We start from the raw sequence: 57,671 nt of genomic DNA, 5'->3' as shown, positions 1-57,671 counted from the left end.
GTCCTCGTCCGCGAAGCGGCGGGCCCGGTCCCGGGCCGCCCAGCGCAGTGAGTCCGCCGACGCCGTGACGCGCTCGGTGCGCTCCCGCAGCGAGGGCAGCCGCTCGGTGAGCGTGGCCCGGTCGGGTTCGGTCTCCAGGCGCTTGAGCTCGGCGTCCAGTTCGTACCCGTGTGCGCTCAGGCGCTGGAAGAGCGCGAGGGACTCCTTGAGGGACTCGTCCTCCACGGAGCCGGCCCGCAGCGCGTCCTGGGTGGCCCGCATGGAGGTGCGCAGCCTGAGGCGCAGCTGCGCGATCTCCGCGGCGGGACCGAACTGGGTGAAGGACTTGGCCCGCAGCGTGTGGTCCTCGACCGTGCGCCGGGCCTGGGTGAGGGTGCGGTCCACGCTGCGCTTGGCCGCGCCGACCGCCTTCACCGTGGCGTAGGCGCCCAGCGCCAGGAACAGCACGAAGAGCAGTGCGAAGACTGCGATCACCGCTTCCACGAGCTCCTCCTGGCAAATCGGGCTTCGGCACATCGCGCGCCGCTCTCCTCAACGGTAAACGCCACGGGCAGGTCCGAAGTTCCAGAAGAACCCCGAACCTGCCCGTAGGGGACCACCCTGACGCGGGCGCGGCGCGTCACGCAGGGACGATGTTCACCAGCTTCGGCGCCCGCACGATCACCTTGCGGATTCCCGCGCCGCCCAGCGCGTTGACGACGTGGTCGTCGGCCAGCGCCGCCTTCTCCAGCTCCTCGTCGGAGATGGAGGGCGACACCTCCAGGCGCGCCTTGACCTTGCCCTTGATCTGCACGACGCAGGTCACGGTCTCGTCCACGACGTACGCCGGGTCGGCGACGGGGAAGTCGTGGTGGACGACGGAGTCGGTGTGGCCCAGCTTGCGCCACAGCTCCTCGGCGATGTGCGGGGCCAGCGGCGCGACCAGCAGCACCAGCGGCTCGGCGACGGAGCGGGGCAGCGGGCCGCCGGCCTTGGTCAGGTGGTTGTTCAGCTCGGTGACCTTGGCGATGGCGGTGTTGAAGCGCATGCCCTCCAGGTCCTGGCGCACGCCGTCGATCGCCTTGTGCAGCGCCCGCAGGGTGTCCTCGCCGGGCTCGGCGTCGACCACCGTCACCTCGCCGGTGCTCTCGTCGACGACGTTGCGCCACAGCCGCTGCAGCAGCCGGAACTGGCCCACCACCGCGCGCGTGTCCCACGGGCGGGAGACGTCCAGCGGGCCCATCGCCATCTCGTACAGGCGCAGGGTGTCGGCGCCGTACTCGGCGCAGATCTCGTCGGGGGTGACCGCGTTCTTCAGGGACTTGCCCATCTTGCCCAGCAGCCGGGAGACCTTCTCGCCCTGGTGGTAGTAGCCGCCGTCGCGCTCCTCCACCTCGGCGGCCGGCACCGCGATGCCCCGGCTGTCGCGGTAGACGAACGCCTGGATCATGCCCTGGTTGAACAGCTTGTGGAACGGCTCCGCGGAGGAGACGTGTCCCAGGTCGAACAGGACCTTGGACCAGAAGCGCGCGTACAGCAGGTGCAGCACGGCGTGCTCGGCGCCGCCGACGTACAGGTCGACGCCGCCGTGCGGCAGGCCCTCGCGCGGGCCCATCCAGTACCGCTCGATGTCGGGGGCGACCAGCTGCTCGTCGTTGTGCGGGTCCAGGTAGCGGAACTCGTACCAGCAGGAACCGGCCCAGTTGGGCATGGTGTTGGTCTCACGCCGGTACGCGCGCGGGCCGCGCCCGTCGCCCAGGTCCAGGGTGACGTTGACCCAGTCCTCGTTGCGCGACAGCGGCGTCTCGGGGGAGGTGTCGGCGTCGTCCGGGTCGAAGGTGCGCGGCGAGTAGTCCTCGACCTCGGGCAGTTCCAGCGGCAGCATCGACTCGGGCAGGGCGTGGGCGACGCCGTCCTCGTCGTAGACGATCGGGAAGGGCTCGCCCCAGTAGCGCTGGCGGCTGAACAGCCAGTCGCGCAGACGGAAGTTGACGGTGCCTTCGCCGATGCCGGACCGCTCCAGCCAGTCGGTGACGCGCGCCTTGGCCTCGGCGACGTCCAGGCCGTCCAGGGAGATCTCGTCGTTGGACGAGTTGATGATCTTCGCGTCGTAGGAGGCGAAGGCGTCTTCCCAGGTGGAGGTGTCGGTGCCGCGGCCGTCGGTCGGCTCGACGACGCAGTGGATCGGCAGCTCGAAGGCGCGCGCGAACTCGAAGTCGCGCTGGTCGCCCGCCGGGACGGCCATGATCGCGCCGGTGCCGTACCCCATCAGGACGTAGTCGGCGATGAAGACGGGGACGCGCTCGCCGTTGACCGGGTTGGTGGCGTACGAGCCGATGAAGACGCCGGTCTTGTCCTTGGCCTCGGCCTGGCGCTCCACGTCGGACTTGGAGGCGGCCTGGGCGCGGTACGCGGCGACTGCCTCGGCGGGGGTGGCGTGGCCGCCGGTCCACGCCTCGCGGGTGCCCTCGGGCCAGGCCTCCGGGGTGAACTTCTCCACCAGCGGGTGCTCGGGGGCCAGCACCATGTAGGTCGCGCCGAACAGGGTGTCGGGGCGGGTGGTGAAGACGGTGATGCGCTCGCCGTCGATGGGGAAGTCGACGCGGGCGCCCTCGGAGCGGCCGATCCAGTTGCGCTGCTGCAGCTTGATGGCCTCGGGCCAGTCCAGCGCGTCCAGGTCGGTCAGCAGCCGGTCGGCGTAGGCGGTGATGCGCATGTTCCACTGGCGCAGCTTTGCCTTGAAGACCGGGTAGTTGCCGCGCTCGGAGCGGCCGTCGGCGGTGACCTCCTCGTTGGCCAGGACCGTGCCCAGGCCGGGGCACCAGTTGACGGGCGCGTCGGAGGCGTAGGCCAGGCGGAACTCGCCCAGGACGTCGGCGCGTTCCGAGGCGTCCAGCTCGCTCCACGCGCGGGTGTGGCCGGGCACGGGGCGCTCACCGGACTCGAACGCGGCCACCAGCTCGGCGATCGGGCGGGCCCGGCCGGCCTCCTGGTCGTACCAGGAGTTGAAGATCTGCAGGAAGATCCACTGGGTCCACTTGTAGTAGTCCGGGTCGATCGTGGCGAACGACCGGCGCTTGTCGTGGCCCAGGCCCAGCCGGCGCAGCTGGGCCTTCATGTTCTCGATGTTGGCCTCGGTGGACACGCGCGGGTGCGTGCCGGTCTGCACGGCGTACTGCTCGGCGGGCAGGCCGAAGGCGTCGAAGCCCAGGGTGTGCAGGACGTTGTGGCCGGTCATGCGCTGGTAGCGGGCGAAGACGTCGGTGGCGATGTAGCCCAGGGGGTGGCCGACGTGCAGGCCCGCACCCGACGGGTAGGGGAACATGTCCATGATGAACTTCTTGGGCCGGGCTGCGACCTCGGGGTCGCCCGCCAGGTCGCCCTCGGGGTTCGGCGCCGCGTAGGTTCCCTCGGCGTCCCAGACGTCCTGCCAGCGTGCCTCGATCTCGGCGGCGACTGCGGCCGTGTAGCGGTGCGGCGCGGCCGTCTCGGCGGCCGCGGGGTTCGTCTCGCTCATGATCCTTTAAGCTCCATCGATCGTCTCTGCCAGCGGCTGCGATTCAAGAAACGAAAAAACCCCTCGCACAGGAGGGGACGCCGCGCCGATTCCGAACCGTCCGGTTCACCGGCGTTCGGGACTGATCAGCGCGGCTCGCTAAGCAGAAGGCGTACGGCACGCATGGGCAAAGGGTACCGCAGCGCTTGAGCAGACTGCGACGCGCTTCCGTATGCGTGGTCGACAATGACACCGACCGCACGGAGCCCTCGGGACTGAACCAGAGTCAAAGCTTACCTGGCGTAACAGCCGCTATGGGACATCCCACCAGCCGCATCGTCCTTTTGCCACAACGCAATACCCAAACCTCGTACCCATCGGTATGGCGCCCACTTAGAGTTCGGCAGCGGGACCGCTTTCCCGAACTGCTCGGAGTTGCCCCCATGAACACTCGTAGTAACAGCTCGCTCCCCCGGCCCGGCCGGTCGGCCTACGGGGTGGCGACCGCTGTCGTCCTCATCCTCATACCCGTGGTGGTGCTGGTCGGAGGCGACCGGTTCCAGGAGTTCCTGAACTTCGGCGCGGGCGTGCTCTCCCTCGTCTCGCTCAGCTGCTCGGTGATCTGGGGCCTGGTCGCCCAGGACCGGGTCATCCTCAACACGCGCCAGCGCATCGTCGGCCAGGCGGTGCACAGGACGACGGCCGTCGCCTCGATCGCGTTCCTGCTGCTGCACATCACCACGAAGATCGCGCTGGAGCACACCCAGCTCATCGCCGCGATCATCCCGTTCTCGCTCGGCGTCACCGGCAGCGGCTTCCTCATCGGCCTGGGCTCCCTGGCCGGCCTGCTGATGATCTTCGTGGGCATCACCGGAGCGCTGCGCTCCCGGTTCGCCTCCCCGGCCCCGGTGGCCGCCCGCTGGCGCGCGATGCACATGCTGGCCTATCCGGCCTGGTGCGCCGCGCTGCTGCACGGGCTCTACGCGGGTCGCGCGGCCAAGCCGATCTTCGTGATCCTGTACGGACTGGCGCTGGTCGGCGTCATGGCCGCCCTGGCGCTGCGCGCCGCCCCCCGCCCGGTCAAGCGCCAGCTCGCCGACCGCATCGGCGCGATCATCGGCGGCGAGCCCGAGCCGGCCGGCCGGGACGCGCTGGAGGCCAGCCGCGCGCGCATGGCCGAGGCGACCGGGTCGGGCTCGCTGCCCGGGTACGAGAGCCGCTCGAGCCGCTCCTCCGGCGCCGACGCCATGGGCTCCTCGCGCAGGTCGCCGTCCTCGTCGTCACTGTTCGACGCGCCCGCCGGCGCGGAGCCCGCGAACGGCTTCGCCGCCGCCTACCGCGCCGTCAACACCCCCCGCGGGCAGCAGCAGTCCTACGGGGCGGACCAGACCGCGCGCATGAACATGCCGTTCGACATGCAGGCCACGGAGGCGATGCCGCGGGTCGACAACGGCGGCAGCACCTCGGGCAGCTGGCCGATCCCGTCCCCGCCGCCGGTCGGCGAGGCGCCCCAGTCGGTCTACGACCCGCTCCAGGACACGGGATTCACCATCCCGGTCTATGGCAATCCGGGCACCGCCGGATACCCCGGGAGTGATGCGTACAACATCGGTGAGACGAACACCGGGTACAACGCGTACAACCCGAACGACACGTACAACAGCGGTCCCGCCAACGAACCGGCGCCCGGAGCGTCCTTCGACACTCCGGGTGCGGGCGAACCTTGGAACATGCCTTCCGGAGGCTATAGGTGAACGAGGCCCTGCCCGACACCCCGGAAGTCCGCGTCGTCGGACTTCCGCAGCTCACGTCGGGTTTCGACCTTGTCGAAAGACTCGATCTGCCCATGCACCTGAAGGTGCACGGGCCGCTCGAACCCATGGGCGGAGAGAAGCTCGCGCAGCTCTCCGAGCGCATCAACCTCAAGGGCCGCGGCGGCGCGGGCTTCCCCTTCCACAAGAAGCTGCGCTCGGTCGCCGACGCGGCGATCAAGCGGGGCGTGCGGCCGGTCGTCGTCGTCAACGGCAGCGAGGACGAACCGGCCTGCCGCAAGGACACGGTGATGATCAACCGTGCCCCGCACCTGATCCTGGACGGCGCGCTGCTCGTCGCCGAGGCACTGGGCGCCCGCACGCTCGTGGTGGCGGTCACCCGTGAGTCGACCGAGCGCTCCATGGAGGCCGCCCTCGCCGAGCGCGGCCTGAGCAACGGCCGCCGCTCGGCGCTGAAGGCGTTCGTCCAGCGCAACCCGATCCGCATGGTCACCGGCGCGGCCGCCTCCGTGATCCGCTCCATCGACGGCGGCCCGGCGATCCCGCCCGGCCGCAAGGTCAGCGCCTCGCAGAACGGCGTCGGCGGCGCCCCCACGCTGCTGTCCAACGCCGAGACCTTCGCCCAACTCGCCATCGCCGCCCGCATCGGCGCCGAGCGCTACGGCAACACCGGCCTGTACGACGAGCCCGGCACCGTGATGCTGACGGTGTCCGGCGCCGTCGCCCGCCCGATGGTGATCGAGGTCCCCACCGGCGTCCCCTTGCGTTACGTCCTGCAGTTGGCGGGCGCCCCGCCGGTCCCGCAGGGCGTGCTCACCGGCGGCTACCACGGCAAGTGGATCGACGCCGCCACCGTCAACGAGGCGGTCGTCTCCCGCAACTCCCTGGACGCCGTGGGCGGCGCGCTGGGCGCCGGGGCGATCCTGCCGATCAGTCAGGAGACCTGCCCGCTGGGCGAGTCGCTGCGGGTGGCCCAGTGGCTGGCCGAGGAGAGCGCCGGACAGTGCGGCCCCTGCTACCTCGGTCTGCCGGCCGCGGCGCGCGGCATGGAGGACATCCTCAACGGCGGCGGCCCGGCCGCCCTGGAGGCCCTCAAGCAGGTCGCCAAGAACGTCAAGCGGCGCGGCGCGTGCTCGCACCCGGACGGCTCCGCGATGTTCCTGGAGTCGACGATCAAGGCGTTCACGGACGACCTCGCGGCGCACGTCCTCGGCAACGGCTGCGGACGGTCCGTGGAGGGCGTTCTGCCGCTCTTCGAGGGCGGTATGGGCCCGGCGAGCCTCCCCGGCGGTTCGGAGCCCTCGGACACCGGCGACAGCCGTCAGAAGATCTTCGTGGACTGGACCCTGTGCCGCGGTCACGGCCTGTGCGCGGACATCCTCCCGGAGGTCTTCCAGCTCGGCGCCGACGGCTTCCCCACCGTGGCGCAGGCGAAGGTGCCGCGTTACGCGGAGGCCAAGGCGCTGCGGGCGGTGCGGCGCTGCCCGGCGCTGGCCCTACGCATCGAGGAGGACACGCGCGGCCAGGCGCCCTCGCGCAACCTCCCGGTCCTCTCCCAGGGCCGCGGACGCCGCGCCCTGGGCCGCTGACGCGGTACGCACGCGCGAGGGGCCGCCTGGAAACAGGCGGCCCCTCGCGCGTGTGCGGGTCGTCGGCACACCCACTGGGACGCGCGTGTGCGGTGGGCCGGCGCATCGGACGCGCGCCGGTGTGCGAACGCAAAAGATCCCGCCGGATCTTTTCGATCCGGCGGGATCTGCTGTGGAGCTAAGGAGAATTGAACTCCTGACCTCCTGCATGCCATGCAGGCGCTCTACCAACTGAGCTATAGCCCCTTGTTCTGCTCCGGCGGGTTTCCCCGGCGGCGAAGCCAACATTACACGGTCCGGGGGGCGGACCACCAAATCGTTTCCGTTCCGTCCGCTTTGGCGAGGAAAGTCGGCTCAAGCCGTCACGAACGAGTAGAACCGCTTGAGGGTGCAGTGCTCCTCCAGGAGCCGGCCGTAGATCGGCTCGCCCTCCAACTCCCGGTAGGTCTCGATGGGATCGCCTTTTATGATCAGCGCCCGCGCGCATTCCTCGCACCAGTACTGGTAGTCGGGGTTGACCGGCTCCATGTCCCGCACGATCGGGGTGCCGCTGCCGCACCAGTCGCACTTCCGCCTGTGTGCACCCATCGATCAGCTCCAGCTGTGGCGGCAGGCCGTACACACGCAGGAGATCCCGCCGTTGTCCCCGAGGACCTGGGCGACGAAAGCGGAACCACAGGAAGGGCAGCTGAGCCGGGTGGCCGTTTCCCGTGTCCATGCTGCTCCGCAGAGGTGGCCGACCTCTCCGAGGATGCTCGCAGGCATCGCTACTCCCTCCCGTCGGGCCGCGCCCCCTTCCGGCCGTTTGATTCTGCCACGGCCGGGCCAATACGGTCAGCGACGCCTCAGTACCAGTCCGGACACGGCACCTCGGCACGACCGCCCCAGCGAGCGCGAACATGCATGTGAGAAGCGCTTTCGCAGAGGTATACGCCTCCCGGAGCCGAAGTGACTCAAGCCGACGACAAAAGATCCCGCCCCCGAGACGGGGGACGGGATCTTGTCGAAGCGATCTCCGACGACTCCGGAGAGAGTCGGACCGTGGAGCTAAGGAGAATTGAACTCCTGACCTCCTGCATGCCATGCAGGCGCTCTACCAACTGAGCTATAGCCCCTGGTTCCACGTGGCGAACCTCGTGGTGTTTCGCTCCGCTCCGCGGTGCGAACAAGAAGAACTTTAGCCTGCGACCTGCCGGAAAGTGAAATCGGCCCCCGGGCCGCCCCGAGGGGTCAGTCGTCGTCGCCGAGCACCGGTTCCGGCAGGGTGCCGGCGTTGTGCTCCAGCAGGCGCCAGCCGCGGGCTCCCTCGCCCAGGACGGACCAGCAGCAGTTGGAAAGCCCGCCGAGGCTCTCCCAGTCGCGGGCGTCCAGACCGAGGAGCCGGCCGATGGTGGTGCGGATCGTGCCGCCGTGGCTGACGACGACGAGCGTGCCGTCCTCGGGAAGCTTCTCGGCGTGCCGCAGCACCACGGGGGCGGCGCGGTCGGCGACCTCCGTCTCCAGTTCGCCGCCGCCGCGTCGGACCGGCTCACCGCGCTTCCACGCGGCGTACTCGTCACCGTGCCGGGCGACGATCTCCTCGTGCGTCAGGCCCTGCCACACGCCCGCGTACGTCTCACGCAGGCCCTCGTCGTGGGCGACGTCCAGAGCGGTGAGCGCGGCGAGCTCGGCCGCCGTGTTCGCGGCCCGGGACAGGTCCGAGGCGACGATCGCGTCGGGCTTGAGGGAGGCGAGCAGCCTGGCGGCGCGGCGGGCCTGGGCGACCCCCTCCTCCGTCAGGGGGACGTCCGTCGTGCCCTGGAAGCGGCGCTCCACGTTCCAGGCGGTCTGGCCGTGCCGCCAGAGGATGATCCGGCGGCCCCGGCCCTCCGTGCGGCCCGCGGCGGCCCGGGAGTCGGCGCTCATCGCGGGTCCCCGAAGGCGGCGGCGTCCTCCTCGGCCTTCAGCGCGGCGTGCTCCTTGGCCTTGCCGCGGGTCGCCTTGGCGTCCTCCGGGAGGTCGAGCTCGGGGCAGTCCTTCCACAGCCGCTCCAGGGCGTAGAAGACGCGCTCCTCGCTGTGCTGGACGTGGACGACGACGTCCACGTAGTCGAGGAGGACCCAGCGGGCCTCGCGGTCGCCCTCGCGGCGCACCGGCTTGGCGCCGAGCTCCTTGTTCAGCCGCTCCTCGATCTCGTCGACGATCGACTTGACCTGGCGGTCGTTGGGGGCGGAGGCCAGCAGGAAGGCGTCCGTGATCGACAGCACGTCGCTGACGTCGTAGGCGATGATGTCGTGCGCGAGCTTGTCGGCGGCCGCCTGCGCGGCGGTGGTGATGAGTTCGAGAGAGCGGTCGGTGGCGGTCACTACACGGCTTTCCGTCGGCGGTCGTTTGACCTCAAGGGTCTCACGACCGCCGACGGCGCCCCATCCGTTTCACGTCCGCCCGCCGGGTGGTGGCTTCACGAGGTGGACGCCTTGTAGTCCTCGCCGAGGACGACGGTGACGTCCGCGTTGGCGGTGACGGTCCCCTTCTTGACGGCGCCGGCGGGCAGGCCCAGGGTCTTGGCGACCTCGGCGGCTTTCTCCTTGTCGGCGTCGTTCCCGTAGAGGACCTTGGAGGCGCTCTGCGTGCCGGACGGCTTCCCGCCGTCCAGGAAGGTGAAGCCGCCGTTGAGGAGCACCACGCGCGCGTTCTCGGTGTCGGCTGTGCGGCCGCTCGCGTTCTGGACGGAGACGCTGACGGCGGCGTCCTTGTCGGGGCTCTTCGCGGTGCCGCCGAGGACGTCCTTGACGACGTTCGCGCCGGCCTGGGCGCTGAGGGTGCCGTCGGCCTCCACGGGCAGCAAGGCGGTCTTGTAGTCGCCGCCCTTGGCGAGGTCGGCGAGCCGGGCGAGGAACGCGCCGAGGTCCTTGTCGGTCAGCGAGGGGTCGAGGATCTGCGCCAGCGTCTGGACGGTGACCGTGGCGGCCTGCGCGTCGGAGGACACCTTGCGCAGCACCGCCTGCATCACCTGGCCGAAGCGTTCCAGCTGGGCGTTCTGGGCCTCGCCCTCGGCGCGGTAGGTGGCGTAGGCGACGGCCATCTTGCCGCTGAGGGTCTGGTTCTCACCCTTGTTGACGAGGGGGGCCGCGCCCTTCTTCTTGGCGGTGGGGTCGGGCACGGCGGTGTCGGTGTCGACCTCGATGGTGCCGACGAGGTCGACGAGGTTCTGCAGATAAGGCGTGTCGAGGCGCCAGGTGCCCTGGATCCGGGTGCCGAGGACAGTGTCCAGCGCCTCGCGCGTCCCGGCCGAGCCGTCGGCGTCCACGGACTTGGCGAGGGTCGTCGTGGTGCCGTCGTCTGCGGTGACGACGAGGGAGTTGGGCAGCAGCACCGTGGTGCCCTTCTCGGTGGTCGTGTTGTCGACCAGCAGCACGGTGGAGGTGCCCTGACCGCCGGTGTCGTGCAGGTGGACCACGACCACGTCGCGCTTCTGCGCGGCGGAGGCGGTGGCGGCGCCGGTCTTGGACTCCCCGGACGACGACAGGCCGGGGAGCTTCCCGGCGTACCAGAGGTAGCCGACGCCGCCCACCGCGACCAGGGCGAGGACGACGACCAGGGCGACGAGCCGGCTGCGGGCGCGGCGCTTGGCCTCCTCGCGGCGCTCGGTGCGGTTCTCGGTGAAGTTCAGCCAGTCGATGACGTCCTCGGAGTCGCCGTCGGGCTCCTCCACGAACGCGAACTGCTCGGTGCGGTAGTCGCCTTGGGCCGCGTCACCACCGCGCTCCCCGGATCCGGCGCCCTCCGCCCCGGGCCCCTCGGACGCCCCGGCGGCCTCCTGCGCCGCCGGCTCGGCGTGCGGGTGCCCGGTCGGTGAGGCAGGCGCTGCGGCCTGGCCGGTGCGAGCCGAGCGGTCGCCGGCGGGGCCGGCCTGGTGCGGGATGTAGGCGGTCTGCTCGGTGACGCGCGGCTGCTGCCCGCTGTTCGCGGCCTGCCCGTAGGGGTCGTACGGGTCGTAGGGGGCCGTGGTCCCGGAGGTGTACGGGTCGTGGGCCACCGGAGTCTGACGGCCCGTGTCGTAGCCGGAGACGGGCGTCTGCTGTCCGGTGTCGTAGGGGCCTGCGGCGTACGGGTCGTAGGCGTGCGTCTGCTGCTGCGCGCCGGAGGCGTACTGGTCGTAGCCGTAGTCCTGCTGCGGGCGCTGCGCGTACGGGTCGTAGGGCTGCGCCTGGACCTGCCGGTACACCGGCTGTCCGTACTCGTCGTAGCCGACGAGCTCGTACGAGGCCTCGCCGTACCCGGCGCCGTGGCCACCGCCGTGGCCGGCGTCGTATCCCGCGTCTCCCGCGTCGTATCGGTCGTTCACCGGTACCCCTCTCGGCTCACTCGCCGCGGTACAGCTCGCGCTTGTCGATGTAGCGCACGACTCCGTCCGGCACCAGGTACCAGACGGGGTCGCCCTTGGCGACTCTCACGCGGCAGTCGGTGGAGGAGATGGCCAGGGCGGGGACCTCGACGAGGGAGACGCCCCCTTCGGGGAGCCCGGGGTCGGCGAGGTTGTGACCCGGCCGGGTCACCCCGACGAAGTGGGCGAGGGAGAACAGCTCCGCGCTGTCCCGCCAGGTCAGGATCTGACCCAGGGCGTCCGCGCCGGTGATGAAGAAGAGGTCGGTGTCGGGGTTGAGGGCCCGCAGGTCGCGCAGGGTGTCCACGGTGTAGGTGGGCCCGCCCCGGTCGATGTCGATGCGGCTGACCGAGAACTGCGGGTTCTCGGCGGTCGCGATGACCGTCATCAGGTAGCGGTCCTCGGCCAGGGAGACCCTGCGGTGGCTCTTCTGCCAGGGCTCGCCGGTCGGGACGAACACGACCTCGTCCAGGTGGAACCGCGCGGCGGCCTCGCTGGCCGCCACCAGGTGCCCGTGGTGGATCGGGTCGAACGTTCCGCCCATGACGCCGAGACGGCGCCTGCCCCGCTTCGCCGGGCCGTGCGCCGGGCCGGTAGGCATGTCCTGCTCTCCCATGCGTGCAGACCCTACCGGCCCCGCCCGAGGGGGCCGGCCGACGGGAGTCCGGGATGCCCCGGTATGGCCACGGGGTACCTCAGCGGTCGCGGTTGAACCGGGTGGTGACCCAGAGCAGGAGCAGCAGGATGAGGAAGGCGGAACCGCCGGTGACCAGCGGGCTCAGGCTCTCGTGGTTGCCGCCCTTCTCCTCGCCCTCGGCTGCGAGGGTGACCAACTGGGCGGCGGCGCTGTGGAAGCTCATCTTCGGCAGGACCTATCCAATGTGGGCGGGATAAAGATGTCGGCCCATCGTAAGCGTGCGGCTCGCCGCCCCTCACGCCGACTCCGCCCCGGGAACCTTCCCGGACGCTCAGTCGTCCTTCCGCTTGTAGCCACGCAGCAGGAACCAGGCGGTCAGCGCACAGCCCACCAGCATGACGACCAGGACGACGCGGAGCAGGTTGCCCGGCTCCTGCCGCTGGGCGGCGCCGGCGGCCTCGGCGAGCCAGGCTGCTGCGGGGTTGTGCTCCATGGCGCGGGTCTCCTTCTGCGTGGTGCCCGTCCACCGTAACTCCGCCTAGGCTGGGCCCTGCTCCGGGAGCGCAAAGGGCCCCACAAGGGTCCGTAAAGGCCTCGCACACGAGGGCCCATACACACGCACATGGGGGATGACATGTCCGACGACGGCCACGAGCAGACCGGGCGCGCGAACGTGCCGAGCAGGCAGCGCACCCGCTTTCCCGGGATCTCCTCGCGTGCGTACGAGCACCCGGCCGACCGCTCCGCCCTGGTCGCGCTGCGCAAGCTGAGCGGCTTCGACACGGTCTTCAAGGCGCTCAGCGGGCTGCTGCCCGAGCGGAGTCTGAGACTGCTGTTCCTGTCCGACTCGGTGCGTGTGTCCGACGAGCAGTTCGCCCACCTGAACGACATGCTGCGGGACGCCTGTTACATCCTGGACCTGCCGAAGGTCCCGCCGATGTACGTCACCCAGGACCCGCAGCCCAACGCGATGTGCATCGGCCTGGACGAGCCGATCATCGTGGTCACCACGGGCCTGATCGAGCTGCTCGACGAGGAGGAGATGCGGGCGGTCGTCGGCCACGAGGTGGGGCACGCCCTGTCCGGCCACTCCGTGTACCGCACCATCCTGCTGTTCCTGACCAGTCTGGCCATGCGGGTGGCCTGGATCCCGCTCGGCAACATCGCGATCATGGCCGTCGTGACGGCACTGCGCGAGTGGTTCCGCAAGTCGGAGCTGTCCGCGGACCGCGCCGGGCTGCTGGTCGGCCAGGACCTGCGGGCCTCGATGCGCGGCCTGATGAAGATCGCGGGCGGCAACCACCTGCACGAGATGAACGTGGACGCGTTCCTGAAGCAGGCCGAGGAGTACGAGGCGGGCGGCGACCTGCGCGACTCCGTGCTGAAGATCCTGAACGTGCTGCCCCGCTCGCACCCCTTCACCACCGTGCGCGCCGCCGAGCTGAAGAAGTGGGCGGAGTCCCGCGACCACCAGCGGATCATGGACGGTCACTACCCGCGCCGCTCCGAGGACAAGGACACCTCGGTCTCGGACTCCTTCCGCGAGTCGGCCTCGCACTACGCCGACCACGTCAAGAGCTCGAAGGACCCGCTGATGAAGCTGGTCACCGACCTCGCGGGCGGGGCGGGCAACCTGGGCGGCCGGGTCCGGCGCGGTTTCGACGGCTTCACCGGTTCCGCACCCCCGAAGGAGCGTCCGGCGGACGCGCCCCCGCGCGAGGACGACTGACCGACGGCGGGACGCCGCCCGTGACCGCGAGCTCAGAGCCGGGCTCACGCCCGCGGGCTCACACCTGCGGTTCCGCGCTGCTCGCCAGCGACCCGCACAGCGCCGGCGCGTCGCCCGTCACGTACGGGTCCGTGCCGGCCGGGCCGCCCGCCTTGGCGCTCTGGCCGGCGAGCAGCGGCCGCAGATGCCCCGCGGAGTCCTCGGCGCAGGACAGCGGGCCGGCCTGGAGGGAGGAGACGACCAGCTGGGTCTGGCGCAGCCGTAGGTCGTCGAGGTCGAAGCGGAAGTGCAGCTCACGGCGGACGGTGAACAGCGAGACCTGCGCCCCGGCGTCGGCGCCGACGGGCCTCAGGGCGTAGACGAAGGTGTGGTCAGCGGTGACCTCCAGGGTCGCCGAGTCGTTCTCGGCGGCCTCCAGGGTGCCCTGCACCCGGATCTCGGGGTCGGCCAGCTCGGCCCGGGAGGGGTCCAGGCGGACCAGCCAGCCGGTGGGCGCGTGCCGTCCGTCGGCGGCCGGGTGGGCGAAGCTCTCGTCGAACTGGTCGAGCTGCTCGGGTGAGATCAGCAGCCGCACCGGCCGGACCTGCTGCCCGGTGAGCACCTCCGGGTAGAGGGAGGAGCGCATGACGTAGTCGCGGGCGGTGAGCAGTGCGGTGACGACCTGGCTGTCGGAGAAGTGCGCGGTGCGCCGGGCGGCGGGCAGTGGGATGCCCGCCGCGCCGACGCGGAAGTTGGCGGCCGGGCTGTGGGCGTACAGGGAGGCGGTGTCGGTCGAGCCGGGTACGGCTCCCTGCGGGGCGAGCGGGATGACCGTCATCCGCAGGGGTTCCGCCGGCCGGCGGGCCGCCGCGTTCTGGTAGGGGTGGCGTACGCCCATGTAGACGGCGGTGCCGAAGGCGAGCGCGATCAGCACCACCAGGACGAGCGCCTGCCGGGACAGTCCCCGGTGCGCGGGCGGGCGGCGGCGCACGGCGGGCGCGTGCTCGGCGATGCGTTCTTCGGCGGAGTACTCCTGGAGGCGGGCAGCACGGACGAACGATTCGTCGAAGACGACGGATCGGTACTCGTCCTCGCCGCCGCCGGGAGTTCCCTCGGGTGTCCCCTGCGGTGGGTCGCCAGGCCCGCCCATACTTTCAGGGTAGGTCGCGGGGAGCCCCGGTAAACGCCCGGCATTCTGACAAGTTCTGACAGCTTCTCACCCGTCGGCGGGCCTCGTTCAGGGCGTGTGCGGGACCGCAGGGACGGGTGAGCGCATCCGGTCCGCGGCGCCTTCGGCGGCCGCCTCGGGCGGCGCGGAGGGGCCGCCGCCCTGGCCGAGGCCGGTGGAGGCGGGCAGCGGCCTCCGGTCCCGGTTGTCGGAGGAGGCTCCCCGGTAGACCGCGGCGAAGGCCAGCGCGACCATGCCGATGCCCATGACGACGGCGAGCACCCAGGCGACGGGGCGGTGCCAGCGCGCCTGGCGGCCGTAGGGGCCGATGTCGTCGTAGTCGTCGTAGTGGCGTTCCCAGGCGGCCACGTCGTCGTCCAGGTCGCCCTGGTGCGGATCATGGCCGAAACGGCGTGGGCCTTCGGGTCTGTAGGGGTCGTCGTAGCGGTCGCGGCGGGCGCGGGCTCGGCGGGCTTCGGCCTCGGCCCTTGCCTCGGCGGCGGCCAGGAGGCGTTCGACGGCGGTCGGCTCGTGCACCACGGCCGCCTGCACGAAGGCCTCGTCGAAGACCACGGAGGCGAACTCTTCGTCCGACACCCCGCGGTCCTGGTCGTCGTCGGGCTCCGAGCCGTCCGGGAACGGCGTGCCCCCCACGTCCTCCGGCACGGGTCCAGAGTAGACCTGGGCGGTCGCCTTGGGCAGGCGGAAGGGAAATTCATCCGCCTGCTGAGACGGCTCGGCGGCTCCTCGAGGGGCGCGCGGGTCAGCGCCGGACGTGTCCGTCGCCGGTGACGATGTACTTCGTGCTGGTCAGCTCCGGCAGGCCCATAGGGCCCCGGGCGTGCAGTTTCTGGGTGGAGATGCCGATCTCCGCGCCGAAGCCGAACTGGCCGCCGTCGGTGAAACGGGTGGAGGCGTTGACGGCGACGGTGGTGGAGTCGACCAGCTGGGTGAACCGGCGGGCGGCCTGCTGCGAGGTGGTGACGATCGCCTCGGTGTGGCCGGAGGTCCACAGCCGGATGTGCTCGACGGCCTTGTCCAGGGAGTCGACGACGGCGGCGGCGATGTCGTGGGAGAGGTACTCCGTCTCCCAGTCCTCCGGGGTCGCCTCGACGAGGGTCGCCTTGGAGTCCTCGCCGTACGCCATGACCCGCTCGTCCGCGTGGACGGTGACGCCGGCCTCGGCGAGGGCGTCGAGGGCGCGGGGCAGGAACTCGGGGGCGATGTCCTGGTGGACCAGGAGGGTCTCGGCGGCGTTGCAGACACTGACCCGGTGGGCCTTGGAGTTGATCAGGATCTCGATCGCCATGTCGATGTCGGCGTGGGCGTCGACGTAGACATGGCAGTTGCCGGTGCCGGTCTCGATCACCGGGACGGTGGACTCGGAGACGACCGTCCGGATGAGGGAGGCGCCGCCGCGCGGGATGAGGACGTCGACGAGACCGCGGGCGCGCATCAGCTCGCGCACGCTGTCCCGGCTCTCGCCGGGCACCAGCTGGACGGCGTCGGCGGGCAGCCCGGCGCCGCCGACCGCGTCGCGGATCACCCGGACGAGGGCGGAGTTGGACTCGTAGGCGGAGGCGGAGCCGCGCAGCAGCACGGCGTTGCCCGACTTCAGGCAGAGCGCCGCCGCGTCCACGGTCACGTTGGGCCGGGCCTCGTAGATGATGCCGACCACGCCGAGCGGGACGCGGACCTGGCGCAGGTCGATGCCGTTGGGCAGGGTCGAGCCGCGCACCACCTCGCCGACCGGGTCGGGCAGCGCGACGACGTCCCGCACGTCGGAGGCGATGGCCCGCACCCGCTCCGGGGTGAGGGTCAGCCGGTCGACGATGGCCTCGCTGGTGCCGGCCTCGCGGGCCTTGGCGACGTCCTTGGCGTTGGCCTCGACGACGTCGCTCGCACGGACCTCCAGCGCGTCCGCGATGGCGAGGAGCGCGTCGTCCTTCACGGCCCGGGGCAGCGGCGCGAGGTCGGCGGCGGCCGCCTTGGCGCGGTAGGCGGCCTGGGTGACCGGGGAGAGGGCGTCGTACGGCGAGAGCGTGGTCATACGGGAAGGGTAGTGCGCCGGGCCGCCCCGTTCGGCGTGCGTTCCACACGCCGAGACACGCGCTGGGACGGGTGCCGGAAGCGAGGTCAGAAGGGGTGGACGCCCACCGGTGCGGCCGGCGCCGGGCCGCAGCCCTCGGCGATGCGCTGGTGGTAGGTCTGGCGGTCGATGACCTCCAGTCCGACGATCTCCCAGGCCGGCAGTCCGGCCGTCTGCCGGTGCTCGCCCCACAGCCGCAGGGCGACGGCGGCCGCGTCGTGCAGGTCGCGGGCCTCCTCCCAGTAGCGGATCTCCGCGTGGTCGGCGGCGTAGCGGCTGGTCAGGAGGAAGGGGTGGTCGTGGGCGAGCTGTTCCAGGGCGCGCCGCAGCTCCTTCAGGTCGGCGTCGGCCCCGGAGACGCTGAGGGTGACGTGCCACAGGCGGGGCAGGTCCTCGGCCCCGGCGTGCAGCGCGCCCTCGTCTCCGTCGGCCTCCGCGGCCCGGTACCGCTCCCCGGCCGCGACGCTGGTCAGGGCGCGTTCCTCGCCGGCACCGCCGCGGGTCGCCGCCCCAGGGCGCACTCGTCTCACGACGGCCTCCTTTACGCAGCGCTCGTGCGGAACGTGTCCGTGCAGGGGGCATGGACGGGTCCTTGCCCCCGACACAAAGTTGAGCAGGCCGCGCGGCTCCTTGGGGCGGTTTCACGGAACGTCCCCCGCCGGTCCCGGCCGTTCGACCCCGCCCGGAATCCGCCGTTCGACGCCTCAGGGGTCACCCGCGCCCCTCGTGGACCGGCTCAGGGATGGAGGATCACCAGGTCGTCCCGGTGGATGACCTCACGTTCGTACTCGGCGCCGAGTTCCCTCGCCAGTTCACGGGTGGAGCGGCCGATCAGAAGGGGGATCTCCCTCGCGTCGAAGTTGACGAGTCCCCGGGCGACCGCGTGCCCGGCGCCGTCGCGCAGTTCCACCGGGTCGCCCGCGCTGAACTCGCCGTCGACGCCGGCGATCCCGGCCGGCAGCAGCGACTTGCGCCGCTCGACGACCGCGCGCACCGCGCCGTCGTCCAGGGTGAGCGAGCCCTGCGGGGTGGAGGCGTGCTGGAGCCACAGCAGCCGGTCGGCGGAGCGCTTGCCGGTGGCGTGGAAGAAGGTGCCGGTGTCGCCGCCGGAGAGGGCGTCGGCCGCGTGGACGGCGCTGGTGAGGACGACGGGGATGCCGGCGGCGGCGGCGATCCGGGCGGCCTCGACCTTGGTGACCATGCCGCCGGTGCCGACGCCCGCCTTGCCGGCGCTGCCGATCTCGACGCCCTCCAGGTCGGCGGGCCCGCGCACCTCGGCGATCCGGGAGGTGCCCGGCCTTGCGGGGTCGCCGTCGTAGACGCCGTCGACGTCGGAGAGCAGGACCAGCAGGTCGGCGCGGACGAGGTGGGCGACGAGGGCGGCGAGACGGTCGTTGTCGCCGAAGCGGATCTCGTCGGTGGCGACGGTGTCGTTCTCGTTGACGATCGGGCACGCGCCCATCGCCAGCAGCTTGTCCAGGGTGCGTGAGGCGTTGCGGTGGTGGGCGCGTCGGCTCATGTCGTCGCTGGTCAGCAGCACCTGGCCGACGCGGACGCCGTAGCGGGCGAAGGAGGCGGTGTAGCGGGCGACGAGGAGGCCCTGGCCGACGCTGGCGGCGGCCTGCTGGCGGGCGAGGTCCTTGGGGCGGCGGCGCAGGCCCAGCGGGGCGAGGCCTGCCGCGATGGCGCCGGAGGAGACCAGGACGATCTCCCGCTCACCGCCGCTGCGTCCCTTGGCGAGGACGTCGACGAGCGCGTCCACGCGGTCGGCGTCCAGCCCGCCGGCGGCGGTCGTCAGCGAGGAGGACCCCACCTTGACGACGATCCTGCGGGCCTGCGCCACCTGCTGCCTTGCCACTGTCACCTGCGTCGTCCTCACTCGGCTGTCCCTGGCGCCGCGTGCTCCCCCGCCGCGGCGCTCGTCCGCAATCTACGTGAGCGGGGGGCGGCGCCGCCTTTCCGTTTCGCCGGTCGGACGGCCCCGGGGACAGCCGGAGGGGGCGGGCTCAGCCCCGGTTCGCCAGGGAGGCCCGGAAGGCCACGCACTCCTCGTACACCGGCAGGATCCCCGCCTCGCGGGCCTCGGCCAGCGTCGGGCCCTCGGCGTCCTTGGCGGACAGCTCGGGCACGCCCTCGACCGGCCACTCGACGCCGATCGCCGGGTCGAGCGGGTGCACGGTGCGCTCGCGCTGCGGCGCGTAGCCCTCGGAGCACAGGTAGGTGACGGTGGCGTCGTCGGTGAGCGCGCAGAAGCCGTGGCCGAGGCCCTCGGAGAGGTAGACGGCCTTGCGGTCCTGGTCGTCGAGGCGGACCGTCTCCCAGCGGCCGAAGGTCGGCGAGCCGACCCGGACGTCGACGATCACGTCGAGGACGGCGCCGCGGACGCAGGTCACGTACTTGGCCTGGCCGGGCGGCACGTCGGCGAAGTGGATGCCGCGCACGACGCCGGCCGCGGAGACGGAGAGGTTGCCCTGCTTCAGGTCGAGCGGGTGGCCGACGGCCTCCTCCATGCGCTCGGCCTTGTACCACTCCAGGAAGAGGCCGCGGGCGTCCCCGTGCTGCTGGGGGACGAACTCCCAGGCGCCCTCGATGCCAAGGGGGTTCACCTTCATCGGAACCGTTTCCGTTTCTCTCTCAGGCCTCGTGGGCGAGCAGGTCGAGCAGGTAGTCGCCGTAGCCGCTCTTGGTCAGCGGCTCGGCGAGCGCGCGCAGGCGGTCGTCGCCGATGAACCCGGCGCGCCAGGCGGCCTCCTCCAGGCAGCCGATCTTCATGCCCTGGCGCTCCTCGACCACCCGGACGTACTCGGAGGCCTGGACGAGGGACTGGAAGGTGCCGGTGTCGAGCCAGACGGTGCCGCGGTCGAGGACCGAGACCTGGAGCTCGCCGCGGTCGAGGTAGTACTTGTTGACGTCGGTGATCTCCAGCTCGCCGCGGCCGCTCGGCTTGAGGCCCTTGGCGATCTCGACGACCCGGCTGTCGTAGAAGTAGAGGCCCGGGACGGCGTAGCGGGACTTGGGGTTCTTCGGCTTCTCCTCGATGGAGCGGGCGCGGCCCTGCTCGTCGAAGTCGACGACGCCGTAGGCCGTCGGGTCGGAGACGGCGTGGGCGAAGACCACACCGCCCTCGGGGTCGCTGTAGCGGGCGAGCTGCCGGCCGAGGCCGTAGCCGTGGAAGATGTTGTCGCCGAGGATCAGCGCGACGGCCTCGTCGCCGATGAAGTCCTCGCCGATGACGAAGGCCTCGGCGATGCCGTTGGGGTGTTCCTGCGTGGCGAACTCGATGTTCAGGCCCCAGTCGGACCCGTCGCCCAGGAGCCGTTCGAACTGGGGTCGCTCGGCCGGTCCGGTGATGATCAGGATGTCCCGCAGTCCCGCCATCACCAGGGTGGAGAGCGGGTAATAGATCATCGGCTTGTCGAAGACCGGCATCAGTTGCTTCGACACCGCACGGGTGATCGGCCACAGTCGGGAACCGGTACCACCGGCGAGCAGAATTCCACGCATGGGCCCGCAGCCTACGGCAGGGTACGGACCGCTCCCGCCACCCCCGCCGTGAAAAGGGCCACTGCACAGCGCGTGATACGGCGGGCTATAGAATGTGGGCTCTTATGAAGATTCTTGTCACCGGCGGTGCCGGGTTCATCGGTTCACAGTTCGTACGGGCGCTGCTCCTCGGCGAGCTGCCCTCGGGCGAGGGCGCCCAGGTCACCGTCCTGGACAACCTGACCTACTCCGGCAACGAGGAGAACCTCGCCCCCGTCGCCGGCAAGGACGGGTACACCTTCGTCCACGGCGACATCCGCGACTTCGCCACCGTCGACGACGTGATGCGCGGCCAGGACGCGGTGGTGCACTTCGCCGCCGAGTCCCACGTGGACCGCTCCATCGCGGACTCCTCCCCGTTCGTGACGACCAACGTGCTGGGCACCCAGGTCCTCCTGGACGCCGCCAAGCGCCACGGGGTGGGCCGGTTCGTCCACGTGTCCACGGACGAGGTCTACGGCTCGATCTCCGAGGGCTCGTGGACCGAGGACTGGCCGCTGGCGCCGAACTCGCCGTACTCGGCCTCGAAGGCCGGCTCGGACCTGCTGGCACTGTCGTACCACCGCACGCACGGCATGGACGTCGTGGTGACCCGCTGCTCCAACAACTACGGGCAGTACCACTTCCCCGAGAAGATGATCCCGCTGTTCACCACGAACCTGCTGGACGGCAAGAAGGTCCCGCTGTACGGCGAGGGCCTGAACGTGCGGGACTGGCTGCACGTCTCCGACCACTGCCGGGGCATCGAGATGGTGCTGCGGGGCGGCCGGGCCGGCGAGGTCTACCACATCGGCGGCGGCACCGAGGTCACCAACAAGGAGCTCACCGGTCTGCTCCTGGACGCCTGCGGGGCGGGCTGGGACATGGTCGAGCACGTCGCCGACCGCAAGGGCCACGACCTGCGCTACTCCCTGTCGATCGCGAAGATCAAGGAGGAGCTGGGCTACACGCCGCTCGTCACCTTCGAGCAGGGTCTCGCCGACACCGTCCAGTGGTACCGCGACAACCGCGCCTGGTGGGAGCCGCTCAAGGCGAAGGCGGCGCTTCCCGCATGACCCGCTGGCTGATCACCGGCGCGGGCGGCATGCTCGGCCGGGACCTGACCGACGTGCTCGTGGGGCGCGGGGCCGAGGTCACCGCGTCGACCCGGCAGGAGCTGGACGTCACCGACGCCGCAGCGGTGCGGGCGGCGGTGGCGGGCCACGACGTCGTGGTGAACGCGGCCGCGTGGACCGACGTGGACGGGGCGGAGGCCGACGAGGCCGCGGCGACCCGGATCAACGGCGAGGGCCCGCGGGTGCTCGCCGAAGCGTGCGCGGCCGACGGCGCCGCGCTGATCCAGGTCTCCACCGACTACGTCTTCCCGGGCGACGCCGCCGAGCCGTACCCGCACGACGCCCCGACCTCGCCGGTGAACGCCTACGGGCGGGGCAAGCTCGTGGGCGAGGAGGCGGTGACCGGGCTGCTGCCCGAGCGCGGCTATGTGGTGCGCACGGCCTGGCTGTACGGCGCGCACGGAGGCAACTTCGTCGCGACGATGCTGAAGCTGGCCGGGCAGCGCGAGACCCTGGACGTGGTCGACGACCAGCGGGGTCAGCCGACCTGGACCGTGGCGCTCGCCCGGCAGATCGCGGACCTGGGCGAGGCGGCCGTGGCCGGCCGGGCCCCGGCCGGCGTCTACCACGGCACCGCGTCCGGCACGGGCACCTGGTTCGACCTGGCGCGTGCGGCGTTCGAGCTGACGGGTCTGGACCCGGAGCGGGTGCGCCCGACGACCTCGGAGAAGTTCGTACGGCCGGCCCGCCGGCCCGCGTACAGCGTGCTGGCGCACGACCGGTGGGCCGAGGCGGGCGTCGCGGTCCAGCCGGAGTGGCGCGAGCAGCTCGCCGAGGCGCTGAAGGTCATCGCTCCCGGCGGGCGGACGGACGCTCCTGGGCGGACCGGCGCGTGAGTCTCCTCGACCGCATCGCCACGGCGCTGCCGCAGGGCACCGCGTTCGTCGGCGCCGGGACGGCGCTGCTCGGCGTGGCGAGCTACATCCATCTCGCGGCGGCGGGCCACTCGCTGCCCGTCGACGGGATGGCGAGCTTCTCGGTCCTGTGGACGGTGGTGTCCTCCATAGGCCTGGGGCTGTTCTTCCCGGTCGAGCAGGAGATCACCCGCCTGGTCGCCGCCCGGGTGGTGCACGGCGACGGGGCGCTGCCGGTGCTGCGGCGGGGCGCGGTGCTCTCCGCCTCCCTGCTCGCGGTGGTGCTGGTGCCGCTGGGCGTGTTCGCCCGGCCGGTCGCCGAGCTGTTCTTCCACGGCGACACCGGCATGGTCCTCGCGCTGGGCGGGGCGTTCACGGCGCTGGCCGTGGCGTATGTGACCCGGGGCGTCCTCGCGGGCCTGGGCCGGTTCCAGGCCTACGGGATGCAGCTGGGGCTGGACGGCGCGATGCGGATCGTGCTGCCGGCGGGGCTGGCGCTGTCCGGCGTCGACTCGGCGTTCGCCTTCGCGGCGGTGCTGACGGTGGCCCCGCTGCTCGCGGTGCTGGCGACGATCGGGCCGGTGGTCAAGGGCGCGCGGTCGGGGTCGGCGGCGCACTGGCGTGACCTGATCGAGCACCTGGGGCTGCTGGTCGGCTCCACGCTGCTGGCCCAGGTGCTGGTGAACATCGCGGTGATCAGCACCAAGCTGATCTCGACGGACGACGACGCGCTGGTCGCGGCGCTGCTGTCGGCGCTGGTCCTGGCGCGGGTGCCGCTGTTCGTGTTCGGCGCCTTCCAGGTGTCGCTGCTCGCGGGGCTGTCGTCGGCGGCGGCCGAGGGCGACACGCGGAAGTACCGCCGTCTGCTGCTGAAGGCGGCGTCGGTGACCGGCGGGCTCGGCGTGGCCGGGGGCATCGGCGCGGTGGCGCTCGGACCGGCTCTGCTGCCGGCGTTGTTCGGCGCGCCCGACGTGCTGGGGCCGGTCGACTTCGCCTGGCTGTCGCTCGGGACGACGCTCTACATGCTGGCGATGGTGCTGGGTCAGGCTCTGCTGACCAGCGGCGCCGCGCGGCTTCAGCTGGTGGCGTGGATCGTGGGGACGGCGGCCCTGGTGGCGGTCACGCTGAGTGCCCTTCCCCTGAGGACGCGGGTCGAGGTGGCGTACACGGCGGGGTCCTTCGCGGTGGTGGCCTTCATGACGCTCGTTGTCCGTGCTCGTGTAGGCTACCGTTCGTTGCACTCCTAAGAATGATCACCATTCTATCACTCTCCGTAAGCATTGCGACAAAATGTGACGGACAGTGGACTGCAGTCCGGCGGCCTCGTTCTGCGGCCGTCCGCCTCGGAATTCCCCTGGAAGAGTAGACAGGCCCCTTTCCAATGAGTCGTCCGATACACCGGAGTGCGGCATGAGTCTGTGGATGCTGACCTCGGTCACCGGAGTCCTTCTCGTCCTGTGCATCGTCGAGCTGCTGCGGCGGCGGAAGCTCAAGGAGAAGTACGCGTTCCTGTGGGTGATCACCGGTCTGGTGATCATCCCGCTCGGCTTCTTCCCCACCGGTCTGGACTCGGTGGCCCGCATGGTCGGAGTCCGCTCGGGCGTCAGCCTGATCCTGTTCCTGAGCGTGGCGTTCCTCTTCATCGTGTGCCTCCAGCTCAGCTGGGAGGTGGGTCACCTGGAGGAGGAGGGCCGCACGCTCTCCGAGGAAGTGGCCCTGCTCCGCATCGACGTCACGGAGCTGCGGTCCCGGCTCGCCGCACAGGAGACCCCGGCCGCATCCGCCGAACGGGGGAATCTGAAGTGATCGACGGCAAGCGCGTACTGATCATCATGCCGGCGTGGAACGAGGCCGAGGGCGTCGCCGACGTCATCAAGGAGACCTACACCACGCTGCCGGGAGTGGACGTACTCGTCGTCGACGACGGGTCCGCCGACAACACGGCCGTCGTCGCCAAGGCGGCCGGCGCCACCGTGATGAAGCTCCCGTACAACCTCGGCGTGGGTGGCGCGATGCGCGCCGGCTACAAGTTCGCGCACGACCGCGGCTACGACATCGCCATCCAGGTCGACGCCGACGGCCAGCACGACCCGCGCAACGTGCCCGAACTGCTGGACCGCCTGGAGACCGGCGCCGACCTGGTCATGGGCGCCCGGTTCGCCGGCACCGGCGAGTACGAGGCCCGCGGCCCGCGCCGCTGGGCGATGCTCGTGCTCGCCTTCTGGCTGTCGCGCATGGCGCGCACCAAGCTCACCGACGTCACCTCCGGCTTCCGCGCCTGCAACCGCGACCTGATCGACGCGTTCGCCCGCTGGTACCCGGTGGAGTACCTCGGCGACACCGTGGAGTCCACCATCGCCGTCCTGCGCGCCGGCTACCGCGTCGAGCAGGTGCCCGTCGCGATGCGCCCGCGGGTGACCGGCACCCCGAGCCAGTCGCCGTGGAAGGCCACCCTCTACCTCGGCCGCATCGGCATGATCCTGCTCCTCGCGTTCAGCCGCCGCTCCTCGCTCGGCAAGAAGGGCAAGTGAGCCAGGTGCAGACCCTCGACATCATGCTGCCGCACTACGGCGACACCGCCCTGATGCAGGCGGCCGTGCGCAGCGTGCTCGACCAGACCGACAAGGACTGGCGGCTCACCGTCGTCGACGACGGCCGCGAGGAGGGCGTACCCGAGTGGTTCGCCTCACTCGGCGACAGCCGGGTCCGCTACATGCGCAACGAGCGCAACCTCGGCATCACCGGCAACTTCCGCAAGTGCGTCGACCTGGTCGAGTCGACGCACTTCACCATGCTCGGCAGCGACGACCTGCTGCTGCCGACCTACGTCGAGACGATCCGCGCGGCCGTCGCGGCCGAACCGGACGCGGCGATCTACCAGCCGGGCGTCGAGGTCATAGACGAGAACGGCAACCCCTCCACCTCGCTGGGCGACGAGGTCAAACGGCGGCTGTACGCGCCGAAGAACCCCGACGGCGCCCGGCTGGTGCTCTCCGGCGAGCCGCTCGCCGCGAACCTCCTGGGCGGGAACTGGCTGTACTTCCCGTCGATCTGCTGGCGCGCCGACGCCGTCAAGCCGGTCGGCTTCCGCGAGGACCTCTCGGTCATCCAGGACCTCGCGATGATCATCGAGTTGATCAAGCGCGGCGAGAAGCTGGTCGTCGACCCGGCGCTCGCCTTCCGTTACCGACGTCACTCCGGCAGCCTCTCCTCGGCCGAGGCGGTGACCGGAGCCCGCTTCGGCGAGGCGGTACGGTTCTTCAACGAGGTCGCCGACGACCTCGACCGGCACGGCTGGCCCAAGGCCGCCCGCGCCGCCCGGCGGCACCTGTCCATGCGGCTGCACGCGCTGACCATGCTCCCCGGAGCCCTGCGTCACCGCCGTTCGGACGCCGTGCGCCGCCTGCTCGGGTATGCCCTGACCAGATCCGAGTGACGTCACGCGCGGGACGGGTTCCCGCCCCGCGGACCGCAAACCGCCGAACCCTTCCGAAAGTCCAAGCCCTGATGACTCCCACGCAAGCCGCAGAGCCGTCCCCCACTCCCCGGTTCAGCATCATCGTGCCGGCGTACGGAGTCGAGGCCTATCTGCGTGACTGCCTCGACTCCGTACTGAGCCAGTCGTTCCGGGACTTCGAGATCATCGCGGTCAACGACGCCTCGCCCGACGCCTGCGGCGAGATCATGGCCGAGTACGCGGACACCGACCCCCGTGTCGTGGCGGTGCAGCTCGAACAGAACGTGGGCCTGGGCCGGGCGCGGAACGCGGGCATGGAACGCGCCCGCGGCGAGTACCTCCTCTTCCTCGACAGCGACGACACGATGCTCCCCGGCTCGCTGCTCGCCGTCTCCCGCCGTCTCGAGGAGACCGGCGACCCCGAGCTGCTGGTCTTCGACTACGCCCGCACGTACTGGGACGGCCGGGTCAGCCCCAACGCCAAGCGCTCGGTGCTCACCGCGAGCCCCCGCGAGGCCGTGGGCCTCGACGGCAACCCCGAACTGCTCGAACTGCTCCAGGTCGCCTGGAACAAGGCCTACCGCCGTGACTTCGTCGAGCGCTGGGGCTTCGAGTACCCGACGGGTTACTACGAGGACACCCCCTGGACCTACCCGGTGCTGGTCGCCGCCGAGACCATCGCCGTCCTCGACCGGATCTGCGTCCACTACCGCCAGCGCCGCCAGGGCAGCATCCTGTCCTCCGCGAGCCGCAAGCACTTCGAGGTCTTCGACCAGTACGACCTGGTCTTCGCCTTCCTCGCCGAGCACCCCGAGTTCGAGCGCTGGCGGCCCGCGCTGTTCGAACGCATGACCTTCCACCTCGGAGTCATCGAGCGGATGCCGGGCCGGCTGCCCGCCGGGGCCCGCGCCGAGTTCCGCGCCCGCCGCCTCGAAGCCGAGCGGGCCCACCGCCCGGCCGGCTACCGCGAGCCCGAGAACAGCGGCGCCAAGGAAGCCGCACGCCGGCGCCGCCCCGCCGACCGGCTCCCGCGCCGGCTGCGCCCCGCCGCCCGCCGCGCCTACCGCGCCGCCCGCAAGCTGAAGAAGCCGGTCCGCCACGCCGTCCTGATGACCTATTACCGGGCCCAGCGGATGCTGCCGGTGCAGAAGGACACCGCCGTCTTCGCCGCCTACTGGAACGCCGACTACGCCTGCAACCCGGCGGCCATCCACCAGAAGCTGCGCGAACTCGCCCCCAAGGTCAAGAGCACCTGGGTGCTCAAGCCCGGCGCGCGCAACGCCCCGCCGCCCGGCACCGCCGTCGTGCACCCCGGCTCGTTCCAGTTCTGGCGCGCGATGGCCCGCAGCAAGTACTTCGTGAACAACGTGAACTTCCCCACCCTCGTGGTCAAGCGGCCGGGCCAGGTCTTCGTGCAGACCCACCACGGCACGCCGCTCAAGCGGATGGGCGTCGACCTGGTCGACTTCCCGCTCGGCCAGAAGGACCTGGAGATGGACACCCTGATGCAGCGGGTCGACCGCTGGGACTACAGCGTCTCCAGCAACCGCTTCACCACCGCCGTCTGGGACCGGGCCTACCCCTCCACCTACACCTCCCTCGACTACGGCTACCCGCGCAACGACGTGCTGGTGAACGCCCGCGACGAGGACCGGGCGCAGGCCCGCGCCGAACTCGGCATCGCCCCCGACGCCAAGGTCGTCCTGTACGCGCCGACGCACCGCGACTACATGGCCGTACCCCGCCCGCTGCTCGACGTGGAGCACTTCGCGCAGCAGCTCGGCGAGGGCTTCACCGTGCTGGTGCGCGCCCACTACTTCAACCTCGGCTCCGGCCCCGGCTCCGCCGAGGGATCCACCGTCGTCGACGTCAGCGCCCACCCCTCGGTGGAGCAGCTGTACCTCGCCGCCGACTGCCTGCTCACCGACTACTCGTCGCTGATGTTCGACTACGCGCTCCTCGACCGGCCGATCGTGCTCTTCGCGAACGACTGGGAGACCTACCGGGCCACCCGCGGCACGTACTTCGACATCCACGCCCAATCTCCCGGCCATGTGGCGGCAACCGAGACCGACCTCGTGGACGTCTTCCTCTCGGGGCGCTGGTGCGACGACACCTCCGCGAAGGCGCGGACCGAGTTCCGCCGGCGCCTGGGTGAGTTCGACGACGGCCGTGCCGCCGAACGTGTGGTACGCAGGGTCTTCCTGGACGACGAGGTCGACCCCCCTGCGGTGATCTCCCCGGAGCGTCCGAGCCGTCCGGCGCGGGGCTAGAGCTACCGTGTCCGGCAAGTCCGGTTGACGAACACCTGTAGAAAGGCGCAGTACCCCAGATGCCTCCCCGTCTGTCACTAGTCGTTCCCTCCTACAACGTGGAACTGTTCCTCGACGAGTGCCTGCAGTCGCTCGCGGACCAGACGTTCACCGACTGGGAGGCGATCGTCGTGGACGACGGCTCCAAGGACGGCAGCCTGGCGATCGCCGAAAGGTGGGCGCAGAGAGACGCCCGGTTCCGGGTCGTCGCACAGGAGAACCAGGGACTCGGGCCGGCCCGCAACACCGGTGTCGCCCACCTCACCGAGGGCACCGAGTTCCTCGCCTTCGTCGACAGCGACGACATCGTCCTGCCTGACGCCTACGAGCGGTGCATCGCCAGCCTGGAGGCGTCCGGCTCGGACTTCGTCAGCGGCAACGTCAACCTGCTCAAGGCCGGCGAGATCCTCGTCTCCCCGCTGCACGCCAAGCGACTGCGCACCGACCGCTCCCGCACCCACATCAGCCGCGACAAGGACCTCGTCTACGACCGCACCGCCTGGAACAAGGTCTTCCGCCGGTCGTTCTGGGACAAGCACGCCTTCCGGTTCCCCGGCATCCTCTACGAGGACGCGCCGGTCACCCTGCCCGCCCACTTCCTGGCCTCCGCGGTCGACGTGCTCAGCGAGCCGATCTACCTGTGGCGCCAGCGGACCGGCGGCGCGCCCTCCATCACCCAGCGCCGCACCGAGCCGGTCAACGTCCGCGACCGCATCCGCTCCTGCGACTCCGTGAGCCGGTTCCTCGCCTCCCAGCCGGGCGAGGCGTACGTCCAGCACAAGCGCTGGTACGACGAGATCTTCATCACCGACGAGCTGCCGCTGTTCATGGGCGTCCTGGACCAGGCCGGGGACGAGTTCCGCGACCTGTTCATGTCCGGCGCCGCCGACTTCCTCAGCCGCGTCGACCCCCGCGTCATGCCCCGGCTGCCCGTCTCGATGCGCCTGAAGTGCCACCTCATCCGCGAGGGCCGGCTCGACGAGCTCATGGAACTGCTCGCCTTCGAACGCGAGGCCGGCCGGGCCGTCCCGGTGGTCCGGCAGGGCCTGCGCTACCTCGCCGACTACCCGGTGATCGACAAGAAGCGCGCCGTGCCCCGCTCCGTGCTGCGCGTCGACTCCGACTTCGCCGCCCGGGCCCGCGCCGAGGAGATCGTCTGGCGCGACGGCCGGCTGCACATCGGCGGCCACTCCTACATCCGCAACCTGGCCGCCGAGCGGCCGCAGCCGACCACCCTGCGCGTGCTGATGCTGCGCGAGACCGGCAGCCGGCGCACCGTCCTGGTCCGCCCCACCCGCACCCAGGCCTCCCGCGCCACCCAGACCTCCGGTCAGTCGCTGCACAACTACGACTGGTCGGGCTTCTCCCTCGACCTGGACCCCGCGAAGCTCAAGGCCCGCGGCGGCTGGCGGGACGCCGTGTGGCGGGTCACCGTCGCCACCGTCCAGCAGGGCATCGTCCGCCACACCCGGCTCAAGGCCGGCGAGAGCGGCAGCGCCGAGAGCCCCGCCCCTTTCTGGGTCGACGACGACGTACGGGTCGTCCCGTTCGTCAACGACGACCACCTCTACCTGCGGGTCGAGCGGGTCCGCGCCAAGCTCACCGGCCACCGCGTCGAGGACGGCGTGCTGGAGCTGACCGGCGTCCTCGGCCACGAGGCCGCCACCGGCGGCGCGCCCCTCACCCTGCGCTTCAAGCACGGCTCGACCGAGGCGAAGCTGGAGTACCCGGTGGAGCGCACCCCCGGGAGGGGCTTCTCCCTGCGGGTGCCGCTCGCCGACCTCGACGTCGAGGGCCGCGACTCCGGGAACCTCGAGGTCGTGGACAAGTGGACGGCCGAACTGCTCGTCGGCGGCGCCAAGCGCGGGCACTCCGTGGCCGTCGACACCGACCGCGACGACCGCGCGCCCCAGCACCCGCTGCACCCGTTGCCCGGCGCACGGGTCGCCGAGTGGGGCGGCCGCGTCACCGCCGTCACCGACGACGGCGTGGGCCGGCTCGCGCTGCGCACCCAGCCCGTCCAGCCCATGGTCGGCGAGCTGTCCGTCACCCCCGAGGGCCGCGTCGTCCTCACCGGCACCCTGCCCGTGACCGTGGACGAGCCCGTCGAGATCGTGCTGCGGCACAGCCGGCACGCCGAGGAGCACTCCCACCCGGCCGGCGTCACCGACGGCACGTTCCACGCCGACTTCCTGCCCGTGCCCACCAGCATCAGCGAGGTGCCGCTGCGCCAGGGCCGCTGGTACCTGTTCGCCCGCACCACCCGCAGCCGCGTCGAGGTGCCGGTCCGCGTCGTGCCGTCCGCGCGCGCCGGCCTGCCCGTGCGCTTCGCCGTCCGCGGCCGCGACTACACCCTCACCCACCGCTTCTTCGACCGGCTGCTGATCGAGGCGGCCCCCGACCTGGGCCCGGAGGAGTTCGGCTGGTTCCGCCAGCGCCAGATGCGCACCGGCGTGTACGCGCAGGCCCGCACCGCGCCGTTGCGCGACACGGTCCTGTACGCCTCCTTCTCCGGCCGCCAGTTCTCCGACTCGCCGCGCGCCGTCTACGAGGAGCTGGTGCGCCAGGGCTCCGACCTGGAGCACATCTGGGTGGTCGAGGACCGCCGCGCCGAGATCCCGAAGGGCGTCAAGGTCATACGCCGGTGGAGCCGCGACTGGTACGAGGCGCTCGGCCGCAGCAGGTACATCGTCACCAACACCCACCTGCCGCACTGGATCCGGCGCCGTGAGGGCCAGGTCATCGTGCAGACCTGGCACGGCACCCCGCTGAAGCGGATCGGCCACGACATCGACAGCGTCCAGTTCGCGGACCGCAAGTACCTCTCCAAGGTCGCGGAGGAGACGCCGAGCTGGAGCTTCCTCGTCTCACCGAACCGCTTCTCCACCCCGATCATGAAGCGGGCGTTCCAGTACGACGGCGAGATCCTCGAGTCCGGCTACCCGCGCAACGACCTGCTGCTGTCCGACAAGACGCAGGACGTGGCCCGCGCCGTACGCGAGCGAATAGGCCTGCCCGAGGGCAAGAAGGTCGTGCTGTACGCGCCGACCTGGCGGGACGACCAGTTCTACCAGGCGGGCAATTACAAGTTCGATCTGCGGCTCGACGTGCAGAAGGCGCGCGAGCGCCTCGGCGACGACCACGTCCTCCTCATACGCAAGCACTCCAACATCGTCGACGCGGTGCCCGGCGCCGGTGACGGCTTCGTCTTCGACGTGTCCAGCTACCCGGACATCGCCGAGCTGTTCCTGATCACGGACGTCCTGGTCACCGACTACTCGTCGCTCATGTTCGACTTCGCGAACACGGGCCGTCCGATGCTGTTCTTCACCTACGACCTGGAGTACTACCGCGACCAGCTGCGTGGCTTCTACTTCGACTTCGAGAAGCGGGCTCCAGGCCCGCTCCTGCAGAGCTCCGACGAACTCATCGACGCGCTGGCCGGGATCGAGGGCATCAGCGCCTCGTACGCGGACGCCTACCGCGAGTTCAAGGAGGTGTTCTGCGACCTCGACGACGGGCATGCCGCCGAGCGGGTGATCACCCGGATGCTGGAGCTCGCGCACCCCGACCGACCCCCTCTTGAGCCCGCGGAGCAGCGTTGAAAGCAACGAGGATCCCCCTTGACCGAGAGCGTCTGAGAAAGCGTCTGGAGCGCATCCCGCCCGCACGACGGCTGCCGCTGGCCGTCTACGGCACCACTCAGGTGATCTTCCTGATCTGGTGGGCGGCCTTCTACCCGGGCGGGATGAGTTACGACTCCATCGCGTACGTGTGGCACGTCACCACCGGCCACTGGATGTCGAACCACTCGGTGGCCTACGACGCGCTGGTGTGGCTGTCTCTCAACACCACAGGCGATCTGGCACTGCTGACGTTCGCTCAGAGCGTCGCCATGGCGTCGGCCCTGGCCTACGTGGCGGTGACGCTGCGTAAGTTCGGAGTGCCGGGCAAGTGGAGCGCGGCGGCCACCGTCGCCTGTGCGGCGGTTCCGTCCATCGGCTCCTTCGTCATCTTCGTCTGGAAGGACGTGCCGTTCGTCATCGGCTCCGTCCTGGCGTTCGGCGCGGCCGGGCGGCTCGTGGTGCGCCGGATGCGCGGGGTGGACTCCGCGCGGGACAAGGCGTTCCGCAACGAGATCGCGGTGCTCTTCGCCGGCTTCCTGTGCATGGGCCTGTTCCGCAACAACGGTCTGCTCGTCGCGGTCATCGCAGCGCCGGTGCTGCTGCTGGTGCTGCCGAGGATGCGCAAGGCTCTGCTGGTCGCCACCGTGATTCCGGCGCTCACCGCCGGTCTGCTGCAGACCGTGATCTATCCGGCGATCGGCGTCATCACGCCGACGAAGGACCAGGTCTACGCGATGAACTACGCGGACATCGCGGTGGTCTACGGCAAGGCCCCCAAGACCTTCAGCAAGGCCGACACCGAGCTGATGTCGAAGGTGGCCCCGCTGTCGCACTGGGGCGGGAAGGCGGCCAACTGCTACAACGCCGACTGGGCGATGCGGCCGCCGATGAACCGCAAGAAGGCCGACGAGCTCAACAGCCAGCTGCTGGACCTGTGGATGCGGGTGCTGAAGCGGACGCCGGACCAGATGATCGCGGCGCGGCTGTGCCGCTCGCACATCGCCTGGTCGCCGTTCCCCGGCCCGGTCGACATGATGGGCCACACCCTGATCAGCCCGCCGTCCGTGCCGAAGAACCTGTTCGGCTGGGCGGACTGGAACGAGGAGATCAGGGACAGCTCCTACCGGCCGGTCCTGAAGATCCGCCCGCTCAACGACCAGCTGCACGACGTGGCGTTCTTCGTCTGGAAGGCCAGCAAGACGCCGCAGCTGCAGTGGCTGCTCTTCCGCGGCGGCACCTGGTGCTACGTGGCGTACGCGGTGCTCCTGACGTTCTCGCGCCGGCACCGCTCCTGGGCGCCGGTGGGCCTGATGTCGGTGACGCTGGCGCTGCAGCTGACGGTGGTGGCGGCCAACCCGGCGCCGCTGGCCCGCTACATGTTCGCGCCGATGTTCCTGGGCATCCTGACGCTGCCGCTGCTCGCCGCGAAGCCGCGCTTCGGCAAGCGGACCGACACCGACGCCGGGACCTCCGGCCCGTCCCGCAGGTCCGAGGACGAGGACGCGTCCTCCGCCGACGACCGGGACACCCAGCCGACGCCGGTCGCCTGACACGACGAAGGGTCCGCCCGCATCCCCTCGGGGGGTGCGGGCGGACCCTTCGCGCGTTCGCTCAGAAGGAGTCGAACTCGTCGAACTCCCGGTCCGCCTCGTCCCGTTCGGCCTGGCGGTCGCGGCGGCGCTGGGCGGCCGGGCGGGGGGCCTCGAAGCGGTGGTCCTCACCGCGCCGGCCGAGCATCTCCGCGCCGGTCGTCATGGACGGCTCCCAGTCGAAGACGACCGCGTTCTCCTCCGGCCCGATGGCCACGCCGTCCCCGGCGCGGGCGCCGGCCTTCATCAACTCATCCTCCACGCCGAGGCGGTTGAGCCGGTCGGCGAGGTAGCCGACGGCCTCGTCGTTGTTGAAGTCGGTCTGGCGCACCCAGCGTTCGGGCTTCTCGCCGCGGACGCGGTACAGGCCGTCCTCCTCCCGCGAGACGGTGAAGCCGGCGTCGTCGACCGCCTTGGGCCGGATGACGATGCGCGTCGCCTCCTCCTGCGGCTTGGCGGCCCGCGCCTGCCCCACCAGGTCGGCGAGGGCGAAGGACAGCTCCTTGAGCCCCATGTGCGCCACCGCGGACACCTCGAAGACGCGGTAGCCGCGCGCCTCCAGGTCCGGGCGCACCATCTCCGCGAGTTCCTTGCCGTCCGGCACGTCGATCTTGTTCAGGACGACGATGCGGGGACGGTCGCCGAGCCCGCCGTACTGCCGCAGCTCCTCCTCGATGACGTCGAGGTCGGAGGCGGGGTCGCGGTCGGACTCCAGCGTGGCGGTGTCCAGGACGTGCACGAGGACGCTGCACCGCTCGACATGGCGCAGGAACTCCAGGCCGAGGCCCCTGCCCTGACTCGCGCCCGGGATCAGACCGGGCACGTCGGCGATGGTGTAGACGGTCGAACCGGCGGTCACCACACCGAGGTTGGGCACCAGGGTCGTGAAGGGGTAGTCGGCGATCTTCGGCTTGGCCGCGGACAGCACGGAGATCAGCGACGACTTGCCTGCGCTCGGGTAGCCGACCAGCGCCACGTCGGCGACGGTCTTCAGCTCCAGGACGATGTCCTGGAGGTCACCCGGCTCGCCGAGCAGCGCGAAGCCGGGGGCCTTGCGCCGGGCGGAGGCGAGAGCGGCGTTGCCGAGGCCGCCCCGGCCGCCCTGTGCGGCGATGTACGACGTGCCGTGGCCGACGAGGTCGGCGAGGACGTTGCCCGCCTTGTCGAGGACGACGGTGCCGTCCGGCACGACGAGGACCAGGTCCTGGCCGTCCTTGCCGGAGCGGTTGCCGCCCTCGCCGGGCTTGCCGTTGGTCGCCTTGCGGTGCGGGGAGTGGTGGTACTCGAGCAGCGTGGTCACGGACTGGTCGACGGTGAGCACGACGTCACCGCCGCGCCCGCCGTTGCCGCCGTCCGGGCCGCCGAGCGGCTTGAACTTCTCCCGGTGGACGGAGGCACAGCCGTGACCTCCGTTACCCGCGGCGATGTGCAGCTCGACGCGGTCCACGAAGGTGGTCATGGTTCGGTGCCTCCAGAGAAAACGTACGTCTGTGTTGTGGTGTAACACGCGAAAGGCGGACCCGCCTTCCCGACCGGGAAGTGAGGTCCGCCTCGCGTAAGCGTCCGATCAGCCGACCGGGACGATGTTCACGACCTTGCGGCCGCGGTGGGTGCCGAACTCCACCGCGCCCGGCAGCAGCGCGAACAGCGTGTCGTCGCCGCCACGGCCGACGCCGGCGCCGGGGTGGAAGTGGGTGCCACGCTGGCGGACCAGGATCTCACCCGCGTTGACGACCTGACCGCCGAAGCGCTTCACGCCGAGCCGCTGGGCATTCGAGTCGCGACCGTTCCGGGTGGACGATGCGCCCTTCTTGTGTGCCATCTCTCCTCAGTCCCTTACTTCGCAGCCGCGGGGATCTCAGTGACCTTGATCGCCGTGTACTGCTGGCGGTGGCCCTGACGACGGCGGTAGCCGGTCTTGTTCTTGTAGCGCAGAATGTCGATCTTCTGGCCCTTGTGGTGGTCCACGACCTCGGCCTGGACCTTGATGCCGGCCAGCACCCACGGGTCGCTGGTCACAGCGTCGCCGTCGACAACGAGCAGGGTCGAGAGCTCGACCGTGTCGCCAACCTTGGCGGTGGAAATCTTGTCAACCTCAACGATGTCGCCGACAGCAACCTTGTGCTGGCGACCACCGCTGCGCACGATGGCGTACACGCGGATCTCACTCTCTCGCTCGGGAACGGCACCCCCGCAGTCCAGCCGCCGGGCGGAACGCCACGAGCGGACCTCTCCCGGCCGCCGAGGCACCCGGGAGGAAGAGGTTTACGGGGATGTGGCGCGCCACACGACACGCCGACGGTCAAGGTTACGGGGCGGCTGGTCAGGGGTCAAACCGGCCGAGTCCGGCCCCGGACGGCAAGGACGGGCGGGGCCGGACGGGAGCGCGCGGGGCCGGTGAACGCCGAGGGGCCCCGGGCGGGGGCCCCTCGGTTCAGCCCTTCACTGCTCGGCCCTCGCCGGCTCAGTCCTCGTCGGTCGTGGCCGACACCGAGGGCGTGGTGCGCCGCGCCGCCGCCGTCGTCTTCTTGGCCGTGGACTTCGCCGCCGCCTTCTTGGCCGTCGTCTTCTTCGCGGCCGTCTTCTTGGCGGCGGTCTTCTCCGCGGTGGCCGTCGCCTTCTTGGTGGCGGCCTTCTTCGCCGTGGCCTTCTTGGCGGTCTTGCGGGCCGCCTTCTTGGCCGGGGCCGCCGCGGTCTCGGCAGCCGGCTCGGCGGCCTCCGCAGCGACGGTCTCCGCCTCCGCGGCCTCCGTCCCGGCCGCCTCCGACGGGACGACCACGACGGCCGCCTCCTCGGACGCGGTGGGCGCGGTGGCCTTGCGCACGGCACGACGCCTCGGACGGGCCGGAGCGGCGCTCTCGGCGGCGACCGGCTCGGCCGGGGCCTCAGCGGCCTCGGCAGCGGCCTGCGCCGCCGGCTCGGGCTCCGCCGGGGCCTGCGCGGCCTCGGCGACCGTCACCACGGCGCTCTCCGCCCCCGCGGGCGACCCGGCAGGCGCGGACGCCTTACGGGTGGCACGGCGGCGCGTACGGCCCTTCGGCGCGGCCTCCTCGACGGCAGGAGCCTCTTCAGCCGGCGCTTCGGCGGTCGGGGCCTGGGCGGCGGCAGCCGCCTCGACGACCGGGTCCTCCGCGGCGATCGGCTCGGCCTGCGCCGTGACGGCCTCGGCCGGCAGCACCGGACGCTCGGCCTCCTGCTCGGCGGTGACGTCCTGCGCCGTGGGCACGGTCTTCCCGGACTCCTCGGAAGCGGCAGCCGCCCGCCTGACGTTGCCCCTCGGCGCGCCCGCCGGAGCGGACGCCCGGCGGCTCGCCCGACGCCGGCCGCGACCGCGCGTGGCGGCGGCCTCCGCCTCGGCGACGCTGCTGTACAGCTCCTCGTCGGGCGCGAAGTCGGGCGCCTCCAGGGCGACCGGCTCGGCGACCTCGGCGGCGACCTCGGCCTCGGACTCCGCGTCGGCGCCGGCCGGCAGGGCCTCCGCCTCGGTGGCCTCCGCGGTCACGGTCTCGTGCTCGTGCTCGTGGCCCTGTCCGTCGCCGCCGCGACCGCGCTTCTTGCGCTTGCCGCCGCCGCCGGAGGCCGACGGCTGGTCCAGGTGCACGATGACACCGCGCCCGTTGCAGTGGACGCAGGTCTCGGAGAACGACTCCAGCAGCCCCTGCCCGACCCGCTTACGGGTCATCTGCACGAGCCCCAGCGAGGTCACCTCGGCGACCTGGTGCTTCGTACGGTCCCGGCCCAGGCACTCCAGGAGGCGCCGCAGGACGAGGTCCCGGTTGGACTCCAGCACCATGTCGATGAAGTCGATCACGATGATGCCGCCGAGGTCGCGCAGCCGCAGCTGGCGCACGATCTCCTCGGCCGCCTCCAGGTTGTTCCTGGTGACCGTCTCCTCGAGGTTGCCGCCCTGACCGGTGAACTTGCCGGTGTTGACGTCGACGACGACCATCGCCTCGGTCCGGTCGATCACCAGCGAACCGCCGCTCGGCAGCCAGACCTTGCGGTCCAGCGCCTTGGCGAGCTGCTCGTCGATCCGGTAGGTGGCGAAGACATCGACCTCGGAGGTCCACTTCGACAGCCGCTCGGCCAGGTCCGGCGCGACGTGCGAGACGTACCCGTGGATCGTCGACCAGGCGTCGTCACCGCTGACGACGACCTTGGTGAAGTCCTCGTTGAAGATGTCCCGCACGACACGGACGGTCATGTCCGGCTCGCCGTAGAGCAGCGAGGGCGCACTGGAGCCGCCGTTCTTGGCCTTCTTCTGGATGTCCTCCCACTGCCCCTGGAGCCGCTCGACGTCCCGGCGCAGCTCCTCCTCGCTCGCGCCCTCGGCGGCGGTGCGCACGATGACGCCCGCGTCCTCGGGGACGATCTTCTTGAGGATGGTCTTCAGGCGGGCCCGCTCGGTGTCGGGCAGCTTGCGGCTGATGCCGGTCATCGAGCCCTCGGGCACGTACACGAGGTAGCGGCCCGGCAGGGAGACCTGGCTGGTGAGACGGGCGCCCTTGTGCCCGATCGGGTCCTTGGTGACCTGGACGAGGACCGACTGGCCCGACTTCAGGGCGGACTCGATACGGCGCGGCCCGTTGGCCATGCCCAGCGCCTCGAAGTTCACCTCGCCTGCGTACAGGACGGCGTTGCGGCCCTTGCCGATGTCGATGAAGGCGGCCTCCATCGACGGCAGCACGTTCTGGACCTTGCCCAGGTAGACGTTGCCGACGTACGAGGTCGACTGCTCCTTGTTGACGTAGTGCTCGACGAGCACGCCGTCCTCCAGGACGCCGATCTGCGTGCGGTCGCCGTGCTGGCGGACGACCATGACGCGCTCGACGGCCTCGCGGCGGGCGAGGAACTCCGCCTCGGTGATGATCGGCACGCGACGGCGGCCCTGCTCACGGCCTTCCCGGCGGCGCTGCTTCTTCGCCTCCAGGCGGGTCGAGCCCTTGATGGACTGCACCTCGTCGGACGGCTCGCCGGCCTTGCGCGGCTCACGGACCTTGACGACGGTGCGCTCCGGGTCGCCCTCGCCCGGCTCGGTGTCGGGGGAGCTGTCCCCGGCGCGACGGCGACGGCGGCGGCGACGGCGGCTGCCCGCGGTGGAGCCGGCGGCCTCGTCCCCCTCGTCGGCGTCCTCGTCGTCCTGCTCGGCGGTGTCCTCGGAGTCCTGCTCGGTCTGCTCGGCGGCCAGGTCGTCGGAGTCGGCGTCCCCGGACTCGCCGTCCGAGGCGTCACCGCGACGGCGACGGCGGCCGCCCCGGCGGCGACGGCGACGCGAGCCGCCCTCGTCGCCGTCGTCATCGCCCTCGGCCGCCTCGTCGGCGCCCTCCGCGGTCTCGGCCGACTCGTCGGCGTACTCGGGCTCGGGCTCCTCCGACTCCGTCTCGTCCTCGGCGGACGGCTTCACGGTCTCGGCGGCGGCCTGGGTGCTCGGGGCGCTCTGACGCGCGGTCTCGGCGGCCTCCTCGCCCTGGCCGGCTCCCCGGCGGCGACGACGGCGGCGCGCCCCGGTCTGCTCCTCCGAGGGCTCCTCGGTCCCGGCGGTCTGCGCGGGCTGGGCGGCCTCGACGGGCTCCACCTCGGCGGCCGCGGCTTCGGCGGCCGCGCGCTCCGGGGTCTGGAAGCGGGGCTCGGCGAAGACGGGCGCCTGGAACACGGCGACGGCGGGGCGGGCGGGGCGACGCGGCCCGTCGCCCTCGTCGCCGGCCGGACGCGCGGGCTCGGAGAAGCCGACGGCGGCCTTGCGGACCGCCCGGCGCCTCGGCCGGCGGGGAGCGGCGTCCTCGTCGGCCTGGGGGGCGGGTGCCTCGGCGGCGGTCGCGGCGGGCGTCTCGGCGGCGGTCGCGGCGGGCGTCTCGGCCTCAGGGGTCTCGACGGTCGCGGGGGTCGCGGTCTGCTCCTCGGCCGGCGTGGACGCCTGGCGCGTGGCACGGCGACGCGTACGACGCGGGGCGGCCTCTTCGGCGGGGGTCTGCTCGGCGGGGGCCTCTTCGGCAGCCGGGGTCTCGACGGCCTCGGGGGTCTCGACGGCCTGGGGGGTCTCGACCGGCGCGGCGGCCTCCGTCTCCTGCGGCGCTCCGGCGGGCGCGGAGGAGCGCCGGGTGGCACGACGACGGGTGCGGGGGGCGGGCGCGGCCTCGGCGGCGGGCTCCCCGGCGGTGTCGGCGGTCGCCTCGTCGGCGCGGCCGGCGGCCACGGCCTCCGTCGCCTCGGGGGCGGTGGCCGGAGTGGCCACGCGCCGCGTCGCGCGACGACGGGGGCGGGGCGGGGTGGCGTCTTCCGTCACGGCGGTCTCCTGTGCGGCGGCCTCCGCGACGGGCGCTGCCGCCTCGGCGGGAGCGATGGTCTCGGCGGTCACCACGGTCTGCGCCGCGTCCGGGGAACCGGCGGGCGCGGAGGCGCGGCGGGTGGCGCGACGGCGCGGCCGAGCGGGCTCGGCCTCGGCCGCCTCCGCGGCTTCTTCCGTCGCGTCGGTCCCGGCGGCTTCGACGGTCTCGACCGTCTCGTCGGTCTTCTCCTCGTCGATGTCGTCCGCCAGGTCGGCGGACGCGACGGCCGAGACGGCCGGCGCGACGGTCTCTGCCGGGGCGTCGGCGGAGCCGCCCACCGGCGGACCGGCGGGGCGGGAGGCGGCACGGCGCCGACGACGCGGCGGCAGGGTGTCGCTGGGGCTGTTGTTCTGTTCTTCGGAACCCTTGATGGGTTCGGTCGGCTCGAGCATGCGGGTGTGTCTCCCGTCAGGCTCCCGGGCGCCGCGCTGGTCCGGCGCCGATCAGGGATCGGTCGCCGTTGACGTCCGCGGCTCGCGCTGTGCGCGGTGCCGCCGTCCGGGGCGCGGCCGCCGCACGGGAGCTCTCTGTGTCCTGTCTCGCCGGTTCCGTACGCCGATTTGCCCACGGCCTGGCGAAAGTCTTCTGGTCGGTGCGCTGCCCGACCCAGGTGGCTCCCGAGTACGAGGGCGGCGCTACGACGTCCGTCCCTGTGCGGAACCTTCCTTACGCCGGCGCCTTCGCGGCGGCAGTCGCATCGGCCGTCGAACTGGCCCCGGCTGCCTCGCGGTCGGGCGCGAGCGGGTCGGTCACCGCGCCGGTCTCTTCATCGAACAGCCCCTGCGCCAGCCTGGTCACCGCTGCGGGGACCGGCGGCGCCAGGTCGGCCACGGCGCGGAGACCGGACAGGACGTCGTCGGGTCGTACGGCAGGCGTCACGTGCCGAACAACCAGCCGCAGTATCGCACAGGGCTGGTCGATAGGCCTATCAGCCTGGGGAAGGTGCGTTTCCAGCCGGACCACGGCGGAGCGGGCGTCGAAGGTGCGGACGCCGTTCTTGGTGCGGCGCTGGACCTCCACGGTGTCGGCCGTGTCGAACGCGGCCACCGCGCGCTCGGCGTCCGCGGGGTCCACGCCGTCCAGGCGCAGTTCCCACACGGAGGCCGTGAGCCGGTCGGCGAGGCCGGAGGTGCGGGCCTCGACCGCCTCGACGATGTCCAGCCCGTCGGGCATCGACTCGTCGAGCAGTTCACGCAGCTTCTGCGGGTCTCGCGCCTCGGTGAGCGCGATCTCCAGGTACTCCGCCTCACTGCCCGTGCCGGTGGGTGCGGCATTGGCGTACGACACCTTCGGGTGCGGCGTGAACCCCGCCGAGTACGCCATCGGCACCTCGGCACGGCGCAACGCGCGCTCGAAGGCGCGCTGGAAGTCACGGTGGCTGGTGAACCGGAGGCGGCCGCGCTTGGTGTAACGCAGTCGGATGCGCTGCACCGCGGGTGCGGGCGGCGGGCCTTCGGGCTGTCGCTTGCCCAGTGTCGTTCAGTCCTTCGTGAGAGCGGTCGTACTGCTACCAAGAGTACGTGCCCCGCGGGCCGAAGGTTCCCGGCGGCCGACGGTCTCGCGCCCGCGGGGTGCGCCGGGTCCCCCGAGGAACAGCCGGCGGACGTCGGCGCGGGCCTGCCGGGCGGACTCCCCCACGGCGCTCAGCGCCTGCCGCGCCGTGCGGCCGACCGCGCGGGCGGCCCGGGCGGCCGGGCGCAGCACCGCGTCGCGGACGACGTGCCCGACGGGCGTCAGCACCGTGCGGTACACCCAGCGCGCGGGCTCCACGAGGGTCCACCGCAGGAGAGCGCCGAGGAACCGTCCCACGGCGAGCGACACGTGGCCCGCGATCCGCCAGGCGTGTCCGAGGGCGTCCCGGATCTCCCGGCCGACGACGAGGAGGACCCGGCCCACGGGGACGAGGACCCAGCGGTGGAGGAAGAGCGCGGGCAGCACGAAGAGGATCCGCCCGGTCCAGTACAGGACCCAGCCGATCGCCCGCCCGACGGGGACGAGGACCCACTCGAGGAGCCGGCGGGCCGGAACCACGATCAGCCAGTGCGCGAGCCAGGCGAGGGCCCGGGCGACGGGGACGACGACGTGTGCGTGAAGCCACACCAGCGGCACGACCACCAGCACGCGGACGAGCCAGGCGAGGGCCCGGGCGACAGGGACGACGCCGTACCGCCACAGCCAGCCGAGCGGCCGGACGACGAGGACCTCGCCCAGCCACAGCAGGGCCCGGCCGCACGGCCACAGCACCGCGTCGCGCAGCAGGCGGCCGGCCACGACGAGCGCGTCCCAGGCCATCCGCACCGGCACGACCAGTACGAACGCGACGATCCGCACGGGCAGCCGGAGGGCGACGACGAGACACCCTTCGGGGTCCGGCCGTGCGGGCCGGTCCGCGGGCTTCTTCTGGAGGTCCATGCCCAGGTAGACGCCGTGGCCGCCGGTCCGGATGCGCTGTCGCCCGTCCGGATTCGCCCGGCGTCCACGGCGTTAGCCCGATACGTCGATTGTCGGCGCGTTCCGCCCCCGTAGGCACCCCTGCCTCCCGCGTTCCCGTCACGCTCGCACTCGGGTTCAGGGGAATCGCCCGAACCGGGAGAGCAAGGAGCACGAAGATGAGTCCTGTCCTCGGGACACCGCCCTCATGTCTCGGGCCGTCGGCACGCGCCGGGTTCAGGAAGGCGGGCCTGGCCGCCACCCTCGCGCTGCTGCTGGCGGCGGGCGCGGCCGGTCCGGCCGCCGCGACGACGGGGACCCCGGCGGGCCCCGCGACCGGCAGTGCGGTCACCACGGCGGTCACCCCGGCCGACGCCTGCCGGCCGACGGCACCGAGGCCGGCCCACGAGAAGCCCGGCCAGGCCAAGCCGTCCCCCCACAAGCCCCACCAGACCAAGCCGGGCCCGGCGAAGCCCGCCACGCAGAAGCCGGGCACCGCCGGACCGGCCGGCCACAGGCCGCACCAGACCAAGCCCGGCCCCGCGAAGCCCGCCACGCAGAAGCCGGGCAGCACGCAGTCCGTCTCCCACCGGCCGGGCCAGACCAAGCCGGGACCGGCCAAGCCCGCCGCGCACAGGCCCGGCACCGTGACAGCGGCCTCCCACAAGCCCGGCCGGACCAAGCCGGGCCCCGCCAAGCCCGCCTTCCACAAGCCGGTGGCCGCCCCTTCGCGGGGCGGGCGCGGTGACAAGGAGTGCAAGGACCCGAAGGGCGAGTACGGCCACGGACACGGGCAGACGGGTCCGGCCGCACCCGGCGGCGCGCGCGTCCCGTGCTCCGACATCGACGCCCTGCGGGCCGAGGCCGGCGTCGAGTACCGCGGCGTGCTGACCGGCGGACGCTACTACGCGGGCGTCCGAGACATCGCGGGCGACGGCGACCGCCCCATGCTGTGGACCGACCTCACCGGCAACAAGGGCTACCCGACCGGGAACAAGGGCGCCGGGCTTCCCTGCGCGGCCGCTGTGTCGGGGCTCGCGGAGACCGACACCGTCGCCTTCGACGTCCTCACCACCACCGGACGCGTCTACGAGATCACCTGCACCAGGGAGATCAACGACAGCGACGCGTCCATCCTCGACTGCACCGACCAGGTGTGGGCGGAAGTGTCCCTGCGCCCGAGGAAGGGCGCCCTGAACAGCGGGACCACCCCGGCGGCCTGACGCCGCGCCGGAATGCGAGAGGGGCGTCCGAAGGGTCGGTGACCCCCCGGACGCCCCTCACCGCGTCGAGCGGAGCTCGCTCAGTGGCTGTGCCCGCTGCCCGCGGGCTGCTTCACCGAGAGCGGCAGCAACTTCTTCCCCGTCGGGCCGACCTGGATCTCGGTGCCCATCGCCGGGCACACACCGCAGTCGAAGCACGGCGTCCAACGGCAGTCCTCGACCTCCGTCTCGTCGAGGGCGTCCTGCCAGTCCTCCCAGAGCCAGTCCTTGTCGAGGCCGGAGTCCAGGTGGTCCCAGGGCAGGACCTCCTCGTAGCCGCGCTCACGGGTGGTGTACCAGTCCACGTCGACGCCGAACTGTGCCAGCGCCTTGTCCGCGCAGCTCATCCAGCGGTCGTAGGAGAAGTGCTCGCGCCAGCCGTCGAAGCGGCCGCCGTCCTCGTAGACGGCGCGGATGACGGCGCCGATACGGCGGTCGCCCCGCGACAGCAGGCCCTCCACGATGCCGGGCTTGCCGTCGTGGTAGCGGAAGCCGATCGAACGGCCGTACTTCTTGTCGCCGCGGATCTTGTCGCGGAGCTTCTCCAGCCGGGCGTCGGTCTCCTCGGCGGACAGCTGCGGCGCCCACTGGAACGGCGTGTGCGGCTTGGGCACGAACCCGCCGATCGACACCGTGCAGCGGATGTCGTTGGAGCGGGAGACCTCGCGGCCCTTCTGGATGACGTTCATCGCCATGTCGGCGATCTGGAGGACGTCCTCGTCGGTCTCCGTCGGCAGACCGCACATGAAGTACAGCTTCACCTGCCGCCAGCCGTTGCCGTAGGCGGTGGCGACCGTGCGGATCAGGTCCTCCTCCGAGACCATCTTGTTGATGACCTTGCGCATGCGCTCGGAGCCGCCCTCGGGGGCGAAGGTGAGTCCGGAGCGGCGGCCGTTCCTCGTCAGCTCGTTCGCCAGGTCGACGTTGAAGGCGTCCACACGCGTCGACGGGAGGGACAGACCGATCTTGTCCTCCTCGTAGCGGTCCGCGAGGCCCTTGGCGACCTCGCCGATCTCGCTGTGGTCGGCGGAGGAGAGCGACAGCAGGCCGACCTCCTCGAAGCCGGTCGCCTTCAGGCCCTTGTCGACCATCTCGCCGATGCCGGTGATCGACCGCTCACGGACCGGGCGGGTGATCATGCCGGCCTGGCAGAAGCGGCAGCCGCGGGTGCAGCCGCGGAAGATCTCCACCGACATCCGCTCGTGGACCGTCTCGGCCAGCGGGACCAGCGGCTGCTTGGGGTAGGGCCACTCGTCGAGGTCCATGACCGTGTGCTTCGACACACGCCACGGCACGCCCGAGCGGTTCGGGACCACACGGCCGATCCTGCCGTCGGGCAGGTACTCCACGTCGTAGAACGCCGGGATGTACACCGCGCCGGTCCTGGCCAGGCGCAGCAGGACCTCCTCACGGCCGCCGGGGCGGCCCTCCGCCTTCCACGCGCGGATGATCTCCGTCATGTCGAGCACGGCCTGCTCGCCGTCGCCGATGACGGCCGCGTCGATGAAGTCGGCGATCGGCTCCGGGTTGAAGGCCGCGTGGCCGCCCGCGAGGACGATCGGGTCGTCGATCGTGCGGTCCTTGGACTCCAGCGGGATGCCCGCGAGGTCGAGGGCGGTGAGCATGTTCGTGTAGCCCAGCTCCGTGGAGAAGGACAGACCGAACACGTCGAAGGCCTTCACCGGGCGGTGGCTGTCCACGGTGAACTGCGGGACGCCGTGCTCCCGCATCAGCTCCTCCAGGTCCGGCCACACGCTGTACGTGCGCTCGGCGAGGACGCCCTCCCGCTCGTTGAGCACCTCGTAGAGGATCATGACGCCCTGGTTGGGCAGACCGACCTCGTACGCGTCCGGGTACATCAGCGCCCAGCGGACGTCACAGTCGTCCCAGGGCTTGACGGTGGAGTTCAGCTCGCCGCCCACGTACTGGATCGGCTTCTGCACATGCGGGAGCAGAGCTTCGAGCTGCGGGAAGACCGATGCGACAGGCATCTCTCGAACCTTCTTGAGCTGGCAGGGGTGACCATCAAGCGTAACGCGCCCCCGGCGGCCCTCGGACCGCCCGGGAATCACGCCGACATGGGCCGCTGCACTCTGATCGACTGAAGCAGTCCCACCGCCACCCACACCGCGAACATCGACGATCCGCCGTACGACACGAACGGCAGCGGAAGTCCGGTGACCGGCATGATGCCCAGCGTCATGCCGATGTTCTCGAAGGCCTGGAAGGCGAACCAGGCGACGATCCCGGCGGCGACGATCGTGCCGTACAGCTCGGTCGTCTCCCGGGCGATGCGGCAGGCGCGCCACAGGACGACGCCGAGCAGGACGATGATCAGGCCGCCGCCGACGAAGCCGAGCTCCTCGCCGGCGACCGTGAACACGAAGTCCGTCTGCTGTTCGGGCACGAACTGACCCGTCGTCTGCGAGCCCTGGAACAGTCCCGCTCCGGTCAGTCCGCCCGAACCGATCGCGATCCGGGCCTGGTTGGTGTTGTAGCCGACGCCCGCCGGGTCGAGGCTGGGATTGGCGAAGGCCGCGAAGCGGGCGATCTGGTACTCGTCGAGAATGTGCAGCTGCCAGACGGCGATCGCGCCGGCCGCGCCCGCGGTGATCAAACCGAAGACCCAGCGGTTGGAGGCGCCCGAGGCCAGCAGCACCCCCAGCACGATGATGACCATGACCATCACCGAGCCGAGGTCCGGCATGAGCATCACGATCATCATCGGCACCGCGGCGAGACCCAGTGCCTGAAGGACCGTGCGATGGTCGGGGTGGGGCTTGTCCCCGGCGTCGACCCGGGCCGCCAGCAGCATCGCCATGCCCAGGATGATCGTGATCTTCACGAACTCCGAGGGCTGGAGTGAGAAGCCGCCGCCCAGCACGATCCAGGAGTGCGCGCCGTTGACCGTGGAGCCCAGCGGCGTGAGCACCAGCAGGATCAGCAGCACCGACAGCCCGTAGAGGACCGGCACCGCGTTGCGCAGGGCGCGGTGGCCGAGCCAGACCGTCCCGGCCATCAGGGCCAGTCCGATCCCGGTGTTCATCACATGCCGGATCAGGAAGTAGTACGGGTCGCCCTGGTTGATCTCGGTGCGGTTGCGCGTCGCCGAGTACACCAGCACCGAGCCGATCAGCGACAGGGCCGTGGCCGACAGCAGGATCGGCCAGTCCAGACGCCGGGCGACCGAGTCGCGGGCGAAGAGCCGCGTCCAGCCGGCCCGCTGCGGCCCGTACCCGGAGACGGAGAACCCGTTCGCGCCGGTCATGAGCTCACCCTCCGGCTTCCCCGCCCGCGCGGACCGCGCCGTCGCCGCCGCCGGGTGTCGCGGTTGGCCTCGGGCGAGGCCACCGTCGCCGCCGGCTGCGAACCGCCGGCCGCAGCCGCGCCCTCCTCGGGGGCCTTCTGGAAGGCCTGCTGCTCCTTCGCCGGGTCCTTGGAGATCTTCGGGGACGCGATGGTGCCGTCCGTCTTGATCGTGGGCAGGCCCTTCTGCGGGGTGGGCAGCAGCGCGTTCTTCGGGGTGATCGTGCCGTCGTCGGAGATGCCGTACAGCGCGTCGTATATGTTGCGCACGGCCGGGCCGGAGGCCCCGGAACCCGTACCGCCCTGGGAGATCGTCATCACGATCGCGTAGTCCTTGGTGTACGTGGCGAACCACGACGTCGTCTGCTTGCCGTAGACCTCGGCGGTGCCGGTCTTGGCGTGCATCTGGATCTTGTCCTGCGGCCAGCCGCCGAAGCGCCAGGCGGCGGTGCCGCGGGTGGCGACGCCGGCGAGGGCGTCGTCCATCTGCGCCAGCGTCTGCTTGCTGACGGGCAGCTTGCCGTGCGACTTCGGCTTGATCTCCTTGACGCTCTTGCCGTCGGCGCTGATGACGGCCTTGCCGACCGTCGGGTCGTACAGCGTGCCGCCGTTGGAGATGGCCGCGTAGATGGTGGCCATCTGAAGGGGCGTCACCAGGGTGTCGCCCTGGCCGATGGAGTAGTTGATCTCGTCACCGGCGCGCATCTTGTTGCCTTCGAGGCAGTTCTCGTACGCGATCTTCTCGACGTAACTGCCGTCCTTCTTCCCCGTCTTGCACCAGGCGCTCTTGTTGGCGTCCCAGTACGCCTGCTTCCACTCGCGGTCGGGGACGCGGCCGCTGACCTCGTTGGGCAGGTCGATCCCGGTCTCCGCGCCGAGTCCGAACTGGTGGGCCGTCCTGTAGAAGAAGTCCTTGGGCTTCTTCTTCGGGTCGATGCCGCCGTCCTTCTGCCACTCACGGTGCGCCAGCCCGTAGTAGACGGTGTCGCAGGAGACCTCCAGCGCGCGGCCGAGGCTGATCGGGCCGTGGTTCTGGGACTCGAAGTTCTTGAAGACCTGGCCGCCGACCGAATACGAGCTGGAGCAGTTGTAGCGGCCGTCGAAGGGGTAGCCGGCCTGGACCGCGGCGGCCGTGGAGACCACCTTGAACACCGAGCCGGGGGCTGCCTGACCCTGTATGGCCCTGTTGAGCAGCGGGTAGTTCGAGGACTTGCCGGTGAGCCGCTTGTAGTCCTTGGCGGAGATGCCGCCCACCCAGGCGTTCGGGTCGTAGGTCGGGTTGGACGCCATGGCGACGATGCGGCCGGTCTTGGCCTCCATCACCACGACCGCGCCGGAGTCGGCCTTGTAGCGCTCGTTGGTGTTGCGGTCCCACTCCTTGCGGGCTGCCTTCATCGCCTCGTTGAGCTCGAACTCGGCGACCCGCTGCACCCGGGCGTCGACGCTGGTGACGAGGTTGGAGCCGGGCTGCGCCGCGTCGGCCTCGGCCTGGCCGATGACCCGGCCGAGGTTGTCGACCTCGTAGCGGGTGACGCCGGCCTTGCCGCGCAGCTGCTTGTCGTACTGGCGCTCCAGGCCGCTGCGGCCCACCTGGTCCGAACGCAGGTAGGGCGAGTCGGTGTCCTGGGCCTTGGTGATCTCCTCGTCGGTGACCGGCGAGAGGTACCCGAGGACCTGGGCGGTGTTGGCGGCGCCGGGGGCCGGGTAGCGGCGCACGGCCTCCGGCTCGGCGGTGATGCCGGGGAAGTCCTCGGCACGCTCGCGGATCTGCAGGGCCTGCTTGGCCGTGGCCTCGTCGGTGATCGGGATCGGCTGGTACGGCGAGCCGTTCCAGCAGGGCTGGGGCGTCTGCGCGTCGCACAGCCGGACCTTCTGGGTGACCTCCTCGGCGCTCATGCCGAGGACGCCCGCGAGCTTGGTCAGGACGGCCTTGCCGTCGTCCTTCTGCTTCAGCAGGTCGGTGCGGGAGGCGGAGACGACGAGGCGGGTCTCGTTGTCGGCGAGGGGCACGCCCCGCGCGTCCAGGATGGAGCCGCGCACGGCGGGCTCGACGACCTGCTGGACGTGATTGCCCGAGGCCTCCTTGGCGTAGGCGGCGCCCTCCCGGATCTGGAGGTACCACAGTCTGCCGCCGAGGGTGCCGAGCAGGGAGAGGACGAGGATCTGGATCACGACGAGCCGGATCTGGACCCGTGGCGTCCGCCCGGTCTCGGGAATGTTGGTCACTGCGGCTGCCTCCCCCTCTCGGTGCGCTGACGTACGGCTCTCTGTGCGGATGCGGATGTCGCCGCGTACGACTGATGAACGTCCGGCCCGCCCCGCCCCGTTCCGCCGGGGCCATCCCCCGTCCGGGTGAACTCGCCGCCGCTCACAGCCGCTTGACCCCCTTGATGCGCCCGGCCCGCGCCACCCGGGCGCGGGCCGCCTTCATCCGCAGCCCGCCGCGCTGTCCCCCGACCCTCAGGCCCGTCCCGGAGGAGTGCCAGCCGGAGGAGATGTCGGCGGCCTTGCCGCCGGAGGTGGTCTCGGCGAGCGGGTCGTTCTCCGCGCGCCGGGCCAGGAACATCACGCCCGGCACCACGAACGGGGCGAGCAGCAGGTCGTACAGGGCAGCCGAGAACAGCAGGCCGGTCAGGCCGACGCCGCGAGCCGCGGTGTCGCCGACGAGGGCGCCGACGCCCGCGTACAGCAGGGTGGAGCCGACCGCGGCGGCCACGACCACCACCATCGGCCCGGTGGCCGACCTGACCTGGCCGTTCTCCGGTTTGACGAGCCCGGCGAGATAGCCGATCACGCACAGCACCAGGGCGTAGCGCCCGGCGGCGTGGTCGGCGGGCGGCGCGAGGTCGGCGAGCAGTCCCGCGCCGAAGCCGATGAGGGCGCCGCCGACATGACCGTAGACCAGGGCGAGCCCCAGCACGGTCAGCAGCAGCAGGTCGGGCACGGCGCCCGGGAGGTGGAGGCGGGCGAGGACGCTCACCTGGACGACCAGGGCGACGATCACCAGGGGGACGGAGAGCAGGATCCGGTTGACGCGCATTCGTTGTCAGCTCCTACTGCTGGTCCTGGCCGTCGGCGGGTGCGTTCGCGTTCGGGGTGACCGTGACGGTCACCGTCGGCGTGGGGACCGGCTTGGGCTTGGCGGGGAGCACCGTGTCACGCGGGTCCTTCTTCGGGGCCTCGACGACGACGCCGACGATGTCGAGCTTGGTGAAGCTGACGTACGGCGTCACGTAGAGGGTGCGGGTGAGGTCGCCGCCGGAGGGGTCGACGCGGGAGACCACGCCGACGGGGACGCCCGGCACGAACGGCCGGTCCGCCTGGGAACCGAAGGTGACGAGCCGGTCGCCCGCCTTCACCTCCGCCTTGCCGTTGAGGAGTTCGACGCGCAGCGGCCGGTCGCCCTGCCCGGAGGCGAAGCCGAGTTCGTCGCCGGCCTCCATGCGCGTGCCGACGGTGAAGTCGGGGTCGTTGGCGAGGAGCACGGTCGAGGTGTTCGGGCCGACGGTCGTCACCCGGCCGACGAGGCCGTCGGCGTTGAGGACGGTCATGTCGCGCTTGACGCCGTCGGCGGCGCCGATGTCGATGGTGACGGTCCAGGAGAAGCCCTGGGCCGCTCCTATCGCGATGACCTGGGCGCCCTTGATCCCGTACTGGCCGGCGCCGGCGAGCTTCAGCATCTTGTCGAGCTGCGTCAGCCGGCTGCGGTTGCGGTCGTCGCTGCCGAGTTTCGCCTCGAGAGCCGCGTTGCGCTGCTCCAGCTCCGCGAGCCGGTCGTGGCGCTCACCGGAGTCGCGGACCGCGGAGACGGCGTTGCCGACCGGGTCGACCACCGAGGACACGCCGTCCTCGATGGGGCCGAAGGCCGCGGCCGCGGCCCGTCGGGCACCGTCGACCGGGGAGTCCTCCCCGCCGCGGATGTCCACCGTGATCAGCGCGAACGCGACGGCGATCAGCAGCACCAGGAGCAGCCGGCTCTCTCGTGTGTCCCTCACGTGCGGCGGCCGTGCCCTTCCTCTGTAGGAGTTTCCTCTGCGGGAATTCGGGTGGCCCCCGGCCTGTGCGGCCAAGGGGCGCTTCGTGGGAGCTTATGCCTCTATTGCAACGATCCGCCGCACGAGAGGAGATCGTCTCGTACGGCGGAATCGAAGCGTTACGTCATCTGCGCGGCGCGGCGTCCAGGACCTGCTGGAGCGCCTCGAACTCCTCGACGCACTTGCCGGATCCGAGCGCCACGCTGTCCAGCGGGTCCTCGGCGATGTGGATCGGCATGCCGGTCTCGCGCCGCAGCCGCTCGTCGAGGCCGCGCAGCAGGGCTCCGCCGCCGGTCAGGACGATGCCGCGGTCCATGATGTCGCCGGACAGCTCCGGCGGGCACTTGTCGAGGGTGGTCTTGACCGCGTCGACGATGGCGTTGACCGGTTCCTCGATCGCCTTGCGCACCTCCGCGGCGGAGATGACGACGGTCTTCGGCAGCCCGGAGACCAGGTCCCGGCCGCGGATCTCGGTGTGTTCGTCGGCGTCGAGGTCGTACGCCGAACCGATCGTGATCTTGATCTGTTCGGCCGTCCGCTCACCGAGGAGGAGGGAGTACTCCTTCTTGATGTGCTGGATGATCGCGTTGTCCAGCTCGTCGCCCGCGACGCGGATGGACTGGGCGGTGACGATGCCGCCGAGCGAGATGACCGCGACCTCCGTGGTGCCGCCGCCGATGTCCACCACCATGTTGCCGGTGGCCTCGTGGACCGGCAGACCAGAGCCGATGGCCGCGGCCATGGGCTCCTCGATGATGTGCACCTGGCGCGCGCCGGCCTGCGTCGACGCCTCGATGACGGCGCGGCGCTCGACGCCGGTGATGCCCGAGGGCACACAGACGACGACCCGCGGGCGGGCGAGGTAGCGCCGCTTGTGGATCTTCAGGATGAAGTAGCGGAGCATCCGCTCGGTGATCTCGAAGTCGGCGATCACGCCGTCCTTCAGCGGACGCACGGCGACGATGTTGCCGGGCGTGCGGCCGATCATCTTCTTGGCTTCGGCGCCGACCGCGAGGATGCCACCGGTGTTGGTGTTGATCGCGACGACGGACGGCTCGTTGAGTACGATCCCGCGACCCCTGACGTACACCAGCGTGTTGGCGGTCCCGAGGTCGACAGCCATGTCACGGCCGATGAACGACATTGAGTTCCCCATCAGGATTCGACAGGCCTTCCCATGAGCTTTTGAGGGCTTCTCAGGTCGGCGAGGTGGGTGCTGTGACGTGAAGGCTTCCATCGTAGACGCGCCTGCACGGACACTGCGCGAGGGTCTTCGCCATTGTCAGCAGATGCCGGAGCGCCTCGCTTGTGGAGACGGTCCATAGGGGGCATCCGTTCCCCCGATCGCCACGCATATGCCGAGGGACGGCCGAAAAGGACACGGCCGTCCCAGGTCAGACGGACGGTCGGAGTGACGGCCCATCAGAAAAATCCGCGAAACCTTCGCGGGAGGCGGGAGCCGCGGCCCCGCCGCCCGTCCCTCGGGGTCGCTCAGGCCCGGCCCGGGAAGAAGATCTTCACCTCGCGCTCGGCGGACTCCTCGGAGTCGGAGGCGTGGATCAGGTTCTCGCGGACGATGACGCCGTAGTCGCCGCGGATGGAGCCGGGCGCGGCGGCGATCGGGTCGGTGGGGCCGGCGAGCGCGCGCACGCCCTCGATGACCCGCTCGCCCTCCACGATCAGCGCGACGACCGGCCCGGACGACATGAACTCCACGAGCGGCTCGTAGAAGGGCTTGCCCTTGTGCTCGCCGTAGTGCTGCTCCAGCGTGTCCTGGTCCAGCGCGCGCAGCTCCAGCGCCGTGATCCGCCAGCCGGCCTTGCGCTCGATACGGCTGATGATCTCGCCGGTCAGGCCTCGACGGACGGCGTCGGGCTTGAGCAGGACGAGGGTGCGCTGGCTCACGGGAGGACTCCTTCTACTGCCGGTGTGCGGTGGGATGAGGTTACAGGGCGTGTCCGCGCGCCCGTCACACAGCGTCAGCAGCGTCCGGGGACGGTGCGTCCGCCTGCGCCGCGAAGCGGGCCTTCGCCTCGTCGATCTTGCGGCCGTAGTGCACCGACGCCCACCACAGGGCGCCGAAGAGGACGCCCAGCACGAACATCATCGGCACGACGAAGCCGGCGGCGACCAGGGCGATCTGGAGGGCCCAGCCCAGGGCCACTCCCCCGGGCCGGGTCACCATGGCGCACAGCAGCACGCTGAGCAGCATGGCCACGCCGCACACCGTCCACACCGTGGACATGGACAGGTCGGGGTCCTTCATGGCGACCAGGCCGGCGAAGCCGATGATGAAGAACTCGCCGATCAGGGTCGAGGAACAGAGCGTGCGCATGGACTCAGCCCTTCAGCAGCAGCCGGGCTTCCCCGACGGTGATGACGGATCCGGTGACCAGGACGCCGCCGCCGGCGAACTCGCCCTCCTCCTCGGCGAGCGTGATCGCCGCCTCCAGGGCGTCGGGCAGCCGGGGCTCGACCTGGACGCGGTCCTCGCCGAACACCTCGACGGCGATCGCGGCGAGCTCGTCCGCGTCCATCGCGCGGTGGCTGGAGTTCTGCGTGACGACGATCTCCGCGAAGATCGGCTCGAAGGCCTCCAGGAGCCCGCGCACGTTCTTGTCGCCGCTCGCGCCGACGACGCCGATCAGCCGGCTGAAGTCGAACGCCTCGCCGATCGCCTCGGCGGTGGCCCGGGCACCGGCCGGGTTGTGGGCGGCGTCCAGCACGACGGTCGGCGACCGGCGCACGACCTCCAGGCGGCCGGGCGAGGACACCGCGGCGAACGCCTTGCGGACGGTGTCGATGTCCAGCGGCTCGGGCCGCTGGGCGCCCACGCCGAAGAACGCCTCGACGGCGGCGAGCGCGACGGCCGCGTTGTGGGCCTGGTAGGGGCCGTGCAGCGGGAGGTACACCTCGGGGTACTCGCCGCCGAGACCGCGCAGGGTGAGCAGCTGCCCGCCGACGGCGACCTGCCGGGACACGATCCCGAACTCAAGGCCCTCGCGGGCGACCGTGGCGTCCACCTCGACGGCCTTCTTCAGCAGCACCTGGGCGGCGTCGACGGGCTGCTGGGCCAGGATGACCGTCGCGTCCTGCTTGACGATCCCGGCCTTCTCGCCGGCGATCGCGCCGGGCGTCTCACCGAGCCGGTCGGTGTGGTCCAGGTCGATGGGGGTGATGACGGCCACGTCACCGTCGATCACGTTGGTGGCGTCCCAGGAGCCGCCCATGCCCACCTCGACGACGGCGACGTCGACGGGTGCGTCGGCGAAGGCGGCGTACGCCATGCCGGTGAGCACCTCGAAGAAGGACAGCCGGTACTCCTGCTGGGCGTCGACCATCTCGATGTACGGCTTGATGTCCTGGTACGTCTCGACGAACCGCTCGGCGGAGATCGGCGCGCCGTCCAGGCTGATCCGCTCGGTGATCGACTGGACGTGCGGGGAGGTGTACCGGCCGGTGCGCAGCTCGAACGCGCCGAGCAGGGCCTCGATCATGCGGGCGGTGGAGGTCTTGCCGTTCGTGCCCGTGATGTGCAGGGAGGGGTACGAGCGCTGCGGGTCCCCGAGGACGTCCATCAGCGCGGCGATGCGGGCGACGGACGGCTCCAGCTTGGTCTCGCCCCACCGCGTGGCCAGCTCCGTCTCGACCTCGCGCAGCGCCTTGTCGACCTCCGGGTCCTCGGGGCGCGCAGGCACGTCGGAGCTGGGCGGGCCGCCCTGCGTGCGCAGGGTGCGGCTGCCGGCCTCGATCACCGCGAGATCGGGGTCGCGATCGGTCTCGGCCGCGATGAGTTCTTCGAAGGCGTCGAGGGAGTCGGGCGTGTCATGGGGGCCGTTGCCGGGGTCTTCGTCGCTCACGGGGCCAGTCTACGGACGGCCGAGGACAGAGATGGGCGAAGGCCCCCGGAGCTGGATGAACACTGCTGGTCGCTCCGGGGGCCTTCGGCCGCTGACGTGCCGCTCACGCCTGGGGCAGGCGCTCCAGCTGGGCCTGGATGCGGGCGATGTCCTCGTCCGCCTTCGCCAGCCTGGTGCGGATCTTGTCCACGACCTGGTCGGGCGCCTTGGCGAGGAAGGCCTCGTTGCCGAGCTTGGCGTTCGCCTGGGCCTTCTCCTTCTCCGCCGCGGCCAGGTCCTTCGCCAGCCGCTTGCGCTCCGCCGCCACGTCGATCGTGCCGGACAGGTCCAGCGCGACCGTCGCCCCCGCGACGGGCAGGGTCGCCGTCGCCGCGAAGGCGTCGCCCTCCGGCTGGAGGCGCAGCAGCTGGCGGATGGCGGCCTCGTGCGGCGCCAGGGCGGTGCCGTCGAGGGTCAGCCGGGCCGGGACCCGCTGGCCGGGCTGGAGGCCCTGGTCGGCGCGGAAGCGGCGGACCTCGGTGATGACCGACTGGAGCGTCTCGATCTCACGCTCGGCGGCCGCGTCCCGGAAGCCGCTGTCGGTGGGCCACTCGGCGATGACGACCGACTCGCCGCCGGTCAGCGTCGTCCACAGCGTCTCCGTGACGAAGGGGACCACCGGGTGCAGCAGCTTGAGGGTGACGTCGAGGACCTCGCCCAGGACCCGCTTGGAGACCTCGGCCGCTTCGCCGCCCGCCTGGAACGTGGTCTTGGACAGCTCGACGTACCAGTCGAACACCTCGTCCCACGCGAAGTGGAACAGGGCGTCGGAGAGCTTCGCGAACTGGTAGTCCTCGTAGAACGCGTCGACTTCGGCGACGACGGAGCTGAGGCGGGAGAGAATCCAGCGGTCTGTGGCCGACATCGCGGACGCGTCCGGCAGCGGGCCCTCGATCGTCGCGCCGTTCATCAGCGCGAAGCGGGTCGCGTTCCAGATCTTGTTGGCGAAGTTGCGGGAACCCTGGACCCAGTCCTCGCCGATCGGGACGTCGACACCCGGGTTGGCGCCGCGGGCGAGGGTGAACCGGAGGGCGTCGGAGCCGTACTTGTCCATCCAGTCCAGCGGGTTGACCGCGTTGCCGAAGGACTTCGACATCTTCTTGCCGAACTGGTCGCGGACCATGCCGTGCAGGGCGATGGTGTGGAAGGGCGGGGTGCCGTCCATCGCGTACAGGCCGAACATCATCATCCGGGCGACCCAGAAGAAGAGGATGTCGTAACCGGTGACCAGGACGGAGTTCGGGTAGAACTTCGCGAGCGACTCGGTCTGTTCGGGCCAGCCGAGCGTGGAGAACGGCCACAGGCCGGAGGAGAACCAGGTGTCGAGGACGTCGGTGTCCTGACGCCAGCCCTCGCCGGTGGGCGGCTCCTCGTCGGGTCCGGCGCAGACGACCTCGCCGTTCGGGCCGTACCAGACCGGGATGCGGTGGCCCCACCACAACTGACGTGAGATGCACCAGTCGTGGAGGTTGTCGACCCAGTCGAAGTACCGCTTCTCCATCTCCTGCGGGTGGATCTTGACGCGTCCGTCGCGGACGGCGTCACCGGCCGCCTTGGCGAGCGGGCCGACCTTGACCCACCACTGCATGGAAAGGCGCGGCTCGATGGTCGTCTTGCAGCGCGAGCAGTGGCCGACGCTGTGGGCGTACGGCCGCTTCTCGGCGACGATCCGGCCCTCGGCGCGCAGCGCGGCGACGATGGCGGAGCGGGCCTCGAGCCGGTCCAGGCCCTGGAAGGGGCCGTGGGCGGTGATGACCGCGTGCTCGTCCATGACGGTGAGGGACGGCAGGTCGTGGCGCCGGCCGATCTCGAAGTCGTTCGGGTCGTGGGCCGGGGTGACCTTGACGGCGCCCGTGCCGAACTCGGGGTCGACGTGCTCGTCGGCGACGACCGGGATGGAACGGTCGGTCAGCGGCAGCTTGATGAGCTTGCCGACCAGGTGCTTGTAACGCTCGTCGTCGGGGTGAACGGCGACGGCGGTGTCACCGAGCATGGTCTCGGCGCGGGTGGTGGCGACGACGAGCGTCTCGTCGCCCTCGCCGTACCTGATGGAGACGAGCTCGCCGTCGTCGTCCTGGTACTCCACCTCGATGTCCGAGATGGCGGTCAGGCAGCGCGGACACCAGTTGATGATGCGCTCGGCCCGGTAGATCAGCTCGTCGTCGTAGAGCCGCTTGAAGATGGTCTGGACGGCCTGGGAGAGGCCCTCGTCCATGGTGAAGCGCTCGCGCGACCAGGCGACGCCGTCGCCGAGGCGGCGCATCTGGCCGGAGATCTGCCCGCCGGACTCGCCCTTCCACTGCCAGACCCGCTCGACGAACGCCTCACGGCCGAGGTCGTGGCGGGACTTGCCCTCCTTGCCGAGCTCGCGCTCGACGACGTTCTGGGTGGCGATGCCGGCGTGGTCCATGCCGGGCTGCCACAGCGTCTCGTAGCCCTGCATCCGCTTGCGGCGGGTCAGGGCGTCGATGAGGGTGTGCTCGAAGGCGTGCCCGAGGTGCAGGCTGCCCGTGACGTTCGGCGGGGGGATGACGATGGTGTACGGCGGCTTGTCGCTCTTCGCGTCCGCGTCGAAGTAACCCCGCTCCACCCAGCGCTCGTACAGCGGCCCCTCTACCTCGGCCGGCGCGTACTGGGTCGGCAGTTCGGTGCTGGGCGCTGGTGGCTGCTGCTGAGCGTTCTCGGTCACGGGCTCAGTTTAGGGGTGTCACGGGGCAGTCCCGAAACGCCTTTGTTCTGTAACGGTGAGGGACCCGCCGCCGAAGGCCCCCACGGCTTGGGACAGGATGTGAGAACTACATAAGCATCTGGAGGGGAACCCAGGAATGAGCTACAACCAGCCGGGCCCGTACGGCGGGCAGCAGCCTCAGCAGCCCGGTCCGTACGGCCAGCCCGGTCCGTACGGCCAGCAGCCGCAGGCCCCGCAGCCCGGCTATGGCTACCCCCAGCAGCCCCCGGCCCCGCAGCCGGGTTACGGCCACCCCCAGCAGCAGCCGGGCCCGTACGGCCAGCAGCCGCCCACCGCACCCGTGGGCCAGGTGCCCTACGGCCAGCCCCCGTACGGCGTCCCGCAGCCGCCCCCGCCGGCCGGCGGCGGCAAGAAGAAGGCCGCGA

General features: G+C 71.4%; 46 protein-coding genes and 2 tRNA genes (2 of these 48 running past the window's edge). 14 read left to right on the top strand and 34 right to left on the bottom strand.

The annotated features are described in order from the left end of the window. Both EV567_RS02015 and leuS read right to left on the bottom strand, forming a co-directional pair. On the bottom strand, positions 1-483 hold the 5' portion of the coding sequence (locus tag EV567_RS02015) for a hypothetical protein (protein WP_130436812.1). The gene continues 246 nt to the left of window position 1, outside the view; only the first 483 of its 729 coding nucleotides appear in the window; it begins with the start codon at positions 481-483; the stop codon falls past the left edge of the window. A 136-nt stretch (positions 484-619) separates the two neighbouring features. Continuing rightward, positions 620-3,496, bottom strand: coding sequence for a leucine--tRNA ligase (gene leuS, locus EV567_RS02010; RefSeq protein ID WP_130436811.1), 2,877 nt, complete (start codon positions 3,494-3,496; stop codon positions 620-622). A 422-nt stretch (positions 3,497-3,918) separates the two neighbouring features. Between leuS and EV567_RS02000 the strand changes: the two genes are divergently transcribed. After that, on the top strand, positions 3,919-5,229 hold the full coding sequence (locus EV567_RS02000) for a cytochrome b/b6 domain-containing protein (protein WP_207228650.1): 1,311 nt from the start codon (positions 3,919-3,921) through the stop codon (positions 5,227-5,229). Beyond that, positions 5,226-6,836 (top strand): NADH-quinone oxidoreductase subunit NuoF family protein, encoded by a 1,611-nt coding sequence (locus tag EV567_RS01995; RefSeq protein ID WP_130436810.1) that lies wholly within the window; start codon positions 5,226-5,228, stop codon positions 6,834-6,836. Before EV567_RS02000 ends, EV567_RS01995 begins: the two co-directional genes overlap by 4 nt. A gap of 173 nt (positions 6,837-7,009) precedes the next feature. Here the strand turns inward: EV567_RS01995 and EV567_RS01990 are convergent. From EV567_RS01990 to EV567_RS27740, 9 genes are all read right to left on the bottom strand, one after another. After that, positions 7,010-7,082: transfer RNA gene (locus EV567_RS01990), tRNA-Ala, on the bottom strand. 108 nt (positions 7,083-7,190) lie between these two features. Beyond that, positions 7,191-7,424, bottom strand: a complete 234-nt coding sequence (locus EV567_RS01985; protein WP_003976229.1) for a hypothetical protein — start codon at positions 7,422-7,424, stop codon at positions 7,191-7,193. 454 nt (positions 7,425-7,878) lie between these two features. Continuing rightward, positions 7,879-7,951, bottom strand: a tRNA-Ala gene (locus EV567_RS01975). A gap of 115 nt (positions 7,952-8,066) precedes the next feature. Then, a complete protein-coding gene (locus EV567_RS01970; RefSeq protein ID WP_130436808.1) occupies positions 8,067-8,741 on the bottom strand; it encodes a histidine phosphatase family protein in 675 nt (224 codons plus the stop codon). Then, positions 8,738-9,181, bottom strand: coding sequence for a ribosome silencing factor (rsfS, locus tag EV567_RS01965; RefSeq protein WP_130436807.1), 444 nt, complete (start codon positions 9,179-9,181; stop codon positions 8,738-8,740). Before rsfS ends, EV567_RS01970 begins: the two co-directional genes overlap by 4 nt. 95 nt (positions 9,182-9,276) lie before the next feature. Further along, complete coding sequence (locus EV567_RS01960) at positions 9,277-11,163, bottom strand: LCP family protein (protein ID WP_130436806.1); 1,887 nt, start codon at positions 11,161-11,163, stop codon at positions 9,277-9,279. 16 nt (positions 11,164-11,179) lie between these two features. Beyond that, a complete protein-coding gene (gene nadD, locus EV567_RS01955; RefSeq protein ID WP_130436805.1) occupies positions 11,180-11,818 on the bottom strand; it encodes a nicotinate-nucleotide adenylyltransferase in 639 nt (212 codons plus the stop codon). 79 nt (positions 11,819-11,897) lie between these two features. Further along, positions 11,898-12,062, bottom strand: coding sequence for a hypothetical protein (locus EV567_RS27745; RefSeq protein ID WP_165430287.1), 165 nt, complete (start codon positions 12,060-12,062; stop codon positions 11,898-11,900). A gap of 108 nt (positions 12,063-12,170) precedes the next feature. Further along, positions 12,171-12,332: a hypothetical protein gene (locus EV567_RS27740; protein WP_165430286.1), complete on the bottom strand. Its 162-nt coding sequence runs from the start codon at positions 12,330-12,332 to the stop codon at positions 12,171-12,173. Positions 12,333-12,473: 141 nt separating this feature from the next. On the opposite strand from EV567_RS27740, the gene EV567_RS01950 reads away from it, so the two are divergent. Then, on the top strand, positions 12,474-13,568 hold the full coding sequence (locus EV567_RS01950; RefSeq protein ID WP_130437536.1) for a M48 family metallopeptidase: 1,095 nt from the start codon (positions 12,474-12,476) through the stop codon (positions 13,566-13,568). Positions 13,569-13,626: 58 nt separating this feature from the next. Here the strand turns inward: EV567_RS01950 and EV567_RS01945 are convergent, their stop codons facing one another. From EV567_RS01945 to rfbA, 7 genes are all read right to left on the bottom strand, one after another. Beyond that, on the bottom strand, positions 13,627-14,697 hold the full coding sequence (locus tag EV567_RS01945) for a hypothetical protein (RefSeq protein WP_130436804.1): 1,071 nt from the start codon (positions 14,695-14,697) through the stop codon (positions 13,627-13,629). Positions 14,698-14,784: 87 nt separating this feature from the next. Next, positions 14,785-15,381, bottom strand: a complete 597-nt coding sequence (locus EV567_RS01940; protein ID WP_130436803.1) for a hypothetical protein — start codon at positions 15,379-15,381, stop codon at positions 14,785-14,787. 97 nt (positions 15,382-15,478) lie between these two features. Further along, positions 15,479-16,765, bottom strand: a complete 1,287-nt coding sequence (locus EV567_RS01935; protein WP_130436802.1) for a glutamate-5-semialdehyde dehydrogenase — start codon at positions 16,763-16,765, stop codon at positions 15,479-15,481. A gap of 86 nt (positions 16,766-16,851) precedes the next feature. Next, positions 16,852-17,334 carry a hypothetical protein gene (locus EV567_RS01930; RefSeq protein ID WP_130436801.1) on the bottom strand — a complete coding sequence of 161 codons (483 nt, stop codon included), beginning with the start codon at positions 17,332-17,334 and terminating at the stop codon, positions 16,852-16,854. 206 nt (positions 17,335-17,540) lie between these two features. Then, entirely contained in the window at positions 17,541-18,647 is a 1,107-nt protein-coding gene (gene proB, locus EV567_RS01925) for a glutamate 5-kinase (RefSeq protein ID WP_130437535.1), read from the bottom strand. 163 nt (positions 18,648-18,810) lie between these two features. Next, on the bottom strand, positions 18,811-19,416 hold the full coding sequence (rfbC, locus tag EV567_RS01920; RefSeq protein ID WP_403806902.1) for a dTDP-4-dehydrorhamnose 3,5-epimerase: 606 nt from the start codon (positions 19,414-19,416) through the stop codon (positions 18,811-18,813). Between the two features lie 22 nt (positions 19,417-19,438). Next, a complete protein-coding gene (rfbA, locus tag EV567_RS01915; protein ID WP_130436800.1) occupies positions 19,439-20,308 on the bottom strand; it encodes a glucose-1-phosphate thymidylyltransferase RfbA in 870 nt (289 codons plus the stop codon). 104 nt (positions 20,309-20,412) lie between these two features. On the opposite strand from rfbA, the gene rfbB reads away from it, so the two are divergent. The 9 genes from rfbB to EV567_RS01870 all read left to right on the top strand — a co-directional run bounded on the left by rfbB (position 20,413) and on the right by EV567_RS01870 (position 33,261). Next, entirely contained in the window at positions 20,413-21,402 is a 990-nt protein-coding gene (gene rfbB, locus EV567_RS01910; RefSeq protein WP_130436799.1) for a dTDP-glucose 4,6-dehydratase, read from the top strand. After that, positions 21,399-22,298, top strand: coding sequence for a dTDP-4-dehydrorhamnose reductase (gene rfbD / locus EV567_RS01905; protein ID WP_130436798.1), 900 nt, complete (start codon positions 21,399-21,401; stop codon positions 22,296-22,298). The genes rfbB and rfbD overlap by 4 nt, the downstream gene beginning before the upstream one ends. Beyond that, positions 22,295-23,563 carry a lipopolysaccharide biosynthesis protein gene (locus tag EV567_RS01900; RefSeq protein ID WP_130436797.1) on the top strand — a complete coding sequence of 423 codons (1,269 nt, stop codon included), beginning with the start codon at positions 22,295-22,297 and terminating at the stop codon, positions 23,561-23,563. The genes rfbD and EV567_RS01900 overlap by 4 nt, the downstream gene beginning before the upstream one ends. A gap of 163 nt (positions 23,564-23,726) precedes the next feature. Beyond that, positions 23,727-24,122: a DUF2304 domain-containing protein gene (locus EV567_RS01895; protein WP_130436796.1), complete on the top strand. Its 396-nt coding sequence runs from the start codon at positions 23,727-23,729 to the stop codon at positions 24,120-24,122. Next, positions 24,119-24,847 carry a glycosyltransferase family 2 protein gene (locus tag EV567_RS01890; RefSeq protein WP_130436795.1) on the top strand — a complete coding sequence of 243 codons (729 nt, stop codon included), beginning with the start codon at positions 24,119-24,121 and terminating at the stop codon, positions 24,845-24,847. Before EV567_RS01895 ends, EV567_RS01890 begins: the two co-directional genes overlap by 4 nt. Next, positions 24,844-25,752 (top strand): glycosyltransferase, encoded by a 909-nt coding sequence (locus EV567_RS01885; protein ID WP_242620643.1) that lies wholly within the window; start codon positions 24,844-24,846, stop codon positions 25,750-25,752. Before EV567_RS01890 ends, EV567_RS01885 begins: the two co-directional genes overlap by 4 nt. A 71-nt stretch (positions 25,753-25,823) precedes the next feature. Continuing rightward, positions 25,824-28,046 (top strand): bifunctional glycosyltransferase family 2 protein/CDP-glycerol:glycerophosphate glycerophosphotransferase, encoded by a 2,223-nt coding sequence (locus EV567_RS01880; protein WP_130436794.1) that lies wholly within the window; start codon positions 25,824-25,826, stop codon positions 28,044-28,046. A 59-nt stretch (positions 28,047-28,105) separates the two neighbouring features. Further along, positions 28,106-31,690, top strand: coding sequence for a bifunctional glycosyltransferase/CDP-glycerol:glycerophosphate glycerophosphotransferase (locus EV567_RS01875; protein ID WP_130436793.1), 3,585 nt, complete (start codon positions 28,106-28,108; stop codon positions 31,688-31,690). Further along, positions 31,687-33,261, top strand: a complete 1,575-nt coding sequence (locus tag EV567_RS01870) for a DUF6020 family protein (protein ID WP_130436792.1) — start codon at positions 31,687-31,689, stop codon at positions 33,259-33,261. Before EV567_RS01875 ends, EV567_RS01870 begins: the two co-directional genes overlap by 4 nt. A 61-nt stretch (positions 33,262-33,322) precedes the next feature. Here EV567_RS01870 and obgE read toward each other — a convergent pair whose 3' ends face one another. From obgE to EV567_RS01840, 6 genes are all read right to left on the bottom strand, one after another. Then, on the bottom strand, positions 33,323-34,759 hold the full coding sequence (obgE, locus tag EV567_RS01865; protein WP_130436791.1) for a GTPase ObgE: 1,437 nt from the start codon (positions 34,757-34,759) through the stop codon (positions 33,323-33,325). A gap of 108 nt (positions 34,760-34,867) precedes the next feature. After that, the gene (rpmA, locus tag EV567_RS01860; RefSeq protein ID WP_130436790.1) at positions 34,868-35,122 is read right to left on the bottom strand and encodes a 50S ribosomal protein L27; all 255 of its coding nucleotides are present in this window, start codon (positions 35,120-35,122) and stop codon (positions 34,868-34,870) included. 14 nt (positions 35,123-35,136) lie between these two features. Continuing rightward, positions 35,137-35,457: a 50S ribosomal protein L21 gene (gene rplU / locus EV567_RS01855; protein WP_004931419.1), complete on the bottom strand. Its 321-nt coding sequence runs from the start codon at positions 35,455-35,457 to the stop codon at positions 35,137-35,139. A gap of 307 nt (positions 35,458-35,764) precedes the next feature. After that, positions 35,765-40,018, bottom strand: a complete 4,254-nt coding sequence (locus EV567_RS01850; RefSeq protein WP_130436789.1) for a ribonuclease E/G — start codon at positions 40,016-40,018, stop codon at positions 35,765-35,767. A 274-nt stretch (positions 40,019-40,292) separates the two neighbouring features. Continuing rightward, a complete protein-coding gene (locus EV567_RS01845) occupies positions 40,293-41,057 on the bottom strand; it encodes a TIGR03936 family radical SAM-associated protein (RefSeq protein WP_130436788.1) in 765 nt (254 codons plus the stop codon). 48 nt (positions 41,058-41,105) lie between these two features. Beyond that, positions 41,106-42,038, bottom strand: coding sequence for a hypothetical protein (locus EV567_RS01840; protein ID WP_130436787.1), 933 nt, complete (start codon positions 42,036-42,038; stop codon positions 41,106-41,108). 197 nt (positions 42,039-42,235) lie between these two features. Between EV567_RS01840 and EV567_RS01835 the strand changes: the two genes are divergently transcribed. Beyond that, positions 42,236-43,279, top strand: coding sequence for a hypothetical protein (locus EV567_RS01835; protein ID WP_130436786.1), 1,044 nt, complete (start codon positions 42,236-42,238; stop codon positions 43,277-43,279). An 80-nt stretch (positions 43,280-43,359) separates the two neighbouring features. Here EV567_RS01835 and EV567_RS01830 read toward each other — a convergent pair whose 3' ends face one another. The 10 genes from EV567_RS01830 to EV567_RS01785 all read right to left on the bottom strand — a co-directional run bounded on the left by EV567_RS01830 (position 43,360) and on the right by EV567_RS01785 (position 57,246). Next, complete coding sequence (locus tag EV567_RS01830) at positions 43,360-45,309, bottom strand: TIGR03960 family B12-binding radical SAM protein (RefSeq protein WP_130436785.1); 1,950 nt, start codon at positions 45,307-45,309, stop codon at positions 43,360-43,362. 77 nt (positions 45,310-45,386) lie between these two features. Next, positions 45,387-46,586, bottom strand: coding sequence for a rod shape-determining protein RodA (gene rodA, locus EV567_RS01825; protein WP_130436784.1), 1,200 nt, complete (start codon positions 46,584-46,586; stop codon positions 45,387-45,389). Further along, positions 46,583-48,850, bottom strand: coding sequence for a penicillin-binding protein 2 (gene mrdA / locus EV567_RS01820; RefSeq protein WP_130436783.1), 2,268 nt, complete (start codon positions 48,848-48,850; stop codon positions 46,583-46,585). Before mrdA ends, rodA begins: the two co-directional genes overlap by 4 nt. Positions 48,851-48,992: 142 nt before the next feature. Next, complete coding sequence (gene mreD / locus EV567_RS01815) at positions 48,993-49,664, bottom strand: rod shape-determining protein MreD (RefSeq protein WP_130436782.1); 672 nt, start codon at positions 49,662-49,664, stop codon at positions 48,993-48,995. Between the two features lie 13 nt (positions 49,665-49,677). Beyond that, positions 49,678-50,619 (bottom strand): rod shape-determining protein MreC, encoded by a 942-nt coding sequence (mreC, locus tag EV567_RS01810; RefSeq protein ID WP_130436781.1) that lies wholly within the window; start codon positions 50,617-50,619, stop codon positions 49,678-49,680. Between the two features lie 163 nt (positions 50,620-50,782). Beyond that, entirely contained in the window at positions 50,783-51,802 is a 1,020-nt protein-coding gene (locus EV567_RS01805; RefSeq protein ID WP_130436780.1) for a rod shape-determining protein, read from the bottom strand. A gap of 347 nt (positions 51,803-52,149) precedes the next feature. After that, entirely contained in the window at positions 52,150-52,563 is a 414-nt protein-coding gene (gene ndk, locus EV567_RS01800; protein WP_130436779.1) for a nucleoside-diphosphate kinase, read from the bottom strand. A gap of 64 nt (positions 52,564-52,627) precedes the next feature. Continuing rightward, complete coding sequence (locus EV567_RS01795) at positions 52,628-52,993, bottom strand: DUF4233 domain-containing protein (RefSeq protein ID WP_130436778.1); 366 nt, start codon at positions 52,991-52,993, stop codon at positions 52,628-52,630. Between the two features lie 4 nt (positions 52,994-52,997). Then, a complete protein-coding gene (locus EV567_RS01790; protein ID WP_130436777.1) occupies positions 52,998-54,518 on the bottom strand; it encodes a folylpolyglutamate synthase/dihydrofolate synthase family protein in 1,521 nt (506 codons plus the stop codon). A 103-nt stretch (positions 54,519-54,621) separates the two neighbouring features. After that, positions 54,622-57,246, bottom strand: a complete 2,625-nt coding sequence (locus EV567_RS01785; RefSeq protein ID WP_130436776.1) for a valine--tRNA ligase — start codon at positions 57,244-57,246, stop codon at positions 54,622-54,624. Positions 57,247-57,382: 136 nt separating this feature from the next. On the opposite strand from EV567_RS01785, the gene EV567_RS01780 reads away from it, so the two are divergent. After that, positions 57,383-57,671 carry the beginning of a hypothetical protein gene (locus EV567_RS01780; RefSeq protein ID WP_130436775.1) on the top strand. Its footprint extends 656 nt past the window's final position, so 289 of the gene's 945 nt are visible here — the first part of the coding sequence; the start codon lies at positions 57,383-57,385; the stop codon falls past the right edge of the window.

The organism is Streptomyces sp. BK239, assembly GCF_004217285.1.
Classification (GTDB): domain Bacteria; phylum Actinomycetota; class Actinomycetes; order Streptomycetales; family Streptomycetaceae; genus Streptomyces.
The sequence above is the reverse complement of the archived record's forward strand: the minus strand, read 5'-3'. Positions and strand labels throughout refer to the sequence as shown.

Coding starts and splice junctions, on each gene's coding strand:
- leuS (WP_130436811.1), bottom strand. CDS start 3,496: ATGAGCGAGACGAACCCCGCGGCCGCCGAGACGGCCGCGCCGCACCGC.
- EV567_RS02000 (WP_207228650.1), top strand. CDS start 3,919: ATGAACACTCGTAGTAACAGCTCGCTCCCCCGGCCCGGCCGGTCGGCC.
- EV567_RS01985 (WP_003976229.1), bottom strand. CDS start 7,424: ATGGGTGCACACAGGCGGAAGTGCGACTGGTGCGGCAGCGGCACCCCG.
- EV567_RS01970 (WP_130436808.1), bottom strand. CDS start 8,741: ATGAGCGCCGACTCCCGGGCCGCCGCGGGCCGCACGGAGGGCCGGGGC.
- nadD (WP_130436805.1), bottom strand. CDS start 11,818: ATGGGAGAGCAGGACATGCCTACCGGCCCGGCGCACGGCCCGGCGAAG.
- EV567_RS27745 (WP_165430287.1), bottom strand. CDS start 12,062: ATGAGCTTCCACAGCGCCGCCGCCCAGTTGGTCACCCTCGCAGCCGAG.
- EV567_RS27740 (WP_165430286.1), bottom strand. CDS start 12,332: ATGGAGCACAACCCCGCAGCAGCCTGGCTCGCCGAGGCCGCCGGCGCC.
- EV567_RS01950 (WP_130437536.1), top strand. CDS start 12,474: ATGTCCGACGACGGCCACGAGCAGACCGGGCGCGCGAACGTGCCGAGC.
- EV567_RS01945 (WP_130436804.1), bottom strand. CDS start 14,697: ATGGGCGGGCCTGGCGACCCACCGCAGGGGACACCCGAGGGAACTCCC.
- EV567_RS01935 (WP_130436802.1), bottom strand. CDS start 16,765: ATGACCACGCTCTCGCCGTACGACGCCCTCTCCCCGGTCACCCAGGCC.
- rfbC (WP_403806902.1), bottom strand. CDS start 19,416: ATGAAGGTGAACCCCCTTGGCATCGAGGGCGCCTGGGAGTTCGTCCCC.
- rfbA (WP_130436800.1), bottom strand. CDS start 20,308: ATGCGTGGAATTCTGCTCGCCGGTGGTACCGGTTCCCGACTGTGGCCG.
- rfbB (WP_130436799.1), top strand. CDS start 20,413: ATGAAGATTCTTGTCACCGGCGGTGCCGGGTTCATCGGTTCACAGTTC.
- rfbD (WP_130436798.1), top strand. CDS start 21,399: ATGACCCGCTGGCTGATCACCGGCGCGGGCGGCATGCTCGGCCGGGAC.
- EV567_RS01895 (WP_130436796.1), top strand. CDS start 23,727: ATGAGTCTGTGGATGCTGACCTCGGTCACCGGAGTCCTTCTCGTCCTG.
- EV567_RS01880 (WP_130436794.1), top strand. CDS start 25,824: ATGACTCCCACGCAAGCCGCAGAGCCGTCCCCCACTCCCCGGTTCAGC.
- EV567_RS01875 (WP_130436793.1), top strand. CDS start 28,106: ATGCCTCCCCGTCTGTCACTAGTCGTTCCCTCCTACAACGTGGAACTG.
- obgE (WP_130436791.1), bottom strand. CDS start 34,759: ATGACCACCTTCGTGGACCGCGTCGAGCTGCACATCGCCGCGGGTAAC.
- rpmA (WP_130436790.1), bottom strand. CDS start 35,122: ATGGCACACAAGAAGGGCGCATCGTCCACCCGGAACGGTCGCGACTCG.
- EV567_RS01850 (WP_130436789.1), bottom strand. CDS start 40,018: ATGCTCGAGCCGACCGAACCCATCAAGGGTTCCGAAGAACAGAACAAC.
- EV567_RS01840 (WP_130436787.1), bottom strand. CDS start 42,038: ATGGACCTCCAGAAGAAGCCCGCGGACCGGCCCGCACGGCCGGACCCC.
- EV567_RS01835 (WP_130436786.1), top strand. CDS start 42,236: ATGAGTCCTGTCCTCGGGACACCGCCCTCATGTCTCGGGCCGTCGGCA.
- EV567_RS01830 (WP_130436785.1), bottom strand. CDS start 45,309: ATGCCTGTCGCATCGGTCTTCCCGCAGCTCGAAGCTCTGCTCCCGCAT.
- rodA (WP_130436784.1), bottom strand. CDS start 46,586: ATGACCGGCGCGAACGGGTTCTCCGTCTCCGGGTACGGGCCGCAGCGG.
- mreD (WP_130436782.1), bottom strand. CDS start 49,664: ATGCGCGTCAACCGGATCCTGCTCTCCGTCCCCCTGGTGATCGTCGCC.
- EV567_RS01805 (WP_130436780.1), bottom strand. CDS start 51,802: ATGTCGTTCATCGGCCGTGACATGGCTGTCGACCTCGGGACCGCCAAC.
- EV567_RS01795 (WP_130436778.1), bottom strand. CDS start 52,993: ATGCGCACGCTCTGTTCCTCGACCCTGATCGGCGAGTTCTTCATCATC.